Source organism: Corynebacterium meridianum (genome assembly GCF_016342265.1).
In the GTDB taxonomy this organism is placed as follows: Bacteria; Actinomycetota; Actinomycetes; order Mycobacteriales; family Mycobacteriaceae; genus Corynebacterium; species Corynebacterium meridianum.
Window position 1 is genome coordinate 115343 of sequence record NZ_JAEIOS010000013.1, and the last position, 54663, is coordinate 170005.

At 65.8% G+C, this 54663-nt stretch carries 57 protein-coding genes and 1 tRNA gene (2 of these 58 only partly in view); 31 read left to right on the top strand and 27 right to left on the bottom strand.

Annotated elements, in window-relative coordinates:
- A protein-coding gene (locus JDV75_RS08300; RefSeq protein ID WP_198738793.1) for an FHA domain-containing protein FhaB/FipA crosses the window boundary here: on the bottom strand, window positions 1–71 show its start. It extends 379 nt beyond the left edge of the window; 71 of the gene's 450 nt are visible here — the first part of the coding sequence; its start codon is at window positions 69–71; the stop codon falls past the left edge of the window.
- Window positions 72–137: 66 nt separating this feature from the next.
- On the bottom strand, window positions 138–1055 hold the full coding sequence (locus JDV75_RS08305; RefSeq protein ID WP_198738794.1) for a DUF3662 and FHA domain-containing protein: 918 nt from the start codon (window positions 1053–1055) through the stop codon (window positions 138–140).
- A gap of 343 nt (window positions 1056–1398) precedes the next feature.
- Here JDV75_RS08305 and JDV75_RS08310 point away from each other — a divergent pair.
- From JDV75_RS08310 to JDV75_RS08330, 5 genes are all read left to right on the top strand, one after another.
- Window positions 1399–1482 (top strand) — tRNA-Leu (locus JDV75_RS08310).
- A 691-nt stretch (window positions 1483–2173) separates the two neighbouring features.
- A complete protein-coding gene (locus JDV75_RS08315) occupies window positions 2174–2713 on the top strand; it encodes a hypothetical protein (protein WP_198738795.1) in 540 nt (179 codons plus the stop codon).
- Window positions 2714–2748: 35 nt separating this feature from the next.
- The gene (locus JDV75_RS08320; protein ID WP_198738796.1) at window positions 2749–3171 is read left to right on the top strand and encodes a hypothetical protein; all 423 of its coding nucleotides are present in this window, start codon (window positions 2749–2751) and stop codon (window positions 3169–3171) included.
- A 190-nt stretch (window positions 3172–3361) separates the two neighbouring features.
- Window positions 3362–4126 carry a glycosyltransferase family 2 protein gene (locus JDV75_RS08325; protein WP_198738797.1) on the top strand — a complete coding sequence of 255 codons (765 nt, stop codon included), beginning with the start codon at window positions 3362–3364 and terminating at the stop codon, window positions 4124–4126.
- A gap of 343 nt (window positions 4127–4469) precedes the next feature.
- Window positions 4470–4970: a DinB family protein gene (locus JDV75_RS08330; RefSeq protein WP_198738798.1), complete on the top strand. Its 501-nt coding sequence runs from the start codon at window positions 4470–4472 to the stop codon at window positions 4968–4970.
- Here JDV75_RS08330 and JDV75_RS12375 read toward each other — a convergent pair.
- Together JDV75_RS12375 and JDV75_RS12380 are read right to left on the bottom strand one after the other, a co-directional pair.
- Window positions 4943–5113, bottom strand: a complete 171-nt coding sequence (locus JDV75_RS12375; protein ID WP_198738799.1) for a GyrI-like domain-containing protein — start codon at window positions 5111–5113, stop codon at window positions 4943–4945. The two genes, JDV75_RS08330 and JDV75_RS12375, sit on opposite strands and share 28 nt — an antisense overlap.
- Window positions 5114–5518: 405 nt before the next feature.
- Complete coding sequence (locus JDV75_RS12380; protein WP_198738800.1) at window positions 5519–5776, bottom strand: MerR family DNA-binding transcriptional regulator; 258 nt, start codon at window positions 5774–5776, stop codon at window positions 5519–5521.
- Between the two features lie 348 nt (window positions 5777–6124).
- Between JDV75_RS12380 and JDV75_RS08345 the strand changes: the two genes are divergently transcribed.
- From JDV75_RS08345 to JDV75_RS08360, 4 genes are all read left to right on the top strand, one after another.
- Window positions 6125–7189, top strand: coding sequence for an alpha/beta hydrolase (locus JDV75_RS08345; RefSeq protein WP_198738801.1), 1065 nt, complete (start codon window positions 6125–6127; stop codon window positions 7187–7189).
- A 298-nt stretch (window positions 7190–7487) separates the two neighbouring features.
- Complete coding sequence (locus tag JDV75_RS08350; protein WP_198738802.1) at window positions 7488–8477, top strand: SGNH/GDSL hydrolase family protein; 990 nt, start codon at window positions 7488–7490, stop codon at window positions 8475–8477.
- A gap of 6 nt (window positions 8478–8483) precedes the next feature.
- Window positions 8484–9863: an acyltransferase family protein gene (locus JDV75_RS08355; protein WP_198738803.1), complete on the top strand. Its 1380-nt coding sequence runs from the start codon at window positions 8484–8486 to the stop codon at window positions 9861–9863.
- Between the two features lie 70 nt (window positions 9864–9933).
- Window positions 9934–10911, top strand: a complete 978-nt coding sequence (locus tag JDV75_RS08360) for an SGNH/GDSL hydrolase family protein (RefSeq protein WP_198738804.1) — start codon at window positions 9934–9936, stop codon at window positions 10909–10911.
- Between the two features lie 68 nt (window positions 10912–10979).
- Here JDV75_RS08360 and JDV75_RS08365 read toward each other — a convergent pair whose 3' ends face one another.
- Window positions 10980–11147 carry a hypothetical protein gene (locus JDV75_RS08365; RefSeq protein ID WP_198738805.1) on the bottom strand — a complete coding sequence of 56 codons (168 nt, stop codon included), beginning with the start codon at window positions 11145–11147 and terminating at the stop codon, window positions 10980–10982.
- Between the two features lie 780 nt (window positions 11148–11927).
- Between JDV75_RS08365 and JDV75_RS08370 the strand changes: the two genes are divergently transcribed.
- A complete protein-coding gene (locus JDV75_RS08370) occupies window positions 11928–12860 on the top strand; it encodes an SGNH/GDSL hydrolase family protein (protein ID WP_255520536.1) in 933 nt (310 codons plus the stop codon).
- A gap of 150 nt (window positions 12861–13010) precedes the next feature.
- On the opposite strand, the gene JDV75_RS08375 is transcribed toward JDV75_RS08370, so the two are convergent.
- Together JDV75_RS08375 and JDV75_RS08380 are read right to left on the bottom strand one after the other, a co-directional pair.
- Window positions 13011–14246 carry an FAD-binding domain-containing protein gene (locus JDV75_RS08375; protein WP_198738807.1) on the bottom strand — a complete coding sequence of 412 codons (1236 nt, stop codon included), beginning with the start codon at window positions 14244–14246 and terminating at the stop codon, window positions 13011–13013.
- Complete coding sequence (locus JDV75_RS08380) at window positions 14233–15732, bottom strand: succinic semialdehyde dehydrogenase (protein WP_198738808.1); 1500 nt, start codon at window positions 15730–15732, stop codon at window positions 14233–14235. Before JDV75_RS08380 ends, JDV75_RS08375 begins: the two co-directional genes overlap by 14 nt.
- A gap of 12 nt (window positions 15733–15744) precedes the next feature.
- On the opposite strand from JDV75_RS08380, the gene JDV75_RS08385 reads away from it, so the two are divergent.
- The 4 genes from JDV75_RS08385 (at window position 15745) to JDV75_RS08400 (ending at window position 19627) form a co-directional block, all read left to right on the top strand.
- Complete coding sequence (locus tag JDV75_RS08385; protein ID WP_198738809.1) at window positions 15745–16512, top strand: SDR family oxidoreductase; 768 nt, start codon at window positions 15745–15747, stop codon at window positions 16510–16512.
- The gene (locus JDV75_RS08390) at window positions 16509–17444 is read left to right on the top strand and encodes a Sir2 family NAD-dependent protein deacetylase (protein WP_232958370.1); all 936 of its coding nucleotides are present in this window, start codon (window positions 16509–16511) and stop codon (window positions 17442–17444) included. Before JDV75_RS08385 ends, JDV75_RS08390 begins: the two co-directional genes overlap by 4 nt.
- On the top strand, window positions 17444–18367 hold the full coding sequence (locus tag JDV75_RS08395; protein WP_198738810.1) for an endonuclease/exonuclease/phosphatase family protein: 924 nt from the start codon (window positions 17444–17446) through the stop codon (window positions 18365–18367). The genes JDV75_RS08390 and JDV75_RS08395 overlap by 1 nt, the downstream gene beginning before the upstream one ends.
- Window positions 18368–19105: 738 nt before the next feature.
- Window positions 19106–19627 (top strand): general stress protein, encoded by a 522-nt coding sequence (locus JDV75_RS08400; protein WP_198738811.1) that lies wholly within the window; start codon window positions 19106–19108, stop codon window positions 19625–19627.
- Window positions 19628–19697: 70 nt separating this feature from the next.
- Here the strand turns inward: JDV75_RS08400 and JDV75_RS08405 are convergent, their stop codons facing one another.
- The 6 genes from JDV75_RS08405 to JDV75_RS08425 form a co-directional block, all read right to left on the bottom strand.
- The gene (locus JDV75_RS08405) at window positions 19698–20459 is read right to left on the bottom strand and encodes a DUF389 domain-containing protein (protein WP_336244315.1); all 762 of its coding nucleotides are present in this window, start codon (window positions 20457–20459) and stop codon (window positions 19698–19700) included.
- A complete protein-coding gene (locus tag JDV75_RS11975; RefSeq protein WP_232958371.1) occupies window positions 20447–20644 on the bottom strand; it encodes a hypothetical protein in 198 nt (65 codons plus the stop codon). Before JDV75_RS11975 ends, JDV75_RS08405 begins: the two co-directional genes overlap by 13 nt.
- Before the next feature lie 286 nt (window positions 20645–20930).
- Window positions 20931–22298, bottom strand: coding sequence for an ABC-2 family transporter permease (locus tag JDV75_RS11980; RefSeq protein ID WP_232958372.1), 1368 nt, complete (start codon window positions 22296–22298; stop codon window positions 20931–20933).
- Entirely contained in the window at window positions 22295–22978 is a 684-nt protein-coding gene (locus JDV75_RS08415; RefSeq protein ID WP_198738812.1) for an ATP-binding cassette domain-containing protein, read from the bottom strand. Before JDV75_RS08415 ends, JDV75_RS11980 begins: the two co-directional genes overlap by 4 nt.
- A 51-nt stretch (window positions 22979–23029) precedes the next feature.
- On the bottom strand, window positions 23030–23662 hold the full coding sequence (locus JDV75_RS08420; RefSeq protein WP_198738813.1) for a response regulator: 633 nt from the start codon (window positions 23660–23662) through the stop codon (window positions 23030–23032).
- A complete protein-coding gene (locus JDV75_RS08425; protein WP_198738814.1) occupies window positions 23659–24858 on the bottom strand; it encodes a sensor histidine kinase in 1200 nt (399 codons plus the stop codon). Before JDV75_RS08425 ends, JDV75_RS08420 begins: the two co-directional genes overlap by 4 nt.
- 384 nt (window positions 24859–25242) lie before the next feature.
- Here JDV75_RS08425 and amn point away from each other — a divergent pair, with 384 nt between their 5' ends.
- On the top strand, window positions 25243–26688 hold the full coding sequence (gene amn / locus JDV75_RS08430; protein ID WP_198739094.1) for an AMP nucleosidase: 1446 nt from the start codon (window positions 25243–25245) through the stop codon (window positions 26686–26688).
- A 58-nt stretch (window positions 26689–26746) separates the two neighbouring features.
- Here the strand turns inward: amn and JDV75_RS08435 are convergent, their stop codons facing one another.
- The 3 genes from JDV75_RS08435 to JDV75_RS08445 all read right to left on the bottom strand — a co-directional run bounded on the left by JDV75_RS08435 (window position 26747) and on the right by JDV75_RS08445 (window position 28813).
- A complete protein-coding gene (locus JDV75_RS08435) occupies window positions 26747–28075 on the bottom strand; it encodes a hypothetical protein (protein ID WP_198738815.1) in 1329 nt (442 codons plus the stop codon).
- Window positions 28076–28195: 120 nt separating this feature from the next.
- Window positions 28196–28528 (bottom strand): hypothetical protein, encoded by a 333-nt coding sequence (locus JDV75_RS08440; RefSeq protein ID WP_198738816.1) that lies wholly within the window; start codon window positions 28526–28528, stop codon window positions 28196–28198.
- Between the two features lie 39 nt (window positions 28529–28567).
- Window positions 28568–28813, bottom strand: coding sequence for a hypothetical protein (locus JDV75_RS08445; protein ID WP_198738817.1), 246 nt, complete (start codon window positions 28811–28813; stop codon window positions 28568–28570).
- A 74-nt stretch (window positions 28814–28887) separates the two neighbouring features.
- Between JDV75_RS08445 and JDV75_RS08450 the strand changes: the two genes are divergently transcribed.
- Window positions 28888–30639 (top strand): gamma-glutamyltransferase family protein, encoded by a 1752-nt coding sequence (locus tag JDV75_RS08450; RefSeq protein ID WP_198738818.1) that lies wholly within the window; start codon window positions 28888–28890, stop codon window positions 30637–30639.
- Between the two features lie 399 nt (window positions 30640–31038).
- Here the strand turns inward: JDV75_RS08450 and JDV75_RS08455 are convergent, their stop codons facing one another.
- Genes JDV75_RS08455 through JDV75_RS08465 form a run of 3 tightly spaced genes read right to left on the bottom strand, consistent with a single transcriptional unit; the run spans window position 31039 to window position 32919 of the window.
- Entirely contained in the window at window positions 31039–31824 is a 786-nt protein-coding gene (locus tag JDV75_RS08455) for a glycosyltransferase (RefSeq protein WP_198738819.1), read from the bottom strand.
- Window positions 31825–31864: 40 nt separating this feature from the next.
- Window positions 31865–32440, bottom strand: a complete 576-nt coding sequence (locus tag JDV75_RS08460) for a DNA-3-methyladenine glycosylase (protein WP_198738820.1) — start codon at window positions 32438–32440, stop codon at window positions 31865–31867.
- Window positions 32437–32919: a MarR family winged helix-turn-helix transcriptional regulator gene (locus JDV75_RS08465; protein WP_198738821.1), complete on the bottom strand. Its 483-nt coding sequence runs from the start codon at window positions 32917–32919 to the stop codon at window positions 32437–32439. The genes JDV75_RS08460 and JDV75_RS08465 overlap by 4 nt, the downstream gene beginning before the upstream one ends.
- Window positions 32920–33031: 112 nt before the next feature.
- On the opposite strand from JDV75_RS08465, the gene JDV75_RS08470 reads away from it, so the two are divergent.
- Genes JDV75_RS08470 through JDV75_RS08485 form a run of 4 tightly spaced genes read left to right on the top strand, consistent with a single transcriptional unit; the run spans window position 33032 to window position 35624 of the window.
- Window positions 33032–33613, top strand: a complete 582-nt coding sequence (locus JDV75_RS08470) for a nitroreductase family protein (protein WP_198738822.1) — start codon at window positions 33032–33034, stop codon at window positions 33611–33613.
- Window positions 33614–33625: 12 nt separating this feature from the next.
- A complete protein-coding gene (locus JDV75_RS08475) occupies window positions 33626–34492 on the top strand; it encodes an EamA family transporter (protein WP_198738823.1) in 867 nt (288 codons plus the stop codon).
- 23 nt (window positions 34493–34515) lie between these two features.
- On the top strand, window positions 34516–35091 hold the full coding sequence (locus JDV75_RS08480; RefSeq protein WP_198738824.1) for an HAD-IA family hydrolase: 576 nt from the start codon (window positions 34516–34518) through the stop codon (window positions 35089–35091).
- Complete coding sequence (locus JDV75_RS08485; protein WP_198738825.1) at window positions 35079–35624, top strand: gamma carbonic anhydrase family protein; 546 nt, start codon at window positions 35079–35081, stop codon at window positions 35622–35624. Before JDV75_RS08480 ends, JDV75_RS08485 begins: the two co-directional genes overlap by 13 nt.
- On the opposite strand, the gene JDV75_RS08490 is transcribed toward JDV75_RS08485, so the two are convergent.
- The 3 genes from JDV75_RS08490 to JDV75_RS08500 form a co-directional block, all read right to left on the bottom strand.
- On the bottom strand, window positions 35615–36691 hold the full coding sequence (locus tag JDV75_RS08490) for an ROK family transcriptional regulator (RefSeq protein WP_198738826.1): 1077 nt from the start codon (window positions 36689–36691) through the stop codon (window positions 35615–35617). The genes JDV75_RS08485 and JDV75_RS08490 overlap by 10 nt on opposite strands.
- A gap of 89 nt (window positions 36692–36780) precedes the next feature.
- The gene (locus tag JDV75_RS08495; protein WP_198738827.1) at window positions 36781–38232 is read right to left on the bottom strand and encodes a phytoene desaturase family protein; all 1452 of its coding nucleotides are present in this window, start codon (window positions 38230–38232) and stop codon (window positions 36781–36783) included.
- Window positions 38229–38987, bottom strand: a complete 759-nt coding sequence (locus tag JDV75_RS08500; RefSeq protein WP_198738828.1) for an NAD-dependent protein deacylase — start codon at window positions 38985–38987, stop codon at window positions 38229–38231. Before JDV75_RS08500 ends, JDV75_RS08495 begins: the two co-directional genes overlap by 4 nt.
- A gap of 72 nt (window positions 38988–39059) precedes the next feature.
- On the opposite strand from JDV75_RS08500, the gene JDV75_RS08505 reads away from it, so the two are divergent.
- Genes JDV75_RS08505 through JDV75_RS08515 form a run of 3 tightly spaced genes read left to right on the top strand, consistent with a single transcriptional unit; the run spans window position 39060 to window position 42687 of the window.
- A complete protein-coding gene (locus JDV75_RS08505) occupies window positions 39060–40133 on the top strand; it encodes a TIGR00730 family Rossman fold protein (protein ID WP_198738829.1) in 1074 nt (357 codons plus the stop codon).
- Between the two features lie 29 nt (window positions 40134–40162).
- Window positions 40163–41839 (top strand): DUF885 domain-containing protein, encoded by a 1677-nt coding sequence (locus JDV75_RS08510; RefSeq protein WP_232958374.1) that lies wholly within the window; start codon window positions 40163–40165, stop codon window positions 41837–41839.
- Window positions 41836–42687 (top strand): SDR family NAD(P)-dependent oxidoreductase, encoded by an 852-nt coding sequence (locus JDV75_RS08515; RefSeq protein WP_198738831.1) that lies wholly within the window; start codon window positions 41836–41838, stop codon window positions 42685–42687. Before JDV75_RS08510 ends, JDV75_RS08515 begins: the two co-directional genes overlap by 4 nt.
- Before the next feature lie 482 nt (window positions 42688–43169).
- On the opposite strand, the gene JDV75_RS08520 is transcribed toward JDV75_RS08515, so the two are convergent.
- Entirely contained in the window at window positions 43170–43475 is a 306-nt protein-coding gene (locus tag JDV75_RS08520; protein ID WP_198738832.1) for a hypothetical protein, read from the bottom strand.
- Window positions 43476–43841: 366 nt separating this feature from the next.
- On the opposite strand from JDV75_RS08520, the gene JDV75_RS08525 reads away from it, so the two are divergent.
- The gene (locus JDV75_RS08525; RefSeq protein ID WP_198738833.1) at window positions 43842–44018 is read left to right on the top strand and encodes a hypothetical protein; all 177 of its coding nucleotides are present in this window, start codon (window positions 43842–43844) and stop codon (window positions 44016–44018) included.
- Between the two features lie 984 nt (window positions 44019–45002).
- On the opposite strand, the gene JDV75_RS08530 is transcribed toward JDV75_RS08525, so the two are convergent.
- A complete protein-coding gene (locus tag JDV75_RS08530; protein ID WP_198738834.1) occupies window positions 45003–45758 on the bottom strand; it encodes an MFS transporter in 756 nt (251 codons plus the stop codon).
- Between the two features lie 226 nt (window positions 45759–45984).
- On the opposite strand from JDV75_RS08530, the gene JDV75_RS08535 reads away from it, so the two are divergent.
- Window positions 45985–46170: a hypothetical protein gene (locus tag JDV75_RS08535; protein ID WP_198738835.1), complete on the top strand. Its 186-nt coding sequence runs from the start codon at window positions 45985–45987 to the stop codon at window positions 46168–46170.
- A gap of 574 nt (window positions 46171–46744) precedes the next feature.
- Here JDV75_RS08535 and JDV75_RS08540 read toward each other — a convergent pair.
- Window positions 46745–47806 carry an AbrB family transcriptional regulator gene (locus JDV75_RS08540; protein ID WP_198738836.1) on the bottom strand — a complete coding sequence of 354 codons (1062 nt, stop codon included), beginning with the start codon at window positions 47804–47806 and terminating at the stop codon, window positions 46745–46747.
- Window positions 47807–47953: 147 nt separating this feature from the next.
- Here JDV75_RS08540 and JDV75_RS08545 point away from each other — a divergent pair, with 147 nt between their 5' ends.
- Both JDV75_RS08545 and JDV75_RS08550 read left to right on the top strand, forming a co-directional pair.
- Entirely contained in the window at window positions 47954–48730 is a 777-nt protein-coding gene (locus tag JDV75_RS08545; protein WP_198738837.1) for a TSUP family transporter, read from the top strand.
- Window positions 48730–49278, top strand: coding sequence for a phosphatase PAP2 family protein (locus JDV75_RS08550; protein ID WP_198738838.1), 549 nt, complete (start codon window positions 48730–48732; stop codon window positions 49276–49278). The genes JDV75_RS08545 and JDV75_RS08550 overlap by 1 nt, the downstream gene beginning before the upstream one ends.
- Here the strand turns inward: JDV75_RS08550 and JDV75_RS08555 are convergent.
- Window positions 49244–49498, bottom strand: a complete 255-nt coding sequence (locus JDV75_RS08555; protein ID WP_198738839.1) for a hypothetical protein — start codon at window positions 49496–49498, stop codon at window positions 49244–49246. The two genes, JDV75_RS08550 and JDV75_RS08555, sit on opposite strands and share 35 nt — an antisense overlap.
- Window positions 49499–49660: 162 nt before the next feature.
- Window positions 49661–52087, bottom strand: coding sequence for an ATP-dependent helicase HrpB (hrpB, locus tag JDV75_RS08560; protein ID WP_198738840.1), 2427 nt, complete (start codon window positions 52085–52087; stop codon window positions 49661–49663).
- Window positions 52088–52126: 39 nt separating this feature from the next.
- On the opposite strand from hrpB, the gene JDV75_RS08565 reads away from it, so the two are divergent.
- The 4 genes from JDV75_RS08565 to JDV75_RS08580 all read left to right on the top strand — a co-directional run.
- A complete protein-coding gene (locus JDV75_RS08565; protein ID WP_198738841.1) occupies window positions 52127–52804 on the top strand; it encodes an alpha-ketoglutarate-dependent dioxygenase AlkB family protein in 678 nt (225 codons plus the stop codon).
- A gap of 93 nt (window positions 52805–52897) precedes the next feature.
- Window positions 52898–53500 carry a DNA-3-methyladenine glycosylase I gene (locus JDV75_RS08570; protein WP_198738842.1) on the top strand — a complete coding sequence of 201 codons (603 nt, stop codon included), beginning with the start codon at window positions 52898–52900 and terminating at the stop codon, window positions 53498–53500.
- Between the two features lie 96 nt (window positions 53501–53596).
- Window positions 53597–54316 (top strand): SDR family oxidoreductase, encoded by a 720-nt coding sequence (locus JDV75_RS08575; protein WP_232958375.1) that lies wholly within the window; start codon window positions 53597–53599, stop codon window positions 54314–54316.
- A 46-nt stretch (window positions 54317–54362) separates the two neighbouring features.
- Window positions 54363–54663, top strand: partial view of a LysE family translocator gene (locus tag JDV75_RS08580; RefSeq protein WP_198738843.1) — the start only. Its footprint extends 359 nt past the window's final position; 301 of the gene's 660 nt are visible here — the first part of the coding sequence; the start codon lies at window positions 54363–54365; its stop codon lies beyond the right edge, outside the window.

Sequence of the window (54663 nt, forward strand, 5' to 3'; positions counted from 1 at the left end):
GACATGAGCACAAACAACCACAGAAGTATGAGCAGCCCCATCCGCAGGGCGAGCAGCACGACTGATTCCATATCTTCTTCTCCTGGCGGGTGTTGCGACGGGGGTGATGGACGGAGGGTGGCGGTGGTACCACCCGGTCAGCCGCCGGTGATCCGGACCTCTATGTAGGAGTGCCCCACTTTAATCACGTCTCCATCGGCGAGAAGCCAGTTCTCGATGTCCGTGTCATTGACCGTGGTTCCGTTGGTGGAGTGGAGGTCGACGAGGACCGCGTCCCGGCCGTCCCACATCACCTCGGCGTGGCGGCGGGACACGCCCATGTCCGGCAGTCGGAAATCGACGTCGGTGCCACGGCCGATGATGTTGGTGCCCTCCTGAACGAGATAGGTGCGCGATGAACCGTCCTGCAGGAGCAGTGTCACAAGGGGAGCGTGCCGAGCCGGTTGTGCCGTGGGCATCAATTCGGTCTGTTCCGCGGCGGGAGGATCCGATTGCATCGGGGGCTGCGGTACGGGGACCGGTGCTGCCGGGGGAGCCTGGGGATAACCGGAGCTGGCCGCGCCGGCAGAGGTGGGTTTGCCGTATTCGCGCCGGGGGGATTCCGTGCTCGCGGACGGTTTCTCAGGGTCGCCTGTGTTCCCGGGTTCCCCGACGTAGCACGTGGTCTCCCGTGGGGTCGGATCGATTCGGCTGCGGCTGCCCAGCTGGCCCGTGCGCAATCCCGGGTCGACCTTCACCTGTACGATCACCGGGCCCAGGGTGACGAAGCCCTGATTCCTGCACCATCGGCTCATCCGTCCGGCCGCGTCCTGCGGCAGATCGGGATGGGCGGTGCTGAGATTGTCGAAATCCTTCCGGCTGACGGAAACGAGGTAGACATTCGGGGCCTCTATCCAGTCACCGTCGCCCCGGGTGAGATTGTCCTCGGCCTGCTGGGTGATCAGATCATCAACTTCTCCGGGAACGACCTTTCCGCCGAACACGAAAGCGAATCCGTTGTCCAGACCGCGCTGGAGTGAGCTGTCCAACTTCGCTATCCGGTCCATGACAGACATCGTGTTCCACCTTTCTCCGTGTGACGGCTGTCGTTGGCCGGTGGCCACCGGCCGGGCCAGCGGGTGTCGGGCGACAGCTCCTTCCCGGTTGAATGGGGGATCACCCTACCGGATGCCACTGATATTCCCTGCTGCGTGGCGTTTCCAGGTCTGAAGAAGACCTGTTCGCGCAGTGCTTTGGCCCAGTATAGGTGGCGACCTCGAAATGACAGTAGGGCCACCGGTCGCCGGAGGGTTCACCTCACGGGTCTCATCGATTCGAAAGTGGATCATGAACTGGGAATTTGCCAAGGGCGAATGCGTGCGTGCTATATTTCATGGAGTTGAGCGGCGACCAACACTCGGGCGAGTGGCGGAATGGCAGACGCGCTGGCTTCAGGTGCCAGTGTCCCTTTGGGACGTGGGGGTTCAAGTCCCCCTTCGCCCACAATTGAGAAGGCCCCGGAGATGATCCGGGGCCTTCTCGTGTGTCCACCCCGTGGATCGCTCTTGGGCTGTTGGTTTTACCGTGTCGCGTCCCGTTGTTCAGCCTGGAGGGATCCACCGTGTGTCGCTCCGCTTGCTGTACGGGCGGGGGTGAACTGTCCGGGATCCGTGGGTCGGTTCTCGGTGACGGGTCAGCCGGTCCGGGCCCTGCGACGGCGTCGTGGTGCCGACCGGTAATCTGAATTCACCTTTAGACGGGTGGTGTCGGGGGTGAAAACGGGGGAGCGGCATCGAGGCAGTGGTTCGTCCGGGTCCCGAAAGATCCAGCGACACCACACCCCCGACGGTGACATGACGGAATTACATGTATGCGAGACAGGTGATTCGGGCATGAATCGCGTTTACCCTGGCTTTATGCCTAACAGCGTTACTTTCAGCCGACTCTTGGAGCTGGTTCGAACACTTCACTGGCCTGCAAAACCGCGTCGGGCCGCCAGTTGAACTGGCGCAGTATCCGGAAAAGGACGGTATTTTTCTTATGTGGCAGGTGAACTTCCTCCAAACAATGGCCGAAAATATTTGAAAAGGCCACCGTGCCGGCTTAGAGTAACCGTGTATCCAGTGTCCAAACAGGTCAAGCTTGGCCTCGGAGTTGGCACAGCAAGTCCCACAACCCCTGAAAGGCCCGCAACATGCGTACTTTCCGTCGTGCTGCTCTGGCGAGCGCCACCGCCATCGCTCTGACCCTCGGTGCCACCACCGTCGCCGTCGCAGATGAGACCAAGGATGAGCAGAAGCCCGGCAGCTCTGTCACCAACAGCAACGAGAACAAGGGGGACAACGACAAGAAGTCCTCCGATGTCAAGGACAAGCTTGGCTCCTCCGACAAGAAGGACGACGACGAGAAGGCCTCCGACAACAAGACCTCCTCCGATGTCAAGGACAAGCTCGGCTCCTCCGACAAGAAGGGCTCGTCCGACAACAAGGACAAGGGTGCTCAGCTGTCCTCCAAGGGCAACAGTGGCCTGAACTCCAGTGAGTTCGGCAAGATGCTCGACGGTGATAAGCCGGTCAACGGCCGTGATGTCTTCGGCTCCGAGGTTGAGACCGACATCCCCGCATGGGCTCGTGTCCTCCGCCTGATCACCGCCACGACCCTGATCGGCAGCTTCTTCGGCCTGATCGTTTTCCCAGTCTACAACTTCCTGAAGTTCAACAACTGGGTCCACTAGGATCACCCGAAGAATTCCCTGAAAGGACATAGAAAATGCGCAACATCCGCAAGGCTGCCATCGCAGCAACCACCGTTTTCGCCCTCACCCTCGGCGCCACCACCGCCGTGGCCGATGAGGTCAACAACAGCTCGACCAACGCAGCGACGGTCACCGACGACGGGGCCAACGACCCCAGCGTCGACCCGAACAACCCGGACATCAAGACCAAGAACACCGATTCGTTCCTGAACGATCTGTCCTCCAACGCCCCCGGCTCCTCCGAGTGGGGCGACCGCTACGACGCCGACAAGGTCGTCACCGGTAACGATCTCCTCGGCTCCACCAAGAACTGGGAGAACCAGCCCGAGTGGTCCAAGATCTGGTACGGCGTCACCGTCGCCGGTGTCCTGGCCTCCGTCCTGGGTCTGGTCGTATTCCCGGCCCTGAACAAGCTGCTGAACATCCACAACACCTAGGATTTTCCTGCTGCTGCGACCTGACTCGATCAGGGGCGACGAAATGCCCCGCTCCGGCGGGGTTTTTCCATGCTCAGGTCCGAGCCGTTGGTGGGTGAGCATGGCAACCAGTGCCGGGAGTGGCCCGGAGTCGCCGGACTACACTGTTCAAAACGGTGGCCCGCGACCGTCGGCCGCCGGGGAGAGGTCAATGATGTCACCGGAGCCACAGAATGCGGCAGCGACCGGTATCAGCGTCATCGTTCCCGCGGGCAGTGACGCAGAACTACTGCGGCGATGTCTCGATGCACTCGACCGGCAAACCGTTCCCGCGGCGGAGATTCTTGCCGTCACGGATCCGGAAACGCCGACCGACGTCAGCGGAGTCGTTTGTGACCACGGCGTTTCGCCGGTGCTCACCGGTCCCGATGTCCTACCGGCTTCGGCCGGGTTCGATGCCGCCTCCAACCCGGTGCTCCTGCGGGTCAATCCTCGGAGTAATCCAGCACCCGATCACCTCGAACGACTGCTTGAGGTATGGGATCTCGCGAACAGCCGGACCCGTGGTTTCTCCGTTGTCGGGGTCAGCGGTCCGACCCGTTTCGAGATCCCCGGTCGGCGCGGAGATCTCCTCAGCGGCACCTACCGGCGTGCCCACGGCTCATCGGTGGGGAGGATCCTCGGGCACCAGCCGTTCTACGGCTCCAACTACAGTATCCGCCGCGACTGGTGGTGTTCCGTCCGCCGCTCCATACGCGCGGCAGGCGCCCGGGTCGCGGAGGACGTGCACCTGAGTTTCGCGGTCCGCCCAGGGGAAACCATCTGGTACGCCCCGGAACTGTGTATCGCCGCGCAGCCCGAGCTTCGTATCCCGGACAAGGTCAGGGAGGGGATCCGCACCCTGGCGGTGAATCTGCTCAGCGAATCGACCACGACCCGTCGCACGGAGCGAATGGCAGCTGGGGAAGACCGGTGACTGCTGCCGCGTCCACGGCACGAAGATCGCCCGTACGTCATCATCGTCGGGGACGGGCACCGGTACCGGAAACCTCCACAACCGGCTTGCAGCGATACCCTCCGACCGACGCGGATCCCTGTCACACCGCAGCACCACGAGACCGGTGCAGCAGCGGAGATTACGGGATACCCGTCAGCCCTGGCTGATGACTACAGCCGGTCCCACGTTCGCAGGGAGTACCGGGTGATGGGGTCACCGGGCCGCAACGACAGCCCGTGATGTCCGCGTGCTGATCTCCCGATCTCCGGAAACGCCCCGCGCACCCCATTCAGTAGTCGTCACGGAATCTACACTGACGGTTATGGACCTTTCTGCACTGTACAGAGACCTCGCCCACCGGCCGGCCGACGCCGCGGCGGCTCTGCCCGTTCTCGCATCTGACGTACTGAACGGTCATCCAGGAGGACACCCGAATTCGCCGGCATGGTTGCTCTGGCACGCAGCCCGGCAGATGGACGCCCAACTCGCTCAGCTCGCCGGTGCGGACGAGGTGTGGGCGGACGGGTGGCGGGAACGGTTGAACCTCGGCCCCGCCGGTGACGGCATCGGATACGGCGACAGAACCGAGGACGCGGCCCGGATCGTGTCCGATGATCAGGAGGGACTCACCGAGTATCTCGTCGCCGTGTGTTCCGCCGCGGCGCGGTACGCCGAGAGCCTGCGGGACGGGCAGTGGGACGAGATCATCGACGACTCCTACGATCCACCCGTCACGAGGGCCGCCCGTCTCGTCAGCATCATCGACGATGCTGCCCAACACGTCGGCCAGGTCGCCTACGTCGCCGGCATGCCATCGCTCTGAACCAGGGGGAACACCACATCGGTGACCCAGGTCTCCGGATCCGGGTTCTGCGCCGGGGAGACCCGGTAGATATTCATCATCGGCCCGGCCTCCAGACCGTGTTCGACCAGATAGGCACCTATCTGTGTGGTGACAGTGCCCATCCGTTCGTTCGGCCCGTGGAGTGTGGCCGTGACGACATGACACCTGGGAAGTACACGGTGCGTCACCGGTTCCTCCGGTTCGCACCCCGGACACCTGCACGAAGATCTCCACGTCGGTCCGTGATTCGCGGAACTCGGCGTCGTGGTAGAGGGCTCCGGCGACACCTCCCGGCAGCACAGGCGCCGATTCCCCGACCGTCAGGCCGCGGAGTTGTTCCCACAGGTGATGCTCGTGGTTGTAGTCGGGCAGCACCTCGCGCAGGCTGATGACGTCCATGGCCGGGAACACGGTCCGGGTGACCGGAACCGGGTCGGCGTTCACCCGCAGGTCGGGGGGATCGAGGGCGCGCAACTGTGCTTCGGCGGCCTCTATGTCCCCGAGGATCGCACGGCGTCGTTCCCGGATCAGTGTGGTGGCGACGTCCGTGTTCCTCCAGGAATCGAGAATCTGCCGGATGTCGCGGACCGGGAAACCTGCATCGCGCAACCGGGTGACGAGCGGTGCCTCCGGTACCTGGTCGGAGGAGAGAACCGGTATCCGGTGGCGGGATCAGTCGCCGCCGGGATGAGGACGCGGTGGGTGCCATAGTACCGGAGCATCCGCACACTGATGCCGGTGAGCTGGGAGAATACACCTATTCTGAGTCCTCGGCTGTTGTTCATGACTCCAGTCAACAGTCTGACACCGTGGCAGGGTCAATGACGGAGGTTGAACATTCTGGCCGGAGGTTGGCTCGTTCATCGACGAAGGGCCGACCGGCACAGACAACAGGGGAGCGTTTAGCACACCGATGGCGTCGAGTGGCGTGGCGACCGGGCCTGCTTAGATTGAAAACCGCTCTCATATATTGGAGAAAAGTGGTGGCGATGATCCCTCCTGTGAGAGGGTCCTCCCCGAAACCGGGAATTGTAGAGGTAAGAAAACTTGAACCCCATCAATTTGAATAGGCGGTACCTCAATTCCCCCCGGAGGTACTGGCGATATCATGCAAATAGGATAGATTTGGATGCATGAATGAGCTTACGTCGCCTTCTCAATGGCGCATCCGGGATTATCTGCGCACCTCCCTTGTTTTCTCCATGGTGGCTGCCGTCACCGCTGTACTGGTGGTTGTGGGTGCCACACCCGCATCCGCGGCCGGCAACCGCGACTGGTTGCGTCCCGGTTGCGACTGGGATGAGTCGGGTCACTGGGTGCAGAAGTGCTGGGTTCCGTCGCCATCGAACGGCAGGGATATGCCGGTGCTGATCCAGCCTTCCTCCCGGGGAGGCGACGGGGGGCTGTATCTTCTCGACGGTCTGGAGGCCCCCAGGGACAGCAACTACTGGTCGCGGACAGATGTCATGAACCAGTTCCTCGACGACAACATCACGATCGTGATGCCCGGTGGTGGGCGGGGCCAGTTCTATGCCGACTGGGCGCAGGCGGGCCAACCCCTGTCCTCCGGTTTCCTCGAGGAGGTCGGACAGGTTCCGCCACTGCAGTGGGCGCAGTGGGAGACATTCCTCACCGGTGAACTTCCCGGCTGGCTTCAGCAGCACTTCGGGGTAAATCCGCACCGCAACTCGGTCGCGGGTATCTCGATGGGTGCGCTGCCCACCCTCACCCTCGCAGCGCGACACAATGACCAGTTCAAGCAGGCGATTGCGCTGTCCGGATTCCTCGATCCCGCCGCGGCCACTCACCTGCCTATGATCGCTGCGGTCGGAGTCGCCGGTTCCTCCTTCGGCGGTGGTCAGGTCTGGGAACTGTTCGGCACCTCTCCCGCCTTCAGCTCCAACATGAACAAACTCGATCCGGTGGCGAACGTTCAGGGGCTCCGCAACGTCGACACCATCGTCTATTCGGGCAACGGAGCCAAGAATCCGGAAGACACCTTCCCGGCACCGCTGGCGGTGCCGCTGGCGATTCTCGGTGAGTTCCTGATCAACCTATCCACGATCAGCTTCGTGGCCAAAGCTCGGGCGCAGGGCATCAGCGTTGATCACCAGCAGGGTATGGGGCTGCATACGTGGGCACCATGGGTGCGTCAGATGCAGTACAACCACGACCGGATTCTCGGCGTCATCGGATAAAACGGACGTATTCCCTTCACGGAATCGCATTACCGGTCTGCCGGAAATGCTGTTTTCCGCCCGGTAAATCCACCTACGTGGAGATGTTAGGGTAATTGCGGGAAACCCCGCGGTAGGTGCAATTCGCGGTACCGTGAAATTCAGGTGAATTACACGGAACCCGGATATCGCCGCGGACGCCACTCCTTCCGGTTCATCCATCCAATTGGAACAGTTGATTTCCGGTGGATGTGGCGGAGAATCCAATCTGGAATCCGCCGACGTCCGACAACAAAGCTCACGATCTTGGGAGTATCTTTTGCGATCATCTCGCCTCGCCTTTCGCGCTCTCGTCGCGGTCTCCAGTGCTGCGCTGGCACTCACGGTGATGCCGACCATCGCCCACGGGCTCCCCGGCTCCTCCACCAGCAGCGACATCGGCACGCTCAACAAGGCTGTCACCTCCTCATGGAGTCATGTTGACGCCCGGGCGCCGGAAGGAGGGGCGGAGATCCTCGTGTTCGGCGATTCCCACACCGGCGGGATCAACGGCCGGGTGTCCACCGATGAACGTGGATGCATGCACTCCGACCAGAGCTGGCCCAGAAAACTCCGGGACTCCCTGGGAATGGTCGACGGTCAGTTCATCGACGCCTCCTGCTGGGGAGCGATACTCGCTCGTGGACCGGGAACCACTCTCGCCGATCAGGTCCGATACGTGGAGAGCCTTGGGGGACTGGGACCCGCGACCTCGGACATCTTCATCCAGCTCGGTTACAACGAAGCCTGGTCCCGCGCCAATCTCCCGATGCTGCCCACGGCCGCCAACTGCATCATCGCACCCGGACTCGGATGCACGGATGGTGCGGTACAGCGGGGTTTCATCACCGATCCGAACGTCATCACCCCGGATGAATACGCGGCCCGGATCGAGCAGGTGGTCACGTATCTGCGCTACTACGCGCCCAACAGCAGGATTCACCTCGTCGGCTACACGGAGACGGTCCCGGAGAACCAGGACACGGTCTGCATCCGGATCGGGAGGACCAACGTCCAACGCCCGGGCACGCAGAATCTCGCCGCGATCTTCCACAACCTGCGTTCGGCTCAACGCGGTGCCGCGGACAAGCTTGGCTTGAACTTCATTGATCTCACGGCCATCACCGCAGGGCACGACAGCTGCTCGGCGGACCCGTGGCTCACCGGCATCTTCGACGGGTCAGACAATCAGGGAATCGGCCTCTGGCACCCGACACCTCACGGTAACTGGGTTGCCGCCGACGCTATCCGCCGTGCGATGGGACGGTGATCGCCCGTGACTTCCACGCGTGAGGAGGCTGAAGCCGGACACCTCGTGACGCCGACCGTGCACCGGAGACCCAATCTACCGAGTCTGACCGGTGCCAGGTGGTGGGCGGCCGCTGCGGTATTCGTCCTGCATGCCCTGGTATTTCTTCCCGTCTACCCGTTCCAGACCGGCGAGCTGTTCGCCACAATCCACCGCTACGTCCCGATGCAGCTGGGTAGCGCGGGAGTCACCTTCTTCTTCATCCTCTCGGGATTCCTGATCTACTGGTCCAACAGTGGTGTCCGGGGGCTCGGCAAGATCCTGTACTACTGTCGCAGACGCATCACCAAGATCTATCCCATGCACCTGTTGAGCATGGTCCTGTTCATCGCGGCCTCCGCTTCGGTCACCGGCGCCGGTGTGAACCTGGCGATGGATCTCTCCCGGCTGGAACTCTGGCTGCCCAACGCCCTGCTCATCCACACGTGGAACCCCGACTGGGCCGTTCTCGGCGGTATGAACGTACCCAGCTGGTCGCTCGGCGCGGAGATGCTCTTCTACCTGTCCTTCCCGGTCCTCGTCCCGTTGGTCAACAGGGTCACCGGGCGCGGCAACTGGGTGGCGTTCGGTGCGTTGTTCCTGATGTCGCTGTCCGCGATCATCGTCATTCATCTCTACGCGGGGGGTTCCAAATCGACCGAGAACTTCTTCGTCCCCAGGCTCTGGCCGGACACGAATGTCTCTCCCGTCGCTGATGTCCACGCCGATCCGGTGTGGTTCGCGCAAACCGCTATCCCGGTGGATCACACCTACTGGCTCTCCTACTATTTTCCGTTGACCCGCCTCGTCGAGTTCTACCTGGGTGTTTTCGCCGCGAAACTGGTGTGGGAGAAGCAGTTCACCAACGTGTCCATCACCTGGCCGCTCGGCCTGCTCGCCCTGTCCTACGTGGCGACGTGGTTCGTGCCGGTCGCCTTCAAGATGAGTGTCGTGATGTCCCTCCCCATGACCATCGTCGTCGCCACGCTCGCTGTCCGGGACATGAGGGGCGTGGCCAAGGGCATCGGTGGGCCCCGGATGGTCCTGCTCGGGAACATTTCTTTTGCGTTCTACATGGTGCAGTTCCCCGTGATGGTGTTCATCCAGCGGTACTTCATCGCCGGAACGGCGCACGGATTCTGGGGTTGGGTGGTCGCGGCCGCCGCGAGCTTCGTGCTCTCCTTCATCCTCGCGTGGCTCATGTTCACCTTCGTCGACGACCCACTCATGAAGGCGACCGCCGGAACGCGGAAGAACAGGAGGCCCCGGAGCACGATCCCCAACGACCGGACGAACGTTCTGCGGAGGGACCTCATGGTGCTCCTGGGCAAGGCCCCCGATCCGAGGAAAACGAGTGACAGAGTCTGACGAGATCACGTCGTCGCCCGAATCACATAAGATTTACCCCGAAAAACAACCTGAAAACTGGAGTTATCTGATGCACCTACGCCGTCTACCCGCTCTCGCCGCCACCCTGTGTATCGGGACCGTGCTCGCCTTCACCGCTGCGCCGGCTACCGCCATCGGGTCTTCCGGTGGCGACATCGGAACCTGGAACCGGGTGACCACTTCCTCACAGAATCGTCCGGACGTCAGAGCGCCCGAAGGTGGTGCGAAGGTCCTCGTGTTCGGTGACTCGCACACCGGCGGTGTGACGGCCCCGATGTACGCGGACACGCGGGGATGCCTGCATTCCACCCGGAGCTGGCCCGCCCAGCTCGGGGAGAAGATGGGTGTAGCCGCCAACGATGTCCTCGACGCCTCCTGCTACGGCGCATCCCTCGACGCCGATGGTCTGACCCTCGCCGATCAGGTCCGCTACGCCGAGGCGCTCGGAGGTCTCGGCACCCGCACCACGGACATCCTCATCCAACTCGGTAGCAACGATGACTGGTCCCGCCCCGGACTGACTATGTTCACCTCGCAGAGGAACTGCGCCTCGGATCTCATCGGTAGCTGTGGACAGCGAGGAGTCGATCGCGGACGGTTCATCAATCCGGACGCCGTGACGGCGGACGCCTACGTCGCCCGGGTGAAGCCGGTCATCGATTATCTCCGCTACTATGCGCCGGGAGCCAAGATCCAGCTGGTGAGCTACGTCCGCCTCGCACCGGAGAATGGCCGCGACATGTGCCTCAAGGTCGGCCCGGCGAACAGCGTCATCCCGGAGAGCTGGCCGCTCGCCGACGCCTACCGAAACCTTGTTGTGGCACAGCGTGAGGCAGCCCGACGGCTCAACCTCGGCTTCGTGGACGTGGATGCGGCGACCGCCGGACACAGTAGCTGTTCCGGTGACTCGTGGGTGACCGGAACGCTCGACGGATCGGACCAGTTCCGGAACTTCCTCATGTGGCATCCGACGGCAACCGCCAACTGGGTCACCGCCGACCAGGTCCAGCGTACGCTCAGGAACTGACGGCTCTCCGAGCGCGTAAGAACTGATCGATCAACTCCCCGACACCCAAGGAACGACATGAAACACTCTCACCGCATTCTCGTCTCCGGCACCATCCTGGCGCTGACCCTCGGTTTGACCGCCTGCAACGACGACTCGGGCAAGGACGAATCGGAGACCACCACATCCACCAGCTCCACGACGCAGAAGAGCACGGAGACATCAACGACGGCTCCTGCGCCCAAGAAATCCACCACGGAGAAACCTGTTCCTGCGCCGGCTGAGCAGCCTGCAGAGGCACCCGCCTCTGCGCCGGCTGAGCAACCTGCAGAAGCGCCGGCTCCCGCTCCGGCTCCTGCGCCTGCGCCTGCACCCGCGCCTGCACCTGCTCCCGCGCCTGCGCCTGCACCTGCACCTGCTCCCGCTCCGGCTCCTGCGCCTGCACCCGCGCCCGCGCCTGCTCCCGCTCCCGCTCCGGCCCCTGCGCCTGCTCCGCCGGAGCTGCCGGGTGGCGGCGATGGTCGCCCCGGGTACTGACAGTTGTAGTTCACGCCCATCGTCATCGGCCGTTTCCCGTGTAGGGGAGCGGCCGTTTCCGTGGCTCTCTTAAGTGCGGTGTCCACGCCTGAGGGTGGTGAGTATTTTCTCACCAATGTGACCGATTCGGCGGTTTCGGATCGGCCAGGCGGAGTCTTTCGGAAACCCGGCGAGTTCCTCAGGAAAACGTGCCGGTTGGGTATCAAACCGTTGACGGTGGGTGTACTTCATGCACATACGGAATACCGAAGGTCGCACGTCGGGAAAGTCGGGTTCGGACGATGAGGAGAATCTGAGCCGTGTGCTAGTTTTGAGGTGAAAATGGGGCGCCAGAGGTACTGCTCCCCGCATCCCAATGCTGCTATAGGTTCTGGCAGGTCCCTGACGGAGGGTGCGCCTTTTCCGGGTACCGCCAACCACCCGCATTTAGGGAGCTTTCGTTGTTTTTCCCACGCATCACACTCCGTCAGATAGTGCCCCTCATGGTCATTTTCATGATGATGGCCACAGTCCAACCGACTACCGCCCAGAGTGTCACCGGATCATCGAGCTTGTCCGATGCCGGTTCGCTCAATCGATCAATTACGTCTTCACGCACTATTCCCACAACGCGGGCACCTGAAGGTGGTTCGAGGATTCTGGTGTTCGGCGATTCCCATACCGTGGGTGTGACCGGCCTGATGGCTATGGATGAGCACGGCTGCATACATTCTCCACACAGTTGGCCGAACCGACTCCGGGAGTTCCTGGGACTGGAGCAGAACGATCTCATCGATGCTTCATGTTGGGGAGCTGACCTCGCTGAAGGTCCCGGGCTGCCGCTGTCGGACCAGGTTCGCCACGCGGAGTCCCTCGGTGGTATCGGCACGCGGACGAGCGACATCTTCATCCAGATCGGCTTCAACGAAGGCTGGAGCAACCCAGGCCTGCCAATGTCCAGGACCGCGACCACCTGCATGGTGTCGCCACTCCTCGGTTGCAGCGATCAGGCGGTCGGATCCGGTCTGATCGGTGACCCCGTCGCGGTCACGGGAGAGGCCTTTACCGCACGTATCAAGCAGATGATCGAGTATCTGCGTTACTACGCGCCACTGGCACGTATCCACCTTGTCGGATACCCGGAGATCGTGCCCGGCTGGAGCGCCGACATGTGTGCGCGTGTGGGTGAGGCGTACATCTTCCGACCGGGCACGGGAAACCTGGTTCAGACATTCCGCAACCTCCGCTCGGCTCAGCGATCCGCTGCGGACCAACTCGGGCTGGACTTCATCGACCTTCATGCCGTGACCGCGGGTCACAGCAGCTGCAGCCCGGACCCCTGGTTGACCGGATACATCGATGGTCGGGGGAATCAAGGTCTGGTTCCGTGGCACAACACGGAATTCGGGCACCGGGTTGTGGCGGAAGAAATGGTGCGGGCCATCGGGCGCTGACGCCGGCGACTCATTTCCCTGATTCCGGTGATGGAGGCACCGAGATTTCCGGGATGACCTGTCCGGAGCCTGCACGTTTCCGGGATCAACCATGTTGCCGCAGGCGTCGCGACGGGCATCTGGCGCAACTGTCGCCGGTCTGCCTGACCCTCAACGGACCTCCTCGTAGCGTGCCAGCGCGTCGCGGCGCTCCTCCGCGTGATCGACGATCGGCACCGGATACTCCGACGGAAGATTGCGTATCGCGTGGATGTCACCGGCCGGAACGCCCCGCAACTCCGGGACCCAGCGGGTGATGTAGCGGGCGTCGGGATCGAACTTCTTCCCCTGGGCCATCGGATTGAACACCCGGAAGTAGGGGGAGGCGTCCGTACCCGTGCCGGCGCACCACTGCCACGAGTGCTGGTTGCTGGCCACGTCGAAATCGACCAGATGCCGGCGGAAGTGTTCCGCTCCCGCCTGCCACGGCAGGTGGAGATCCTTCGTGAGAAAACTCGCCACCAGCATCCGCACCCGGTTGTGCATCCAGCCCGTCGCCGCGAGCTGACGCATCCCGGCGTCCACGATCGGGAAACCCGTCCGGCCCCGGGCCCACAGGTCGAACTCCGAACCGGACTCGTTCCACCGGAAACCGGCGAACCGCGGATTCACGTCACTGTGCGCCGTCTCCGGGCGGTGGTGGAGGAAATCGGCGTAGAACTCGCGGAACACCAGCTCGCGGGCGAACGCCTCCTTGTCATCCTCCGGCGCATCCGCGACCGCCAGTGTGGCCAGCAGACTCCGCGGGTGCAGGGCACCCACGGCCAGCCACCCCGAGATCCGTGACGTACCGTCGATCGCCGGGATGTCCCGGTTCTCCGCGTAGCCGTCCAGCCGGTCCCGCAGGAATCCGCACCAGTCCCGCCACGCCCGGGTGACCGGCAGCCCGTCCTCGCCCGGGAGGCCACCCACGGGATCATCGGCACCGTAGTCGCACCACGCCCGGTAGAACGGCGTGAAAACCTTGTAGTGCCCGCCCTGCCCCGTGCGCAGGATCCCCGGATCGACGGCGTACGCGGACCCGGCGGCCTCCATCACACCGGGGCCGAGGGCGTCCGAGACCGCCCGGTCACGGGCCAGACCCGACGGCGTGAAGTCGGCGCTCACCCACACCTTCGCCGGGTTCAGCCCCGGAATCACCTCGCGTGGATCGCCGTCGAAAACCTCCACCGTGCGGTGCGCACGGACCTCATCCAACGCGGCGTCGACGAGCGCCCGCTGGAAACCGTTCGCCGCAGGCTCCCGCACCACGACGACCCGCGCGTCGGGACCGCCCGCCGCCAGAGCCGGATGATCGTGCAGGCGGAGATCCCGGCGCAGCCAGACGATCCGGTCAGCGCAGGACACGCTTGCCCCAGCGCAAAGCCGTCGACATAACGTCCGAGAACAACTCCCGGTCGACACCGGGCGGACCCGACACCGGCATGAGGTGCTGCGTCGCGACGGTGCGGGTCTCCGTGTACTTCGTCAACCCCACCGCCCCGTGGCGTCGACCCAGCCCCGAGGCCCGCCAACCACCCATCGGGGCGGCGACCGAACCCCACGCCGCGGCGAAACCCTCGTTCACGTTCACGGTGCCCGCGTGCAGCCGCGACGCGATGCGGCGGCCCGTCGACGGAGCCGCCCACACACTGGCATTCAGCCCGTAGGTGGTCTCGTTGGCCCGTTCCACCGCCTCGTCGACGCTGGCGACCGTCTCCAGGAACACCACCGGGCCGAACACCTCCCCGTCATACAGCTCCGCGTCCGGTGGCACATCCGTCAACACCGTCGGCGCGTAGAACGTCGGCCCCAGGTCCGGCAGCGGACGGCCACCGGCCAGGACCCGGGCGCCCCTCGACACCGCATCATCGACCATCGACCGCACCCGCTCCAGGTGCCCCTCGGAGATCAGGCAACCCATGTCGACGTCCCAGCCCGGACCCGCACCGACCGTCATCGACGACACCTCCGCCAGGAATCGGGCGGTGAAGTCACCCGCGACCTCCTCGTGCACGTAGATCCGCTCCACGGAGATGCACAACTGGCCCGTGTTCGCGAAGCACGCCTGCCGCGCGCCGCGCGCCGCGCGCGCCAGATCGGCGTCCGGGGCGACGATCAGGGGATTCTTGCCCCCCAACTCCGCCGAATAGCCGATCAACCGCTCCCCGGCCTTCGCACCCAGGATCCGGCCCGTCGCCGTGGACCCCGTGAACATCAGGTAGTCACACTCGTCGGCGATCGCTCCGCCGACCTCCTCGCCAGCGCCGGGCAGCACCTGGAACAGCTCCGCCGGCAGACCCGCGGCGGACAGCAGCTCCGACGCCTTGAGCGCCGTCAACGGCGTCGCCGAATCCGGTTTCAGCACCACCGCGTTGCCCGCCAGGAGAGCGGGTACCGCGTCGGAGACGGCCATCGACAGCGGATAGTTCCACGGGGAGATCACCCCGACCACGCCGACCGGTGCCCGCTCCACGACGGTGCGCGTCAACACCGGCAACGCCCCCTTGACCCGTTCCGGCGCGAGCAGCCCGGCCGCCGCGAACGCGTAGTGCCGCGCCGTCACCGCCACATCGAGCACCTCATCGAACGCACTGGCCCGGTTCTTGCCCGTCTCCGCCTGGATCAGATCCAGCAGCTCGTCCCGGTGCGACAGCACAAGATCATGGAACCGCAGCATGATCGACTTCCGCTCCGACACCGGCGTGGCGGCCCACACCGGCTGCGCCCGTCTCGCCACGGCGAACGCGGAACGGACATCCGCTCGCGTGTGGCCCGTCACCTGCCCCACCGTCCGACCGTCCGCCGGACAGGTGATCGTGATGGCAGCTGCAGTTGTGGAGGAATCAGTCATACACTCAAACCTATGGGAAACATCTTCATCTCGGGCGGCGCCCAGGGAATCGGGGCAGCCGTCGCCGGCCGCTTCCTCCGCGAGGGCTGGACCGTCGGGGTCTACGACATCTCCGTCGACGGCCCCGACATCAGCGAGGAACAGGGCGGCACGATGATCAGCGGCCACCTCGACGTCACCGATCCGGACAGCTGGGACGCCGCACTCACCGAATTCACCGCCCACACCGGCGGACGGCTCGACGTGCTCGACAACAACGCCGGCATCATCGCCGACGGGCACCTCGCCGGGATGGATCCCGGACACATCGCCGCACAGATCAACGTCAACTGCCTCGGCGTCACCCTCGGCGCCCGCGCCGCGCACCCCTACCTCGCAGCGACACCCCGGTCGCATCTCGTCAACATGGCCTCCGCGTCCGCGATCTACGGACAACCCGACATCAGCGTCTACTCCGCCACCAAGTTCTACGTCGCCGGTCTCACCGAGGCGCTGAACCTCGAATGGCACGACGACGGAATCCGCGTCGTCGACCTGTGGCCCCTCTGGGCCAAAACCAGCCTCGCCGACGTCGACGCCGGATCCGTCCGCCGCCTCGGCGTCAACATCACACCCGAGGCCGTCGCCGACATTCTCTGGGACGCCGTGCACCCCACCAACCGTCTCACCCGCGCGAAGGTGCACTACGACGTGTCCACCACCGACCGCATCATGCACACCGCCCGCGAACTCACCCCCCACTGGATGGGGAAGATCGTCACCAGGCTGGTCGCCGGTTGACCAGCTTCACCCCGGACATCGCCCGCATCCACGACTCCGCACTCCGCTCCATCTCCCGCGTCGTCCGGGAGACAGCGCGACCCACGCCGCCGGATGACGCACTGACCACCACCGCGGAGGCACTGCGTCGTGGCGGGGCCCTCGTGCTCACCGGCGCCGGGGTGTCCACCGACTCCGGGATCCCCGACTACCGCGGACCCGTGGGGTCCCTCACCCGCGGCCGGCCGATGACCTACCAGGAGTTCCGCCACGATCCCGGGGCGCTCCACCGCTACTGGGCCCGCAGTTTCATCGGCTGGCTGCGCATGGCCGGTGCGGAGCCGAACCGCACCCACCACACCCTCGTCGAACTCGAACGCGCCGGGCTGATCACCGGGATCGTCACCCAGAACGTCGACGGTCTCCACACCGCCGCCGGGTCCCGCACCGTCATCGGACTGCACGGTGATCTCTCCGTCGTCGTCTGCCTCCGCTGCGGGAACCGAGAACCGCGCCCCGACCTCGACCGCCGTCTCGCCGCGGCGAATCCGGGATACCTCGAGTGTGCCCGGGCCGTGGGCACGGGGGACGTCCGCCCCGACGGCGACATCGACCTCACACCGGACATCGTCACCCGTTTCCGGCTCGTCGGCTGTACCCACTGCGATTCGAGACTCCTCAAACCCGATGTCGTCTACTTCGGCGAACCCGTCCCGACCGACCGGCGTGCCACCGTCAACAGGCTCCTCCACGACTCGCGTGCCCTCGTCGTCATGGGCAGTTCACTAGCCGTCATGAGCGGATACCGCATCGCGCTCGACGCCGGCCGCGCCGGAATTCCCCTCATCGTCATCAACGGTGGCCCGGGGCGCGCCGACACCCGCGCCGACATCCTGTGGCGTACGAGTGTCTCCGACGCATCCGACCTGATCCTCGACGCTCTGGAGCTGTGATGCGTATCCTGTCCCTCTGCATCCTCACAGCGGCTCTGGTCTGGGCGTTCCTGCCCGGGAACCCGACCACCACCTGGCCCGTCATCGCCCACCTCACGGCATTTCCGGTCGTGATCGGCGCGGGATTGGGCGTCATCGGTGCGGTCGGTGTGCCCCTGCGGCGTTTCCGGGCTCTGCCCGTCGCGGGCGCGGTACTCGTCATAGCCGGTGCGGGGAGTTTCCTGCCCGTCCAGCGGCCCACTGTCAGTGACGCGGGAGTCGGCGGGGAGGGGGAACTCGTCGTGCTCGAGTGGAACACCGGCGATTCCGTCACCCCGGAGAACCTCGCCGCCCTCGTCCGGGACATCCACCCCGACATCGCGGTTCTCCCCGAGTATTCCGGTGAGGTTCCTGCCGGCTACCGGTCCTTCGTCAGCGGAGGGACACCCGTCACGGTCCTCACCGCAGAGGGGCTCGGGGACTACCGGACCACAGAGGTCCCCGGGTCCTCCCGTGTCACATTCGGCACCATTCACGTTTCATCCGGGCACCCCGGGACAGGGAAACCGGATGTCATCGGTCTCCACACCGCGCCTCCACTGCCTGGTCTCATGGGCCGGTGGCGCGGTGATCTGGGAGCCGTCGCCGCTCTCGCCGCGGCGAACCCCGGCGCCCTGATCATCGGTGATCTCAACGCCGTGCTCCGGCACGGTGACCTGGCGCAGATCGACACGCACACGGATGCGGTGGCCGCCGCACCGATCTTCGGTGGAGGAACATGGCCGACCTCCCTCCCCGGATGGGCACGTTCACCCATCGACCACATCCTCATCCCCGACGGATGGAGTGTCGTCGACGGTGGCGTCCACATCATCGGATCCGGGCAATCCGATCACGCTCCCGTCGTCGCACGTGTACGGCGGAGACAGGAATCGCTCCCGTAACCGTCGGGGGATGTGCGGACCGGTGCCGGGGTGGAACCGGTGAACCTTCGGGACAATGCCCGATACCGGGGCGCATCCGGTTCCAGCGCGGACCGCGTCGGCAGGTGTCATCCCACTCATCCGTGGACCGGCTGATGGTGGCGGGGCCGTCGGTGTGGCGGTTTTGCTGAGTTTCAGTCGAACCGGGGAAGTTTGTTCCGCCCTGTCACGGGACTCCGGTCCATGATTCCGGTGCGTGCGCTCTCCGTGGTCGGGCCCGGCGGACCGACGGGATCGGGATGTTGTGGTGCCGGACACCGATCTCCCGACGGATAGGTGGGCGGTTGACGGGCATTCGCTGAGTGAAATTAACCTGGATGAGCGAAACAGTGAGAAAAAACTGATAAAAAATGAGGGGTTATCAGTATAAAAAATACAGAAGATTTGTGGAAAGTTTGCCTGATGATCCTTATCATGAAAAACGTATCCAGCGGTCGCAGATGTACTAACACTACTTCTGGCCGCGATAATGGGTGCAATTCTGTATCTTCCGACGTTGCTGTTGGACGGAATCGGATGTTTTCCGCTTTCATCGTTCCGGTTGGTGGCCGCCGACAAAACTGTGCCTGAGAGCATGGCCGGAGAACAGCGCGCATGGTCCATTCACCGAATGGGTCCGATCGGTTCGGAGGTTTCCCCTGGAGGAGCTGTTCCGGGGCAGACATTTATCGAGAACTACCGAGATTGATGGAGGACAACATGAGCCAGGAAACAACGAACATCAACCAGGGTGAGGTTGCGGTATTCGACTCGCTGGAGGCGGCGACCGAAGCGGTCAGGAAGCTCGGTGAAGCTGGATTCCCCATCGAACATGTTTCCGTGATCACCCAGAACCTGGAGAGCACGACTGAGGTTCACGGATTCATCAACGGCAAGGATGTCGCCAAGTCCGACGCCAAGTTCGGCGCCTGGTTCGGCGGTATCTTCGGCCTTCTGTCCGGGTCGGCTCTCCTTCTGGTTCCGGGTGTCGGGCCTGTCGTGGTCGCCGGTTCCCTCGCGGCGGCGCTCGCCGGTGGTGTCGAAGGTGCGGCCGCCTTCAGCGCACTGGGTGGTGTGGTTGGTGCGGTCACCGGCCATTTCGTGGCCAAGAAGCATCTGCCGAAGCTCACCGAGCACCTGACGGCGGGTCGTTTCCTGCTGGTCGCACAGAGTGCCGATGAGGCCGACCTGGAACGCGCCCGTGAGATCCTCGGCGCCGACAACCTGGTGGAGACCTCCTAGGATTCTCCTTCTGCGGCACGAGGTCGGCGGGTCCCGGGAGTGGTACGACCACCCCGGGGCCCGCCCCGTCTCAGCCCACCGCCGGTCCACCCGTGACGTGGGCACGCCGGAACCACAGGGTGATGATTCCCGCGACGAGAACCCCGGCGATGTTGATCAGGAGCTGGAGTAGCGCTTCCCCGGACCTGCTCCAGTCACCGTTGACTGCGGCCAGTGCACAGAAACCGGCCGCCGGTACCGTCGTGATGGAGATGAACACCCCGACAAGTGCGGTGGATTTCCGGGAGGTCAGGGCGAGCATTCCGGCCATTCCCGCCAGGAGTGCCACGATGAGTGAATAGGGGCCGACCTGATAGACGAAGGAGACACTCCCCAGGTCGTCCAGTGAATCCCCGGGGAGAATTCCGGCGCTCCGAGCGAGGAGCGCGGATAATCCGGTTGCGGCGATCCCCACCGGGAATCCCACGGTGATAGCTGATGTGGCCTCGGCCGCGAGTTTCCGACGTTGTCCCACCACCGCAACCGCGAGACCCGCGAGAGGCCCGAAATCCGGGCTCACCACCATCGCCCCGACGATGAGAACCGCTGAATGCGTTATCACACCTATCGCCGCCAACAGGCACGCGATGACGAGGAATATGAGGAACTCGGGATTGAGTTCACTTCCCTCGTCGGTCTCTTCAATCAGTTCGTCCCACACGAGAGGGTCCGCACCTGAGTCTGCGGTGACATCTTCACAGGCCGCGTCGACCGTCCGCGACACCACGAGATCGATGTCACGGAAACTGATCTCACCAGACTCATCGACACCGAGTTCCGTCAGATCGTCCACCAGGGGCTGGACGAGTCCCCGGGAATGACGGCCTCGATGACGTCCCCGGGTGGTGAGAGCGCGGCGTCGCGGGTCCGGATCAGATGGGTGACACCGCGAACGTCGCTGAGCAGATCAATCACGGGGGCGCTCTGCGCCCGGGTGCAGATGACCCTCAGTACCGTGACGTCACCGCTCGATTTCATGGGACCCCACCATCCGGCTCATGCCGGTGACTATACCCAGTTCCGTGGGCTGCAACGGTAGACACTGGCCCGGGGTTCCTCAGTGATCACCCGCATCGGTATTCAGCCACGGGTCCCGGTGGACGGGCACCAGACTGCACAGTCCACCGGTGGTGGTGGGGTCATCGACACAGGCACCACTGCTGTCCGGGACAGACGGGCACGGACCCCGGTGCCGCCACCACGGGGAGAGACCGTGCCGTTCCACGACGAGGTCTGTCCGCACGGGGTCAGCCTGAGGTGCCGCTCACCGGGAAGCCGCCCGACTCAATTCCCGGTGCGCCAGCCCGGTGGACACGGTGAGCAGTAGGGCGCCCAGGACCAGTGCCACGGGGAGGCGGGCACCGGTGGCCGTCAGCGGCCAGGCGGGCATCGCAGGCAGCCAGAGCGGTGTGTCGGCCAGCACTGATCCGCCGAGTGTGACGGACAGGACCGTGAGGAACACGGTCGCTGCGATCACCGCGCCTGCCCCGGTACGGACGCAGAGGGCCAGAGCCGCCGTGACCATGACGGCCCCGACCACGACCAGCAGCCCGGTCACGCGCAGGATCTCCGGGAGCGGCGTTCCGCGCAGTGCGAGGACAGCGCCGGTCCCGAGTCCCACGGCAGCCACCAGTACGTCGAGCCAGACGATGACACCGGGGATCACCCGCCGTGTCCGGCAGACGGTGATCCACCATGCGGGCTGCAGTGCGGTCCAGGTGACCACGGCCGCGATTCCGCAGCCCAGGGGCAGGATCAGGTGCACCGCGAGGTCCGCGGTCCACGATCCGGCGACGGCGATCAGCGCCAGCGCCGCGAGAGTGAGGGGGGTGAGTGCGGTGCGGAGCAGCGTGTGGCTCAGTGCCGCGCCTGTCGACGCCCGTCCCTTCCGCAGGTCTGCGGCGGGTTCGGCGGCCCAGGTTCCGGTGTGTGATGTGGCCGTTGTGGTTGATCTGTCGGGCCGGGTGCGGGGTGTCCCGATGAACACGTACGCGGTGGCGGCGAGGACTACGAACACCAGGCAGAGGACCGCGGCGAGGGTCGGGGATTCCGTGGTGAGTGGATCGCCCGGGTCGAGGGGGACGGCATTGGAGTGGACACCGAGGACCGGCAGCATGATTCGTACCGCCCACGTCGGTGGAAGGAGGAACCACAGCGGATGTTCCGCCGTCAGCGTGCCCGTCAACTGCCACACCACCGCGACCAGGAGGGCCGGTATCAGGCCGATCCACCGGCTGATCACACCGAACAGTGCGACGACCCCGGCGGCACCGATCCAGGCACACACCCAGGCCACCGGCATCAGGAGAGTGCCGAAATCGCAGGCGAGCATGGCCGCCAGGATGATCAGCAGGACGATGAGGCGTCCGCCCCGGATCAGGCGCGGTGACACCTGCCGGATCCCCGTCCCGCCCTCCCTGCAGGACTTCTCCCGTTTCTCCGGGAGGCCGGACAGCAGTGCCATGAGCGGTGCCGCCATGCCGGTGACGTAGAGCGCCTGCCAGGCGCCGCGGCCGGCATCCGAGTAGCTGGTGAGGATTCCCATCCCGGCGAGCGCGAAACCGAGGAGCGGAAAGTAGGCGACGGTCGTGTTCTTCGTGCGGACGAGTTCCGCCCGGATCACGCGGATCATCGGATCGCCGTGAGGTCGAGGAACCGGGACTCGAGTTCGCCGGCCGGCGCGAAGGCGTCGAGTGGGCCGGAGTAGGCGGCCCGCCCGTCGTGGAGCACGGTGATGTCGTCGGCGGTGCGGGCGATCTCACCGAGCTGGTGTGAGCTGATCAGCACGGTCCCACCGGCGTCGGCGTAGCCGCGCAGGAGTCCCCGCAGCGCGACGGTGCCCTCCGGGTCGAGGCCGTTCTGTGGTTCGTCGAGAAGCAGAATCTGCGGTCCACCCAGTAGGGCGACGGCCAACGCCAGGCGGGATCTCATGCCGGTGGAGAAACTGCGCACCTTCTTCCGACCCGTACCGGTCAGGCCCACGACCCCGAGAACCCGGTCGATCTCGGCGTCGTCGAGGCCGAGGAGCAGGGTGTGGACGCGGAGGTTGTCCCGCGCACCCAGGTGCGGGTACAGCGCCGGCCCGTTGACCGAGGCACCCACCGACGCCCGGTCGACCTCCACCGTGCCACCGGCCCGGTCCTCGAGTCCGAGGATGATCCGGAAGCACGTGGATTTGCCCGCACCGTTCCGGCCGACCAGGGCGTGGATCCGGCCCCGCTCGACGGTCATGCTGAATTCGTCCAGGACCCGCTGGCCCCGGTAGCTGATGGAGAGGTGGCGACACTCGATCGCCGGTTCGTGGTTGCTCATGACACCAGTGAAACGTCGGCCGGCCGACGGCACATCCGTCGCGCGGGGGAATCAGAGGTGCAGCTCGTGGTCCCTGGCCCACAGAGCGAGCCCCACCCGGTCCCGGGTCCCCGTCTTCGCCAGCAGACGGGAGATGTACGTCTTCACCGTGGCCTCCCCGATGTGCAGCTCGGTGGCGATCTCGGCGTTGGTGCGGGCCCGGGCGATTCCCGCCAGGACGTCCCGCTCGCGGTCCGTCAACGGCTCCGCGGGTGGGGTGGGTGTGTGTCCGCGGAACACCCGCAGCACATAGTCCGTGACCCCCGGGGACAGCACCGACGCCCCGGCGTCCACGCGTCGTACGGCGTCGATCAGCGCTTCCGGCCCGCAGTCCTTCAGGAGGAAACCGTGCACACCCGTGGTCAGGGCGTCGCGGACCAGCTCGTGCGCTTCGAACGTCGTCAGCATCAGCACCCGGACTCCCGGGTGCCGCGCCAGGATCTCGCGCGCCACACCGATCCCGTCGACCCGTGGCATCTGGATGTCCAGCACCGCGACATCGACCCGGTGTGCGGCGACCGCCTCCAGGGCCTCCGCGCCGTCGGCGGCGGTGGCGACGACCTCGATGTCGGGTTGGGTCGACAGGGTCATCTCCAGCGCCTGAACCACGAGCGGCTGATCGTCCGCGAGCAGTACCCGGATCACGGCGCCACCACCGGGAAGCTGGCCGCCAGGTGCACGTGTGCCGGATCGGACACATCCACATCCAGGGTCCCGCCGAGGTGCTCCACCCGCTCGCGCACACCGGTCAGGCCGGCGCCGGAATGCCGTGTCCGCCGCGGAACCGGGCCGCCGGCGCGACTGTCCACCACCACGACGCACACGACATCGGTGACCTCCACGGTGAGTGTCACGGTGCTGCCCTGGCCCTGGTGGCGCAGCACGTTCGTCAGCGCCTCCTGCACCACCCGGCGCAGCGTCAGGCGGACAACCTGCGAGTCCGAGACCTCGCCCTCCGGCAACGGCGCCTCGATCGTGAGCCCGGCGGACCTGAATTCCCCGACCATGTCCCGGATCCCGGCCATGCCCGTCACCGACGTCGGCGGAGAATCGTCGCGCAACGTCCCCACGATCCCGCGCACCTCCTCGAGGGCCTCCGAGCTGACCTTCTGGATCGTCGACAGGATCTCCGCCCGCCGGTCCGTCGCCCCACCGCCGAGCATGACACCCGCCCCGGCCTGCATGTTGATCAGCGTCAGGCTGTGCGCCAGCACATCATGGATCTCCCTCGCGACACCCGCACGCTCCCGCTCGCGCGCCGCCTCCTGCTCCGCCACCAGGTGCCGCTCCGCGGACCGTGCGCTGCGCGCCGAGACGAACACAAGTCCCAGAACCAGCCACTGCAGCGCGACCCAGCTCGCCGCCTGCACACCGGTGGCGCGCTCGAAATGATCGGGTGTCCACCACCACAGCAGCGGGGAGAAGAAGCACCAGACGGCCTGAATTGTGGTGAAAACACCCGGGACGAGCAGATCGGAGCAGTACCGGGCCGTCGAGTACACCACCATCGGCACCGCGACCAGGAACGGACTGATACCCAGGTTCGTCGGCAGTGCAGTGAACCAGTTCACCGTCCATGCCACGGTCAGGACCGTCAGCGCGATCGCCGCCGGAACGACCCGGCTGCGCCACACCGCGAACGCGGGGACGAAGAGAACCGCGAGCACAACCTCGATCAAAGCCGCCGGGCCTGGCATTGTTCCGGACAGTGCCACGAGCAGGTGAAACACCGCCAACATCGCCGCCAGCGCAGCGAACACCAGGTCAAGACGCCGGAGCCGGTTGCCGGTGATGCCCGTGAGCTCCGGTCGGTGGGTGGATGGTGCCGGTGTGGTCCCCATGGCCGAAAGTCTAGGCGCGCCGGTGCGGGCGGTGATTCGTACGGTGCGGTGCGTCGGCAGGGAATGAGCGGTGTTTGGGTCGCCGGAAATGTCGTCGGTGCGTGCGAACCCGGTGGGAGAACGGAGAAAACCCAGGTCGGTGTCCATCACTGGTGGGTGTTAACACGCACCGACGATACCCAGAGGGCCGGCTGTTCACCGCAGGGCCCGCGCGTGGCTACCACGTGAAAACGTGTCGATGATGGCGGGAAAACGCCTGTTCACTCGTTTCGTCGATGGGTGTTGACACGCACCGACGACATGAACGTGGCTCTGAACCGGAGGGGGTACCGGGCCCCGTCGACCGTGGCTAGTCTGGGCGGCATGGAGACACGGTCAACGCAGATGCCCACCGGATGGATCACACACGACTCGGTCGAAGCAGCCGTCGACGACCTGATCAGACGCTACGACGCCGCGGTGGAACTCGCATGCGGGATCCTCAACTCCGGAGAAACCACCGACGGGCCGGCCGACTACAGCCGCTACAGCGACGTGGTCTATCCCAAGCTCGTCGTCGAGGTGGAGTCCTGGCGCCCCATCGACCGCACCGAACCCTTCGGCTACGTCGACCGGGCGGGACGCTACGCCGCGACCGTCTCCCGCCCACGGCTCATGCGCCGCTACCTGACCGCCCAGCTGGACCGCCTGACCACCAACTATCCGTGCACGATCTCCACCGGTCCGTCGGAGGTGCGTATCCCGCCGGAGTACCTCTCCCTTCCCGCCGACTGCCCACCGCCGCCGCGTGTCCACGATGACGCGGGCGTCATCCCGCGACCGAGCCTCGACGACGTGCACGACGGGATCATCGACGGGTCCTGGGACGTGTTCCACGATTCCGAGATGCCGTTGTTCCACTTCTCGCCCCAGCGTTTCGACATCGCCTGTGAACGCATCGAGCACTACACCGGCATCGGTGTCGAGGGCGTGCAGAAGTACATCCTGTTCACGAACTACGCCATGCACACCACCGAGTTCGTCCGCTACGCACTGTCGGAGCTGGCGAACCCCGAATCCCGCTACACGGAGCTCCGTCTCAACGACGGTCGCGTGCTCCGGCGCGGGGAGGTCGACGGCGTGGAGCTGGAGACGCTGCTCGGGCCGTCGTCACGCCAGATGCCCCGCTACGATCTCGCCGCCGAGGACAACACGGGCGTGACGATCATCAACATCGGGGTGGGGCCGTCGAACGCCAAGACGATCACCGACTGCCTGGCGGTCCTCCGGCCCGAATGCTGGATCATGATCGGCCACTGCGCTGGCCTCGACGGCCGCATGCGCATCGGCGACCTCATCCTCGGCAACGCCTACCAGCGCCGGGATCACATCCTCGACGACAGGATCGGTCTCGACATCCCGATCCCCGCGGTGCCTGAGGTGCAGCGTGCGCTGGAGAAGTCGGTGAACGCGGTCTACGGCGACAATCACTCTCTCATGCGCACCGGTACGGTCATGTCGACCGACGACCGGAACTGGGAATGGCACACGTCCCGGGATCTGTGGCGGATCCTGCGTGGCTCCACGGCGGTGGCCGTTGACATGGAGTCAGCGACCCTCGCCGCCAACGGATACCGCTACCGGATTCCCTACGGCACGCTGCTCAGCGTCTCGGATCTTCCGCTGCACAACGTGCCGAAGCTGCCCGCCGGCGCCCAGGCGTTCTATTCCTCATCGAAGGAGGCGCATCTCATCTGCGCGATGCGGGCGATGGAGAAACTCGCCGCCAAGCCCGAGAAACTGCACACCAGGAAACTGCGGCGAACGATCGGGGAAGTGCCGATGCGGTAGATCTTTCAGCTTAGTCCGCATCGGAAATTCGCCAGTTCTGGTCAGTGCCGTTCTGTATTTATTCGAGCTTTTCAATAGAAATAGGAGAAATAGGGTGTGTTCCCGATTTTATACCAGGTATGGGCATCGTGCGGAATGTTATGTAGTGGTCTTTTTCGACGTGTCGAGGTTCTGGTGACCAGATGGCCTCATCGTTGTTCCATGGATCTACGGGTGCGGCCACAATGTTGCCGATCTTATACGCACTGATTTTGCGCTCGGGAGCGGATTCATCTCCCGTTAGTATTTTTTTGTGTATAAATATAGGTGTGGCATATTTCCGAGAGCTATCATTGAATTTGACGGCTGCACTTCTAAAACGTTTGTCGGTTCCAACGTGAGATGTTGTTACACAAGCTTTTTCAATGTAGAAGTCACAGTCTATTAGTACCTCCCCGTTCATTTCAAGGGTTTTAAACTCCGCACCGTCAATAATCACTCGGGGACCGGCAAAATGACAGCCGTTAATGTTCAGGTCCTTGAAGTGGGTGTTGCTTGCATAAATCGCTCTGTGAAATGTGCTCCCCCATACCTCAAAGCCAGCCTCGAATTTACATCCTTTGAGGTGTAGTGGGCAGAAAAATTCTGATTGTTGCAGGTAGAAATTGCAGTTTGACCAGCTATTTTTGAGTCCTGTATCACGGTTTTCGTTTTTGACGGTGTGGTTCCGGATGATTCCAATGGCAGCAGTTTGTGATATCTCTATCACTTTTCGTGCTATTTTCGTATCCTCTTTTTGGACTATTTCCTCACCCTCTTTTTGGGGCATTTCCTCCTCTGCTGGCACTCTCAAGCACGATGCCCGTATGAAACTGCAGATTGTGTCGACGACGCGTTGATTGAATAACTCTGGTCTTTTATCGGCGATGGAGGCGAGTGAATTGAGGCCTGCAATGTGATCCATCGCTGTATCCCGGGAGAGCAGCTCGACAGAATTGATGAATTTATCTTCAAGCTTGGCGATCTCTCCGCTTTCTTCTGCGCGTTCTTCTTGTTGCCTTTTTCTGTAGGCGATCGTCAGGTAGACGATACCTGCGGCCCCTGCAACGGTGGGCAGTACAGCAGAGACCAGTGTGGCAAGTATGTCTTTATCGGTGGAAGGCGATATGGAGGTACACAGACCGGACAGTAGAGGTGTCGTGAAACAGGATTTGTCACCCGAAATCCCGAGGAAGGATTTCCAGATGAATAGGGCGAAAAGCAGGACCCCGGCACCGAAGATGACATTGATGATGACGGTGACGAGGAGTGGCTTCCTGCATGTGAGAAGACTGACGACAGTCCGCCAGGCTTTAGCTAGGGTCTTCTGCGCGTTCTCGTTCAGGCCGTCTGGCGTGGAGTCGGTCATGTGCACCATCCCTGCAGTTATGGATGCCTATGCCTGATAGGCGTATAGCTAATAAGCTAACAGTAGGGGTGGATAACGGCTACCACGTGGCGCGGGGGCAGTTGTCGGATGCTGCGCCGATCAGCGCAGGTTGACCCCGGAGGAACCGAACAGGCCCTGTGTGACCTCGTACAGGGCACCACTGGCGATCAGGCCGAGCATGGAGGCCTGCGCCCAGGCGGGTGTGCGTCCGTCGGTGGGTGGGAAGAAGATGTCGCGGATGATCGCCTCGTAGTTCGACGAGGTGTACGAGCTCAGCTCCGAAGTGGCGGTGTCGAGGATCTCCCGGGAGTCCCGGTACTCGGGGCTGCCGGGCTCCGGTGTGGGCCAGGGGTTGGCGCCGGCGGGGGCGGCGAGACCGAGGGCGAGGACCCCCGTGGCTACTACGGAAGCGGTGATTCGACGAAGACGCATCGGGGGCTCCTCAAAAAGGGAAGGGTTGTGATGATGTTTCTACCGGAGAATGACTCCGGAGGAGCCGAAGATACCCCCGGTGAGAAGGAAGAAGATCGACCCGATGAGAGCGCGGATCTGTGCTTCCGGGCTACCCGGTGCCGGCGTATTGCTCGAAGGTGCGCTGATCTGGGCGGAGAGGGCCGCGATCGGATTGTCGATCGGCGCGGCGGTGGCCGGAGCTGCGACGGCGGTGCTGATCGCGCAGGCGACGACGGTGGCGGCGATGGTACGGCGGAGTTTCATGATGTTCCTTAGGTGAGCTGGAGTTATTCGTCGATAATAACAGTTTGGTAAACCGTGGAGGCTACAATCCTGCTATGACTCCACCCTCCTCGGATCCGGCCCCCGGTGGCCGCGACACCACGACCAGCCCGGAGATCTCGACCGGCTATCGCGAGGACATGGTGGAGGTTCTCACTGACTCCTATGCCGTGTCGACGGCCAATCGTTACGCCACGGATGTCGCCGCAGGCATCCTCGCGGATGGTGGATCGGCTCTCGACGCCGCTGTCGCCGCGCAATTCATGCTCGGCCTCACCGAACCGCAGTCCTCCGGGATTGGCGGCGGCTGCTACCTGCTCCATCATGATGCGACCACCGGTAGGACCACCGCGTTCGACGGGCGGGAGACCGCACCCGCCGCGGCAACGGGAACCTATCTGACCAGGATCAGCGCCGACGATCCCCGGCCTCCGGTCCCTGACGCCCTGCGTTCGGGCCGTTCCATCGGGGTACCGGGCACGGTCGCGGCCCTTGAGCTCGCGCACCGGAAGTTCGGGCGCACCAACTGGGCGGAGTTGATCGGCCCCGCGGTCAGGCGCGCCGAGGAGGGGTTCCCCGTCAGTCACCGTCTCTGGGCTTCGATCGACGACGCCAAGGCCGACCTCGCCCGTTGTCCCGAAGCGGCGCGCCACTTCCTCGATGATGCGGGCGAGGCGAAGGCGGAGGGCACCGTGCTCACCAACCCCGACTATGCCCTAACGTGTGGGCTCATCGCGGAACACGGCGCCGACGCACTACGCACCGGGGAACTCGCTGAGGCGATCGTGGAACGCGTCTGCCGCCCCTCGGAGACCGTGACACCGGGCCAGATGACGCTCGCCGACCTCGCCGGGTACCGGGCTGTCGAATGTGCGCCGCTGTGGTCCACATACCGGGGACTGCGACTCGCGGGAATGTCGCCGTCCTCGTCCGGTGGGATCACGGTCGCGGCGATCCTCGGGATGCTCGAACACCACGATCTCGGCGAACCGCCACAGGACGGGGCACCCGCAGCTGAACTCGTTCACCTCGTCAGTGAAGCCGAGCGCCTGGCCTACGCGGACCGGGACACGTTCATCGCCGACGGGTATCCCCTGCCCGAGATGCTGGACCATGACTACCTGCGGAAACGCGCCGCACTCATCGACCCGGACCGGACCATGGGCACCGCTGAACCGGGTCTCCCCACGAACGGACTCGCCGCCGGACGAGACCTGCCCGAGTACGGCACCAGTCAGGTCAGTGTCATCGACGCCGAAGGCAACGCGGTCAGCCTGACCACGAGCATCGAGATCGGGTTCGGGTCCTTCCACATGGTGCGCGGGTTCCTTCTGAACAACACGCTGACCGACTTCTCCGCCGAGCCCGCCGATGCCCACGGACGTCCCGTGGCGAACCGCGTGGAGCCCGGCAAGCGGCCGCGTTCCTCGATGGCCCCGACACTCGTGTTCGACGGTCCCGACCTGCGGGCCGTGGTCGGAGCGCCGGGTGGCGCGGTGATCATCCAGTACGTCGTCAAGATCCTCATCGCCCTCATCGACTGGGATCTGGATGCCCAGCAGGCGGTGGGTGCCCCAAACTTCGGGGCGCGGAACACGCGTGTGACCGCCATCGGCGGTGAACATCCCCTGATCGGTGAGGCGGAGGATGGCCCCGCCCGGGTGCTGATCGACGGACTGGTTTCCCGCGGACACCGGGTGCAGCTCGCCGATCAGCCGAGCGGTGCCGCCGTGCTCGTCGTGCGGCCCGATGGTCGGATCAGTGGCGGGGCGGATCCGCGGCGCGAGGGGACCGTGGGCGGGGTCTGACTCCACCCGGTCGGGAGCGGGAGCCGTTTCTCTCACTGGTGCGTGTTAGCACGTACCGGCGAGGTGCCCCGTCCAGGGGTTTTCGGTCGCGTGGATCCTCTTCGCACGCGCTGACTAGTGTCCCGGGGCACAGACTGGGTGCGGGCTGCCGGTACCGCCGGTGGTGAAGCGGTGGATCGTCAGTGCGTGTTAACACGCACTGACTGGAGGAGCCACCTGGGCGTTTCGCGGTGTGCGCCGGTGTTTGCACGCAATGACGACGTATCGACGAGCCACTTCAGAGGCTCGGGAGAAGCCCCATCCATCGAAGGCGCGGTCATGGAGTGCGCGTATCGACGTCCGGCGGGCATGGAGGGAAGGGCTCCGGTTCAACGTGTCGGCCAGGTGCGCCGCCGCCGTTCAGCGCCCGAACAGCCTCCGCCAGAAGCCCTTCCGGGGGATGCCCTGCTCGTCGAGGGTGTCTCGGACGCTCCGGCTCGCCGCCCGCCTGTCTGCGCGGCTCGGCCCGGGGCCGGTGCCGATGTCGATGCGCTGCCAGGTCAGAGGGGTGGGGAGGTTGCGGACCCGTGCGCCCGCCCCGATCATGCGGACCCACAGGTCCCGGTCGGCCTCGTGGCCGCCTCCGCGGTATCCACCGGCATCGCGCATGGCGGTGGTGCGTGCCATGGCGGTGCCGTCGATGACGGGGCCGCGACGGCCGAGGCGACGGGTGGCCTCGTTGTGTGAGCTGGGCATTGTCCGGACGGAGAGGTCCGCTGCGAGGAGGCTGACGGGGTCGGTGGCGTCGGTGGTGTGGTCGAGTTCCATGACGGCGGTGCCGAGGATGTCGACGCGCCGTTGGTGGAAGGTGTCCAGTTGGCGGCGCAGCCGGTCGGGGTGGGGGATGTCGCCGGGGTTGATGCGCGCGGTGTACTCCGTGTCGACGTGGGCGAGGCCCGCGTCGAGTGCGGCGGCTGGACCCGGTTCGTCGGCGACGGTGTAGATGATGCCCATGCTGTGGGCCTCGGGTGAGGTGAGCTGCTTCTCGAGTGTCGGGTGGAGGCGTGCGTCCGCCGCGACGATGATGCGGGTGGGGCGCAGGGACTGCTTGGCGAGGCTGGCGAGTGTGGTGCTGATCAGGTCGGCGGGCGTGGTGGTCGATACGCCCATGAGCACGGTGACGGCGTCGGGTTGCAGTTGCTCCATGCCCGGATCCTAACGTGCGTGGTGTGGGATTCGGCGCAGGTCAGCGCCGCGCGCGTCCCCGGGGACTGGTGACGGTGGGTTCGCCGGGCAGGTAGAAGCGCAGGGGCGCGTCGGCGTTGCGGGTGATGCCGATCCGGGGGCCGGTGGTCCAGTGTGGCTCATGGTCGCGGTCCTTCAGGACGAAGCCGTCGGTCCCGGAGTGAAGGACGGGGGAGTGGTTGTGGTCGACGTGGAGGGCGAGTGCCCGGCCGAGGTTGCCCGGTCCCTGTGCGAGGCGGGCGTCGGGGATCGTCGGGCCGCGCCGGGCGCGCGCGGTGTCGTGGCCGTCCACGACTTCGCCGGCGCGGAGGAGGATTCCGCCGCTGCCGCCGGGTGGGTGGCAGACGATGTTGCCGGCGCGGTGGATGCCGTAGGAGATGTAGACGTACATCCGACCGGGTGGGCCGAACATGGCGGCGTTGCGTGGTGTCTTTCCGCGGCGGGCGTGGGAGGCGTCGTCCTGTTCGCCGAGGTAGGCCTCGACCTCGGTGAGTCGGACGGTGACGCCTGCGTGGCTGAGTGTGCAGCCGAGGAGCAGGGGTGCGACCCTGTTGGCTGGCTGTGCGAAGTCGATCATCCGGTGTGGGCCGCCAGTGCCTTGCGGAGCAGGTGTCCTAGTGTCTTCCGCTCCTCGTCGGTGAGTGCGGCGAGGGTGTCGCGGCAGGTGTCGAGGTGGGTGGGCAGGACCTTGTCGACGAGTTCGCGGCCGGCGTCGGTGAGTGTGATGCGGACGCAGCGGCGGTTGTCGGGGTCGGTGCAGCGGGTGAGCAGGCCGGCGGCGGCGAGCTTGTCGACGCGGTTGGTCATCGCCGAGCCGGAGATCATGGAGTTGGCGCAGAGTTCCCCGGCGGTCAGTGCCCGGTCCGTCCGGCGGAGGGTGGCGAGGACGTCGAACTGCCATCGTTCGAGGTTGAATCGGGCCAGGTTGGCGGTGATGCGGTCGTCGGCGGCCCTGGCGAGGTACTGGAGTCGGGCGGGAAGTTCCATCGGTTCGGGGTTGATGTCGGGGTGGGTGGTGCGCCACTGGTCGATGATCCGGTCGATGTGGTCGGCCATGTTCATCCCTTTACTGTTTGACGTCAAAGTGTTTGACATGAATCTTACATGAGATTAGTCTGACGTCGAACACTTTGACATCGAACAATCGAGAACCTTCCAGGAGCCCGTCATGTCCCGCACCGTCGCCGATGCCATCGCCACCCGCCGCGCCGTCCGCAACTACCTCCCCGACGACGTCTCGGAGGAGGTTCTCGACCGCGTCGTCTACCAGGCCCTCGAGGCCCCGAGCGCCTTCAACGCCCAGGCGCGTGATCTCGTCGTCGTCCGGGACCCGGAGATCCGGCAGGCGCTCGTCGACGCCTCCGGCCAGCGCCAGTTCATCGACGCACCGGTCGTTCTCGTGGCGGTCGGTCGCGCCGAGGTTCTGCCGGAGGACGCCGTGGAGATCCTGCCCGAACAGGTACGCACCACGGCGGAGAAGTTCAACAGCCTCAAGACCCCGCAGGAATTGCGGGAGGCCGCCCTGCGGGACGCGATGCTCGTCGCCGGTTTCGCGCTCGTCGCGGCGGCCGGGGAGGGGCTGGCGACCAGTCCCACGACCGGCTGGAACGAGGAGAAGGTGAAGGAGGCCATCGGCATCGGTGGCCGGGACGACCGGGTGATCGCGCTGGTCATCGCCATGGGGCACGGTGCCGAGACCCCCGGGCATCCGGGTCGCCATGCCTCGCGTCGGGTCAACGAACGGTACTAGGGGCGGGTCGTCATGAATCTTCTGCTCACCGCGATCACCCCGTTCACCTGGGGGACAACCTACGTCGTCACGACGGAGATGCTCCCCGACGACCGGCCGATCCTCGCCGGTGTCATGCGTGCCCTGCCCGCCGGGCTGCTCCTGCTCGCCTGGTTCCGCGTGCTGCCGAAAGGGATGTGGTGGATCAGGGCGATCGTGCTCGGTGTGGTGAACATCGGCGGCTTCTTCGCCCTGCTCTTCCTCACCGCCTACCTGCTCCCCGGTGGTACCGCGGCCGTGATCACCAGCACCGCACCTCTCGTCGTGATGGGACTAAGCCCGCTGCTCCTGGGTGCGAAGGTGTACAGGGCGCAGGTCGTGGCCGGCGTCATCGCAGTGGCCGGTGTGGCGGCCCTGGTGCTGTCGCCTGAGGCTGCCTTGAATACCGAGGGTGTCGTGGCCGCGGTCGCGGCGACCCTGTTCACCGGCACCGGCCTTGTCCTGGCGAAGCGGTGGGGCCGTCCCGAGGGGGTCCCCCAGCTCGCCGTGACGGGGTGGCAGCTGACGTTCGGCGGCCTGGCCCTGTTACCGCTACTGCTGTTCGAGGGCCTGCCGGACCACCTGACCGGCACCAATATCGCGGGCTACACATACCTGACCGTCGTGGGTGCGCTCATCGCCTACGGTCTGTGGTTCCGCGGGCTGGCGATCCTCGACGCGGTCAGTGTCTCCCTGCTCAGCGTGATCAACCCGCTGACGGCAACGGCGCTCGGAGTGATCGTCAAGGGGGAGAGCTTCTCCGCGATCCAGGCCGTGGGCGCCGTGACGGTGATCGTGGCGGCCTCCGCCGCGCAGATCGTCGGGGCCCGCGCCCGGAAACGGGAGGCGGCGAACGCCTGAGGGGCCGCGGTAGATTGGCGTGCGTGCAGACCTACCTCTTCGATCTCTACGGCGTCCTGTTGACCACCCAGACCGATGTTCACCTGCGTGCCATCGAGGCCGCGGTCGGCACCGACGAGCGGCTGTGGCCGTTGTACTGGGAGTTGCGGGGCCCGCTCGACGCGGGTGAGCTCACGCCGGCGGAGTACTGGGAGCGGATCCGCGCGACCCTCGAACTGCCGCCGTTCGACGTCGACGCGGTGGTGGAGGCCGACATCGCGAGCTGGTTGGACGAGGACGTCGATGCGGTGGCGTACGTGGGGGAGCTGATCGACGCCGGGAACCGGGTCGGTCTGCTGAGTAACATCCCGACGTTCCTCGCGGAACGGGTTCGCGCGCGGCACACGTGGCTGGAGCGTTTCGACGCGGTGACGATGTCCTGCGACATCGGCGTCGCGAAGCCTGATCCGGGTGCCTACCGGGCGGCGTGTGCGGCACTCGGTGCGGAGCCGGGTGAGGTTCTGTTCTTCGACGACAATCCGGTGAATGTCGCCGCCGCCCGGGATTTCGGGATGCGGGCGGTGGAGGTCACGGGCAGACTGGTGGAATGGAACCACTGATTCTCCCGTTCAACGGCGTCGCACCGCGTATCCACGCCTCGGCGTTCATCGCGCCGAACGCCACCATCATCGGCGATGTCGTCATCGGCCCCGACTCCTCGGTGTTCTACGGCTGCGTGCTGCGCGGTGACGTCAACGCGATCCGCATCGGTGCGCGCACGAACATCCAGGATAACTGCGTCATGCACGTCGACGCGGATGCGCCGTGCACCCTGGGTGACGATGTCACCGCCGGGCACATGGCACTGCTCCACGGAACGACGGTCGAGGACGGGACGCTGGTGGGGATGAAGGCCGCGCTGCTGTCACGCTCGCGCGTCGGCGCGGGGTCCCTCATCGCGGCCGGTGCGGTCGTGCTCGAGGGGCAGGAGATCCCGGCCCGCTCCCTGGCGGCCGGTGTTCCGGCGAAGGTGCGCCGCGAGCTGTCGGCGGAGCAGTCCGGGTCCTTCATCCCGCACGCGGGTCGGTACGTCGACATCGCCCGCGGGCAGTCGGATCAGCGGCTGCGTCTCGACGAGGTGCGCTACAGCTGATTCCGGTCGATGAGTTCGGCGTGGACCGCGGCCGGGTCCGACAGCAGCCGGTCGAGGGCCACGGTGCGGGCGGCGGCGCGGGCCAGTGTGGCCGCGTCCGGGACGATACGTATTGCGACGCGCTTGTCGACGTTCGGATTCACCGTCCGGGCGAGTTCGCGGTAGCCGCCCGGGTCGACGGTGAATCCCGGGCCGGCGAGCACGACCGTCCCGGCGCCGGTGTCCCGGGTGAGGCGCGCGACGGTCTCACCGAGGTCCCGTGCACGTTCGTCGAGCAGTGACCGGAGCTCCGGGGACTGCGGTGTCTCGCCGGGCAGGAGCCCGGTGAACCCGGGGCGCCTCTCGCCGGGGAGAAACCCGGCGTCGGTGAGGCGGCGGGCGAAGGTCTCCGGTCCGAGGTCGGTGTCCATCGGGTGGGTCGTCACCCCGTTGTCGTCGGCGACCGCCGAGGTGAGGCCGCGGTCGAGGTGGATGATCAGGATCGGGTCGGTGGTGGCATCGGTGGTGAGGAGCTCCGCTGCGGCGAGTGACGCCGTGAGGTCGCCGACGGTCACCGGGGACCCGAATTCCTCGGTGAGCCGTTCGCCGAGGAACCCCGGTTCCGGCACCGTGACGGCGACGCCGATGTCGGCGACCGGCACCGCCAGCCTGGACAGCAGGCGGTGGATCCCGGCGATGAGGTGTTCCGCGGTGTCCGGTGTGTCGGTACCCAGGGGGAACGTGGCCTCACGGAGGAGGCGGCCGCGGGTGTCGAAGACGCCGAGCGTACCGCCGTCCGCTCCGATAGCGGCGCCGATGTGGACCCAGGGTGTGGGGGTCATCTCCAGAGGGATGCGGGGCCGTCCGGGTCCGGTCGCGCGGACGAGGTCCGGGCGTTCGTGGATGAGTCCCGCACCGACGAGGCTGGTGACGGCGCGCGTCACGGTGGGCTGTGAGAGTCCCGTCGCCGCCACGAGGTCGCCCCGGATCGCCAGCTGGCCGTGCATCATGTGGTGCAGGCACCGGGCCGTCGGCATGGTGGGGCGACGGAAAGCGGGGGTGCGCGCGGACACGGCCAGAGTGCTCATGGAAAATGAGTCTATAAAACACAGACTGAACTGTCTACTGTTGTTCGCCGGAAAGGCGCCTTAAGTGGTGATAATGTAGACCGAACTGTCTATATCATGCCGGCCCAGACCCCCGCCCGCCGTGCGGCAGCGAACCCGGCCATCCCGTGCACCCCACCACCCGGCGGCGTCGACGCCGAACCGAGGAACACACCACTGACACCCGTGTCGTAGGGATTGCGCAGTACCGGGCGGGCGATCAACTGGCGTGGGGAATTCACACCCCCGGCGACATCGCCGCCCACATAGTTCGGGTTGTACGCCTCCAGTTCCGCGGCACTCCGCGTCGACACCCCGACGATCCGGTCGCGTACCCCTGGAGCAAACGTCTCTATCCGGGAGATCACCCGCTCCGTCACGTCACCCCGGTATCCGGCGGGAACGTGCGCGTACGTCCACACCGGATGCAGCCACCCGCCGTCCACCCGCACCGAACGGGAGGGATCCGCCAGGTACTGCTGCCCGACCAGGACGAACGGTTCCTCCGGCATGCGCCCCACCGCGGTCATCCGCTCCGCCGCGGCGATCTCGGCGGCGCCTCCACCCAGGTGCAGCGTGCCCGCGCGCCGGGCATCCGGGTTCAACCACGGAATGCCCCCGCGAACCGCGAGGTCCACCCGGAACGCTGCCGCCCCGTGCCGGAACCGCCGGTAGCGGCGCCGGCGCCGGGCGGGCTGGGTACCCGCCAGCATCGTCGCCGCGTGCCCCGGAGTCGTGGTCAGCACCACGACGTCACCGGCCGTGGCACCCCGATAGCCGAAGTCCGCGAGATCACTCAACCGGCGGACCGTCACGCCGGTGTGGATCGTTCCGTCGAACTCCCGGACGTAGTCAGCCAGGGCGGTGGTCAACCGCCCCGAACCGCCCCGAACCACGGGCCAACCCCACGTCTGTGCCGTCAGCCCCATCAGCAGCCCCACCGCAGAAGTCAGTGGGCGGTCGAGTCGGCTGAAGGCGTGCGCCGAGAGCCCCGCGAACAGTGCCGCAGCAGGCGTGTCGCCACCGAGGAACCTCGCCGCCGTGGTCGCGGGAGGCAGGCCGCGTGCACCGAATCGCGGACCCAGCACCGTGTGCCGGGCCAACGATCCCGGCATGGGGGTCAACGTCAGATCCGCGATCTCATCCGGATACCGGACCAGCGGGGCGAAAACCCTCCGCCATCTCCGGCCCGCCCGGCCGAGCCCGGCGACCGTCGCATCGAGATCCCTGTGCAGTACCGCGGCCTCCCCGTCCGCCAACGGATGCACGAGTGGGATCTCAGGATGAACCAGTTCCACGTCGAGCTCGAGGGTCCGGAAGAAGGGTGACGCCGCGAACAGCGGATGCACCGCAGCGCAGTCGTCGTGGATCATGCCCGGAACAAGCCGCGCGGAACTCCGGCATCCACCACCGATCCCGGAGGCACCCTCCAGCACCGTCACCCCGAATCCCGCGCGCGCCAGCTCGATCGCGGCCGCCAGTCCGTTCGGTCCGGATCCGACCACGAACGCCCGTGCACTCATGACAGGCCCCCGGTGCGGACGGCGTCGACGAGCACCGGCAGGCCCCGTGCCGCGGTCGTGGACCAACTCACGTCGGCGATCCGGGTCAGCTCCGTCGGTGCCGGGGTGATCTCCAGGACCGGGACCCCGGCCTTCACCGCGAGCAGCGGAAGCGACGCCGCCGGCTGCACCACACCCGACGTGCCCACGATCACGACCAGATCCGCACCCGCCATCGCCTCGGCGGCGCGCGCCCACTCCGCTGCGGGCAACGCCTCGCCGAACCACACGACCCCCGGACGCACCGCTGCACCACACCGCGGGCAGGCGGGCGGGGTCATCCGCGGCTCCCGAACCGCCGGAAAACCAACGACCTCGAACGGGGCCGCGCACTCCGTGCAGCGGAACTCGAAGAGACTGCCGTGAAGATGCACCACATCGTCACTGCCCGCCCTCTCGTGCAGGTCATCGATGTTCTGGGTCACCACCGTCACCGAACGCAGCCGACCCCACTCCGCGATCGCCCGGTGCCCGGCGTTCGGCTCCGCCGTCCGCGCCAGATGTGCCCGCCACAGATACCACGACCACATCGGTTGCGGATCCCGGTGCCAGGCGTCGATACTCGCCATCGCCTCCGGATCGACCCGCTCCCACAGTCCGGACTCGTCGTTGCGGTAGGTGTCCAGGCCCGACTCCGCACTCATCCCCGCCCCCGTGAACACCACGACGCGCGGCGCACCACGAACCAGCGTCAGTGCATTTTCCGGACAACTCACAGCCCCAGGGTACGGCCGCTATCGAAGCGTGCACAAGGATGCGCCTGCTCCACTGCCGCTAGTCTGTGACCCATGACTGCACACGCCCCCGACAGCTCCGTGATTCTGCGGCCCATGACCGCGGACGACCACCCCCTCCGTGAGTGGGCGACCATCCACAACGTCGGGACGGAGGCGGACACCACCGATGAACGACTTTCCCCCTACCTGCAGTTCATCCCCCAACGCGGCGACATCGGCGTGGTCGCCGAGATGCCCGACCGCGTCACCGGGGAACGGCGCACCGCGGGTGTCGTCTGGGCCACTTTCATCCGCTCTCACGGCTACGTCGCGCCCCAGGTCCCCGAGCTCTCCGTCAGCGTCGACGACGATTTCCAGGGGGCCGGGATCGGCACCACCCTGATCCGTGCCGTCGTCGAACACGGCCGCAACGTCGGTTGGCCCGGCATCTCCCTCCACGTCGAGCACGACAATCCCGCGCGGCGCCTCTACGCCCGTCTCGGCTTCGAGTCCCTCGACTGCGACGACTGCCCAGGGACGATGGTCATGCACCTCACCCCGCCGATCAACCGGGCCGCCGTCTACTGCGGCTCCGCCCCCGGTGTCCGCACCGACTACGCCCACGCCGCGTGCACCATCGGCCACGCCCTCGCGGAACGGGACATCGACCTCGTCTACGGTGGCGGCGATGTCGGACTCATGGGCGTTGTCGCGAATGCCGTCATCGACGCCGGCGGACGGGCCATCGGAGTCATGCCCCGTTCCCTGGTCGAACTCGAGATCGCCCACGACGGCCTGTCCTCCCTCGAGGTCGTCGAGACCATGGCCGAACGCAAGTCCCGCATGGAGGAACTCGCCGACGCCTTCATCGTGCTGCCCGGCGGCGCAGGCACCCTCGAGGAACTGTTTCAGGTGTTCACCCGCCAGCAGCTCGTCGCCGGTACCGGCCCGATCGTCCTGTTCAACGTGGACGGGTACTGGACCCCGCTCGTCGACGCCCTGGAACGGATGTGCGCGGAAGGCTTCATCCAGCGCCGGTACATCGACGCCCTCATCGTCACCGACGATCCCGAGGAGATCTTCGACAGACTCGCCGAATGGCGCGCCCCGGGCACCAAATGGGAGAACCGCGAACTCTGCGGCTGACCTGCCCACCGCCGCTACACTGGGTGGGCATGAGCTCCGACACCTTCCGCAACCCGTCCCGACTCGATCTCGCCTGCGAGACCTTCGTGCACGATCTCGCGGCGCTGTCCCCGCTGTCCGCGACAGAGTGGGGCTTCACCGAATACAACGGCGACATGGAGGACTTCTCCCCGGAGCACCACGACGCCGTCGCGGAACGCACCCGGCGCATGCTCGACGAGGTCGACTCCCTCGAGAAGGCCGCCGCCGGTGACGGGGACGTCGACTTCGACGACGTCGACCGCGTCACCGCCGCCGTCCTGCGGGACCGGCTCGGGCTGCAGCTCGAACTCCACGAGGCCGGGGAGGACATCCGGCAGCTCGACAACATCGCGTCCCCCGTCCAGTGGATCCGGGACACCTTCAGCATCATGCCCACCGACACCACCGAGGCGCGGGCCGACATCATCTCCCGTCTCGGGCATGTCCCGCGTGCACTCGACGGACACCGTGCCTCCCTCATGCTCGCCGCCGAGCGCGGGCATGTCGCCGCCCGCCGGCAGGTCGAACAGGTCATCGCCCAGTGCGAGGATCTCGCCGGCGACGAGTCCTCCCTCAACGGGATCGGGATCGACGCCGACCAGGCCGAGCTCGTCCGGGCCCGCGAAGCCTTCGGGGTCATGGCCACCTGGCTGCGCGAGACCCTCCTGCCGCAGGCCCCCACCGCGGACGGCGTCGGGCGGGAACGCTACGAACGCTTCTCCCGCGAGTTCGTCGGCGCCACCGTCGATCTCGACGAAGCCTACGAATGGGGACTGACCCGACTCGCCGAGATCGTCGCCGAGCAGGAGGCCATCGCCGTCGAGTGCTTCGGCGAGGGCACCACCGTCGAGGAGGCGATGAACCGCTTCAACGCCGACGAACGTTACCGGCTCGACGGAGTCGACGCCCTGAAGGAATGGATGCAGGTCACCGCCGACCGGGCCATCGCCGATCTCGACGGAACCGCCTTCACCATCCCCGAACCGGTGCGCACCATCGAGTGCTGCATCGACCCCGCCGGAACGGGCGGCATCTTCTACACCCCGCCCAGCAGCGACTTCACCCGCCCGGGCCGCATGTGGTGGTCCGTGCCCAAGGGCGAGACCGTGTTCCACACCTGGCAGGAACTCACCACCGTGTTCCACGAGGGCGTTCCCGGCCACCACCTCCAGATCGGCCAGACCCTCTGCGAATCCGACAAGCTCAACCTCTGGCGCCGCGTCGCGTGCTGGAACTCCGGGCAGGGCGAGGGCTGGGCGCTCTACGCCGAACAGCTCATGGCCGACCTCGGCCACCACACCGACCCCGCGACCCGCATGGGGCTTCTCGACGGTCAGCGCCTGCGTGCCGCCCGCGTCGTCCTCGACATCGGAGTCCACCTCGGGAAGACCACGCCGGACGGCGGGACCTGGGACGCCGACTACGCGGCGTCGTTCCTGCGCGCCAACTCCGCCATGGCCGGCGCCAACCTCGACTTCGAGCTCAACCGCTACCTCGGCTGGCCCGGCCAGGCACCGTCCTACGCCCTCGGCCAGCGCCTCTGGCAGGAACTGCGCGACGAGGCCCTCGACCGTGGCATGACCCTCCCGCAGTTCCACGCCGAGGTCCTCGCCCTCGGCTCGATCCCCATGGGCATCCTGCGCGACTGTGTCCTCGACGGTCTCGACGGGGGCGAGAACCGATGAGCCGACCTCCACTCGTCGAGGTACCCCGCACCATCGTCGTCACCGGTGCCAGCGACGGCATCGGGGCGGCCGCCGCCCGGAAACTCGCCGACCTCGGACACCGCGTCATCGTCGTCGGCCGGGACCCGGCCAAGACCCGCTTCGTCGCCACCGCGATCGGCGCGCCCCACTTCACCGCCGATTTCTCATCCCTGGACGAGGTCCGTGAACTCGCCGCCTCTCTCGCCGAAATCGCCCCGCGCATCGACGTCCTGGCGAACAACGCGGGCGGAGTCTTCGCCCCGGAGCGGACCGTCACCGACGACGGAAACGAACTCACCCTCCAGGTGAACCATCTCGCGCCGTTCCTGCTCACCGAACTGCTCGCCGACAACCTCGCCGCCGGACTCGGGTACGTCGTCGGGACGGCCTCGATCGCCGCGAAGTACTACGGAAAACTCGACGTGAACGACCTCGACAACGCCGACGGGCCCTGGGACCCGATGAAGACCTACGGTGACTCGAAGATGATGAACATCATCCACGCCCGTGAACTGTCCCGCCGGCACGCCGACCGGGGCATCTACGGTGTCTCCTTCCACCCCGGCGTCATCGCCTCGAACTTCGGCTCCGGTACCGGCGGCAGACTCGAGTTCTTCTACACCAACCCGGTGATCCGCATGGCGTTGAGCAGCTCCGACAAGGGGGCCTACCGGCTCGTCCGGCTGGCCACCGGAACCGTCGGCGTCGACTTCGTCCCCGGCGGGTACTACCTCGGGAAGAAGAAGGGGCCGGACTATCCCGGCAGCCGCGATCCGGAGATCGCCCGGCGACTCTGGGAGGAATCCGCCCGCCGCGTCGGGCTGTGACCGGGGGTGGGCCTGGACCTCAAGTGAGCATGCCCGCCTCCCGGTTCCGGGAGGTCGGTATCACCACCGTTGAAGACCGTTCACGGCGAGGAATGTGCTCCGGTATCGGGTGTGTGGGCACACTGAAGCATGATCAGGCAGGGGTGATCGAAGTGGTGACGATCCCGGAGTAGTGGCGGACACGCACCCTGGATTGTTTTCACCATTGTTTGGTGTGCTGAGGCTCGGTGCCTGACGAGTGATGAGTCGTTACCGTTGCGCACAGCCACAGCGATGAGATCACGTTCCGCTCATCATCCGGATCATCATTGACGGCGCTGCCTCACATCTTCGGGTTCGGCCATTTGAAACCACTGCGCCGGTCCCTGACTGCTTTCCCTGAAGCCCGATAAAACACCGACGTGCCGGGTGATGGTGCGCTGTTCTGCGCGAAGCCTATCCAGCGGATGTCAGGTCGGGGAAAGCGTCTGTCCAGAGCTTGGTCAGCCGGCGGGGGAACGGAAGGTGGGGAAGTCCGGGATGAGCAGGTCACGGTTGATGAACTCGCACTGTCGCTCGTAGGTTCCCTCCGCGAGCAGATCGCGGTACGCGCACCATCTCCACACTTCATCTGACACGTCAGTAGTGCGTGCCTTTTCGTTGAGCCAGCGGACCGAGTGGGGGAGTGTGAAGATGCCCTCCGATGGGTCGCGCAGCTCATCGAGGCTGTCGGGGGCGACGTAGGGCTTGTGGTCGCCGATGAAGACCCTGCCGTCCGGTCGGACGGTGACCGGGGCGAATCGGGGCATGGTGCGGGGGCTCCTTGAACGTCAGACTTCGGTAGGCGGCTGATTCTACCGTCAAACGTGCAGGTTGTGCCGCGTCGGTGATTGATCGTGGGGGCGGTGTTCCAGGTTCGTTCAACACTGGCGCCAGCGCCGGTGTTGCTGTCGTGACTGTGTGCCTGGAAGAGGGTAGCAGACTGTAGGGGCCTATCTCCATGTAACCCCTTTTGGGGATTCCTGCCGGCGCAAATTGTTTTCTTGGCATATATTTCTATTAAAGGATGATCTTCCTAGTCGGACAGCCTGATTAGGTCATGCACATCTTCCGCTTGTGCATAGTGGCTTCAGGTCCTGGGGCCTTGAGTGAAGCAGAATTCAGTTAGGAGAATCGTGAGCCGTTTTTCTGAAAATCAGAAAGTATATCTGTTTCTTACATTCATGCTTGTTGTCGCCGTAATTGAGGCGGCATTGTGGTTGACCGGATACCGGCTTGTGGCCGGGACGGTCGGCGCATTAATGGGCACGTATCTTTTGTGGAATGTCGGTAAAGTAAAGAACAAGTCTTAGAAGCTGGAGCTCCGGTTCTTGATGCTTCGGGGTGGGGTAATTTATGCCGTCCGGAAGTGACAGTCGATCGCCGTCGGTGTACGGGGAATGTTATCGGGGACTTGTGTTCAGCCGCTCGGTCTCTGTTTCTGTGGAGCTGGGGACGTTTGTTGCTCTGGATGATGCGCAAGTGTCCTACTGTGGCTAGCCGCGTGCGCGGTGGCGCCCTGGCTCTAAAACCACTGCAACCACCACTGGCGCACGCGCCACCCTTGCGATTGCAATCCACACGGGACCACCGGGCGCCTTGGCTACGTTCGGTTCAACGATTCGAGCACTAGTCCGAGCTGTAGTGCCCCAGATCCACATCCTCATTCCTTGTGTGGGCTGGGATCGGGTTTCGGTGCCGTAGATGGCTGAGCCGCGCCCGGCGGTGAACACCATAATCAGCGGATCGTCAGAGTGCCCTGTGTGCAGGAACCCCTCCGCCGTAGGCGGTGTAAGGTTTCCTTCCGCTTTTGCGGAGATTCTCTATATCCAGACCCCTAGGTGTCTGGATATCTGGCCGCGTGGACATGGGTTTTCGCGGTGTTCCACAACGTGCATCTACCGATGGGTACTTTGTGCACCAGTGGTCATTCCTCTGTATCGCGGGCACAGCCCGCATTTCTACAGGCGGCACCGTCAGCACCACCGCGTCGACAGGCTGCGGGCATGATCGACGGAGTGTGCACGCTGGCTGGCACACCGTCCCCCACCGAAGGGCCGGAAGACACCTGCGAAAGTGGTTGTTGCGTACCGAGGCTGCCCGGAGCGCGGCGGGCGTTCGCGAAAAGCGACAAGGAAATTGACCGCACGGAAGACGCTGCTCCCGATCTCATTCGTGATGTGCGCGTCCGCAGGAAACGTTCCGGTCACGTCTACGGGATGAGAGACTGCATCTGGCATGGCACTGTCTGTCGCTCACAAGCGCCGTTGCGAAAGGAAAACCCTGGAAAAGGTCCATCATTGGCGTTTAGTGGAATGGGCTTTTCTCGAATAAAAATGACTGGCTACCAGTGCAATCAAGCAAATGAAGGCAACTGAAAGTGACGCATATTGGGGGTTTCCGACCTTCGATATTGTCGGGGTCAGGGCCGCGGTGAGTGAATAGCCAATACCTCCTGCAGCGTAGAGATAAGAAAATGCGGTAGCTTGCTGGCTTTTGGGAACTCTGTCTGCGATGATTTGCTGTCTGAATATCATGGCGGGTGCCTGAAAAGCGCCGAGTATCACAGCTATAGTTATGAGAGATGGGAAAGAATAGGCAAAACCGGTCGCTCCAATGAGGACAATGACGAGGAGGGTGAAGAAAACTGATTTGCTTTCCTTTCCGCTCCAACCTGCTCTGATTCCGAGAAGCGCTGAAATCAGAACGCTAGAACTGGCCAAGGCGGCGAGTACCCATCCAGTGCGTACATCAGTGCCAGTCCACTCGGTCAGCAGTATGGGCACCAATGTATCGAAAGAGGCTGTAACGGCCATTATTACCGCAGAGGCAATTATCGGATTCAGGACGATGCGTAAGTCTGGTTTGGACTTGGATCCACTCGACTGATGATAATTGGCTGTAATGGCTTTAGGGGTCGTGATCATTGAAGTACCCAGGAATAAGCCAAGTAAAAGAAAAGCGGCCGTGCTTCCAAAAGTGTGGACCATGGCGACGCCGAGAACTGGACCCACGACCCAGCTACTCTGATTGATAACGTTGTCGAGGCTCATTGCTCGGTCTGGACTGCTAGAAGATTGGCTTATTGATGAGCGAAGAATTCCCGGTATTGGAGCTGAGATTAGCCCAGTTATGAAAACCAAAAGTGGTACAGAATAATTGTAAGGTGTCCCGTGAACGGCAAGGACGCCGGAACCGAAGAGTAGAAGCGCGCAAATGGCACAACCCTGACGCAGGCGTTTCTTCACCTTCTGGTGAGAAAGCAAGGGGGTAAGCCAGATGGCACCTACGGACTCTCCAATTGCATATGCTCCAGAAGTAATTCCTCCGAGGATAAATGAACCACCGGAGGCTGATATTCCAACGATGCTCACCATCGGGATTGATGTCACCGTCAAGCGGGTCAAAATTGTCGATATCAGCCATGCTGTGAAGGATCTATCTGGTTTTTGGGGAAGCATTTAGCTGTCTTTCAGTACTTGCGAGTAGGGGACGATGTAAAAGAACTTGATTTCCGTACGTAGTGGTGTGCTCAAGGATGGCCGTGGTCGCTGATTCGTCGGTCAATCAAGCCTCAACGGCAAGTTCCGTATTCTTCCGGCTCGGTTATAATATACCCAAACGCTGCTTCTGTTCATCATCAAAACGCGAGCCAATCACCGAACCAATTATGTCGGTATTCCTGCATCTAGCTGTAGAGAAACCCATACCTGTGAGTCAGCTTATTGTCCACCTCTGGAACCGGTAGTAGTTCGCCTACAGGTGGGCTGTTTCTCGAAAACCAATTGTTCCGGACGGTCCGTGTATCGCTTACGGTCTGTCACCCTTTTTGGCTCGTTGCGAGTCTTATTCCTGCGCGGGGAGAGGGGTAGCTGACCCGTCGTTCGGATGCTAGGGAGCACTGCGGACGCCACGCTTGGCCTGATCGACGAGGTGCGGGTGCTGATCTGCGGCGCGGAAGTGGGCCTCGAGAGAGTCCCGTGGGTAAACAGCCCCGCTAGGCGGCAGTCATACGGTGCTGCCCTATCGTCCCGTCTGTTCAACCCCGGTGGCGGACGCGTGCGATCCGGTGCAGTACCTGCGGCATCCAGCCCGCGAGGATCAGTACGCCGATCAGTCGGATGATCTGGACCGCGGCGACGACGGGCCCGGAGTCGGCCTCGTCGGCGATGATGAGGACGGTCTCGAGTCCGCCGGGGCTGGTCGCGAGGTACGCATCGAGGTAGGGGACGCCGAGCCACCAGGTCAGCAGCAGAGCGGTGGCGGCGCAGCAGGCCATGAGGGCGGCGATGAACAGCAGTGTGGCGGGCAGGGTCCGGGCGAAGGATTTCAGCGCCGGGACGGACAGTGCCCCGCCGGCCATCCAGCCGATCGCCATGAACGCGACCGCGGTGACGGCTCCGGGGAGGGCGAGGGTGAGCCTGTCGTCGAGAAGCGCGTGGGCGAGGACGGTGAGCAGCATCGGCCCGAGTATCGACGGCGCGGGTATGTGCAGCCGGGTTCCCACGGGCTGCCCCACGGCCATGATGATGAGGAGGACGAGCAGGCCGATCCAGGAGAAGTCCGTGGTCGTGTCGGCCGTGGGGTGGGTGTTGAAGCCGATGACCATCGCCGCGAGCGGCAGGGAGAGCATCACGGCCAGCAGTCGGAGGTACTGGGTGAGGGTGACGTAGCGGTAGTCGGCGCCCATGTCCCGGGCGAGGAACGGCATGACGGAGGCACCGCCGGCGAGCATCGAGAGCACACCCGTCGAGCGGCTGATCTCCCGGTGCGCGTGGTGCAGGAGCAGACCGCCTGCGACACCGATCCCGATGGTCGCCGCGGACACGACGAGCCCGGGAATGAGGAAATTCACCAGTTGGGTCGCGGGCGTGGCAGTGAGCGGTGCTGCGGCGAGGATGGCGATCACCGCGCGGGCCGCCCGGGACGCGGGACCGGAGAGATTGATGCTGCGACCGGTGACGACGGCTGCGGTGGCGGCGACGAGGATCGCGGCGATCACCCAGCCCGCGGGCAGCCCGATGCGGGTGAACGCCCACCCGAGGATCAGGGTCGACGGTACGACGGCAAGCCACCGGCGGTCGATGCGCGGGGCGTGCACGGGCTCTCCTCTCCACCGGTCATCGGGTTTCCACCGTCCATTGTGCCAATCGGGGAACGGGCACGGACGGATCGGTGCATAATTGACATCCGACCCCCGCCGGTGACCGCGGTCACCGCCCGGATCCCTTCAGGAAAGCTGGTACCCATGGATCTCGCCCTGCCCGCGTGGCTCATCCTGATCGCGGGCGCGGGTGTCGCCGGCTGGATCGACGCGGTGATCGGTGGTGGCGGGTTGATCCTGATCCCGCTGATTCTCGCCGTGGCCCCCGGGCTGGCCCCGGTGACGGCGCTGGCGTCAAACAAGTTGGCGGCGGTGTCGGGGACGGCGTCCGCGGCGTTCTCCCTGTGCCGGAAGGTCGGTGCGGACCGGTCCCTGGTGATCCGCTTCGTGCCGGTGGCCGCCGTGTGCTCCGCGGGCGGTGCGCTCGCGGCGAGTGCGATCGACAAGTCCCTCATGCGGCCGATCGTGATCGTGCTGATGGTCGCGGCGGGTGTGTTCGTGGCGCTCCGCCCGAGCTTCGGGACGGGTGTCGCACGCGAGGCGCCGAAAGGCGTACGGCGTCTGATCGCGGTAGGCGCAGTGGCGCTGATCGCCGGCTACGACGGCATTTTCGGTCCGGGCACCGGAATGTTCCTCATCATGGTGTTCACGGGTGTGCTGAGCCAGAACTTCCTCACGTCCGCCGCCCTGGCGAAGGTCGTCAACACGGCGACGAACGTCGGGGCGCTCGTCGTGTTCGCCGTGGGCGGTCACATCTGGTGGACCCTCGGCCTGGTGCTCGCGGTGGCGAACATCGCGGGTGCGCAGATCGGTGCCCGCACGGTGGTGCGCGGCGGTACGGGGTTCATCCGTGCCGCGCTGCTGTGCATGGTGATCGTGATGTCGAGCTATCTGACGTACACCCAGATCCTCGGTGGCTGATGGTTCCCGACGTCGCGTTCGGGGAGTGGCTCGTCGCCCACCGCACACCGTGGATGGTGGCGGTCAGCGAGGTTCTCGCGGAGGTGTTCCGGCCCTGGCATGTCCTGGTTTTCGCGACGGTCCTCGGGGTGCTGTTCCTCCGCCGGTTCGGGCGGGCCACCGCCGTGCGGTTCTGGTGCGCGGTCGTTCTCGCCCAGGTGGTGACCCATCTGCTCAAGCCCGTCGTGGGGAGGACCCGGCCGCCGGTGGAGTGGCGGCTGGCGGTGGAGCCCACGGCAGCGTTCCCGTCGGGACACGTGACGGGGGCGGCGGTCCTCACCGGATCCCTCGTGGTGGTCTTCTGGCCGGTGCTGCGCCGTGCGGGGCGGTGGGCGGCTGTGTCCACCGCGGTCACCGTGACCGTGGCCGTGGCGGCGAGTCGCCTGATTCTGGGGGTTCACTGGTTGAGCGACACCACCGCCGGTGTCGCCGTGGCGGTGGTGTCGCTCGGTGTGGTCGGGGGAGTGGGGGCGATCAGGCTGCGGCGGGGTTGCCCATCGGGAAGTTGACGACGACATAGGCGCCGAGTGCGATGAGCACGATGATGTTCACCCACAACACGATGAGGAACCGTGTGCGGAGTTCTGGGACGCGCCGCATCTTCCGGTAGGCCACGATCGCCGCGACGAGCGGGATCGGGAAGAAGATGAAGTAGCGGAGGGCGAGGAGAACCGCGGCGACAACGGTGATGGCCCACAGTATGTAGAGCTGGGTGGTCGGCTTCTGCATGGGAGGTACCTCCGATCGTGCGGGCTGGTGGGTGCTCCTGCGGGATCGCGGTCTCTCACCAGCTCAGCGGTGATGTCGCACCTTCAGGTCTATCAGCCGGAGCCGGTTATTACCAGTGTTCACCCCCGGATGGGCTTCCGGTGTTCTGTACCGTTCCCGCCGTCACATCCGGCGCTTCGTCCGCGCCGTCGCGGTCGCGCTCCACGGATCCTCCGGCCACGGGTGCTTCGGGTACCGGCCGCGCATGTCCGCGCGCACCCCGCTGTAGGGCCCGGACCAGAAGCTCGCCAGATCATCGGTCACCGCCAGCGGTCGTCCCGCCGGGGACAGCAGATGGAACAGCACCGGGACCCCGGTGATCCGGGGGGATTCCGCCAGGCCGAAACACTCCTGCAGCTTGCAGGCCACGACTGGTTTCTCCCCCGAGTAGTCGACGGCGTGGCTGTGTCCGCTCGGAACGGTGAGCCGCCGGGGAACCAGCTCATCCAGCTGCGCCGCCTCGGGCCAGGGGAGCAGCCGGCGCAGCGCGGCGTGCATGTCGATCTTCCCCGGAGGGGTGCCCCGGGCGATGTGCTCCAGGTCGGGGGCCAGCCAGGCGTCCAGATTCGCCAGCAGGTCCTCCTCCGCCACCGACGGCCACGGATCGCCGACGTGGGTGTGCAGCCAGGCGAGCCGGTCGCGCAGGTCGGTCGCGGCCGCCGAGAAGGTGAACACCCCCAGGCCCTCGGTCCGCAGTCCTTCCGCGATCGCCTCCGAGGCGTGTCTCCTGTCGACGGAGGTCGGTGTGGAACTCAGCTCTATGGCTCCGGCCCGCCGCACCTTCCGGGCCCGGATCCGCCCGCCCTCGAGGGTCGCGGTCACGGTCTCCGAGACGCCGACCACGGCCAGGGCGGTCTCCTCGTCCAGCCGGGCTGCCGCCCGGATCACCGCACCGGTCCGGCCCTCCCGCGCCGTGGTGCGGGTGACCTCGGCGACGGCCAGCCACTCCGCGTCATCCAGACCCGTACCGCCGGGGAGGGTCGCCCGGGTACCGCTGGCGAGCAGCCAGTCGCCACCCGTTCTCCGGGCCACCTGCTCCGGGTGCGCCAGGGCGGTGACCAGGCCCTCGGGATGTGTGGTCGGATAGCCCGTCCCGGGTTCCGCGCCGCGGGCCAGCCGCATCAGGCGCGTGGTCTCCCGGCCGAGCCGGCCCCGTTCCGCGCGGGCCTGCGCCGTGATGTCACCCCGGGGCTGATCCGCCAGCAGCGCGACCGTACGTGCCGCCCGCTCACCGAGCAGCGGAACGGTGAGCAGCAGGGCCCGGGCCAGCCGGGGACCCGCGGGAATGCCCGCCAGCCTCCGCCCGAACGGGGTCGCCGAGCCGTCGTCGTCAACCGCACCCAGGCGCCGCAGCACGTCCTCTGCTCCCGTGATCGCGGCGGTGGGCGGAGCGTCGACGAGCGGTAGTCCCCCACCACGGGGCGTACCCCAGCTGGCCAGCTGGAGCGCGGCCTGCGTGAGGTCCGACGTCGCGATCTCCGGGGTGATGTGCGGCTGCATCGAGGAGTACACGCGGGGCTCGTAGCAGCGCAGCACCGTTCCCGGGCCCTCACGGCCGGCGCGCCCGGCCCGCTGGTCCGCCGATGATGCGGCGCATGTCGTGGTCACCAGGCCCGTCATGCCGCGTGACGCATCCCGCCGCGGTGCCCGGGCGAGCCCCGAATCGACGACGATGCGCACCCCGGGCACCGTGAGCGAGGACTCCGCGATCGACGTCGCCACGACGATCCGTGGCCGATCCGAGGGCGTCAACGCAGCATCCTGCGCCGCCGAACTCAACTGTCCGTGCAGCGGCAGCACGGGCACGCGGGGTGCGAGATCACTGACCGTGGCGACGACCCGGTCGACCTCCCGCGCGCCGGGCACGAACACCAGCGCCGAATGCCCGAGCTCCGCGACGGCGTCCACCGACACCCGGGCCACATGGTCGAGGAAAGTCCACTCCACACCCCGCGCACCGAGGCGTGTGCCGCCGGGAACGTACCGGACGTCGAGCGGGTGTGTCACCGCCTCCGTGGACACCACCGGGCCCCCGATCAGCCCGGCGAACGTGTCGGCGTCGATGGTCGCCGACATCGCGGTCAGCACCAGATCATCGCGCAGCTGGTGCAGCTCGGTGAGCATTCCCACCAGCAGATCGGTGTCCAGCTGCCGCTCGTGCACCTCATCGAGGGCCACCGCGTCCACACCGCGCAGCTCCGGATCCGCCAGCAGGCGGCGCAGCAGAACGCCCGGGGTGACGAACTGGACCCGGGAGCCGGCGTGATGCTCACCGCGCACCGTGAACCCGACCCGGTCACCAACCTCCGAGCCGTCCAGCTGGGCGAGTCGCCTCGCCGCGGCGCGCACGGCCACCCGCCTGGGTGCGGTCACCACCACCTTTCCGCCGGTGATGTTGGCCAGGGCCGGCGGTACGAGCGTGGTCTTGCCCGTACCGGGCGGGGCCTGTACGACGCAGGCGCCGGTCCCGGCCAGGGCGTCGCCGAGCGTGCCGACGGCCGTCGCCGCCGCGAGCCCGGCGCCGATGCGGGTCAGATCGAAGGGGGACACGGGGGAAGTGTATCCACCGGGCGCTGCTACGGTGAGGTCATGGCACAACTGTTCGAACCCGGTGCGTTGCCCCGCGAGCCCGCCCGCATCATCCCCGGGGTCGTCCACCTGCCGGCCTGGCTCGCCCCCGAGACGCAGTCCCGGCTGGTCATAGGCGCCCGCGCCCACGCCCGCGGGCCGGCCGCGATGCGTCGGCCCGTCCTGCGCAGCGGACAGATGAGTGTCTGGATGACCACCCTCGGGCTCTGGTTCCACACCGACCCGTACCGCTACAGCTCCCGCACCCCGGACGGAACACCTGTGCCACCGGTCCCGGGCTTCCTCTCCGACCTCGCCCGCGGTGCGCTCGCCGACGCGGCCCGGCACGCTCCGGAGCTGGGCCCCTGGGTGGAGAACTACCGTGCCGACACCGCGCTCATCAACTACTACCCACCCGGTTCGAGGATGGGGATGCACCGGGACGACACCGAGCTGAGTGACGCACCCGTCGTGAGTTTCTCCATCGGGGATTCCGCGATCTTCCGCATCGCCACCGTCGCGGGACAGACGCGCCCCTGGCGGGACGTCCCCCTCGAGTCCGGCGACGTCCTCGTCTTCGGCGGGCCCGCGCGTCTGGCGTTCCACGGGGTGCCCCGCCTCATTGCGGACACCACCCCGGACGGCTGCGGACTCACCGAGGGGCGCATCAATATCACCGTCCGCCAGGTCACCGCCTGATACCGCTGTGGGGTGCCGGGGAATCCGCCCGTCTTTCCGCAGGGTGGCCACCGGGTGACCGGTACGAGCGAAACCCTGACCTAGGGTGAAGCCATGAATGACACCGACGATCCCGCCGCCCGGGGTCTGGTCCGCGGGGCGGACGGCAGACTCCGGCCGCACTGGGCCTGCTCCTCGGAACTCCTGCGCGACTACTACGACCACGAGTGGGGCCGGCCCGTCACCGATGAACGGGGACTGTTCGAACGCATCTGCCTCGAGGGGTTCCAGGCGGGGCTGTCGTGGGAGACCATCCTGCGTAAGCGTCCCGCATTCCGGGAGGCCTTCGCGGGATTCGACCCCGAGGTGCTCGCAGACTGGGGCGACGCGGACGCCGACAGGCTGCTTGCCGGCTCCGGGATCATCCGGAACCGTGCGAAGATCCGCGCCGTATTCGCCAACGCCCGCGCCACGCTCGCCCTCCGGGAGAGCGGTGGGCTGCCCCGGCTGGTGCTGTCCTTCACCCCGGCGGCGTGGACCCCGCCTGACTCGGCCGCCGAACAGCCCACCACCAGCCCGGAGTCGATCACTCTCGCAAAGGCGTTGAAGAAGGTGGGATTCTCCTTCGTCGGACCCACCACCTGCTTCGCCCTCATGGAGGCCGTCGGAATGGTGGACAACCGGATCCGGGGCGCATCCGGCCTGATCGACCCGTAGCCGAACCCACCGAAATGGTGGAACCGGGCCACCCCCGTTCCGGTGGAGTGGACGGCCCCGGTCTCACCGGTGCAGGGATGCTGGCAGAATGAAACCATGAACGCAATGAAGAACTCAGGTCGGGTCGCGGTCGTCACCGGGGCGTCCGCAGGCATCGGGCAAGCGTGCGTCGAGGCGCTGGTCGGGGACGGGTGGACCGTCATCGCCGGTGCCCGGCGAATGGAGAAGCTCGAGGCCCTCGCCGAGCGCACCGGGTGCATCGCCCGCCACCTGGATGTCACCGATGACGCGAGTGTCCGGGAATTCACCGCCGACATCGATCGCTGTGACCTGCTGGTCAACAACGCCGGTGGAGCACTGGGACTCGACCCCGTCTCCGAGACCGAGATCCAGGACTGGACCTGGATGTACGAGGTCAACGTGCTCGGTACCCTGCGCGTCACCAAGGCCCTCCTCGAGCGGCTCACCCGGTCGCACGGCCAGGTCATCAACATCGGTTCCGTCGCCGCCCGGGTCCCCTACGCCGGCGGCAGCGGATACAACGCCGCGAAGCACGGCGTCGCCGCACTCACGCGGGTGCTGCGCATAGAGACCGCCGACACCCCGCTGCGCGTCAGCGAGATCGACCCCGGCCGCGTCGAGACGGACTTCTCCCTCAACCGCTTCAAGGGCGACGCCGAGCGCGCCGCCACCGTCTACGACGGGAAGATCAACCTCACCGCGGCGGACATCGCGGAGGCCGTCCGCTGGGTCGCATCCATGCCGGCGCACGTCAACGTCGACACCATGCTCATCATGCCCACCGATCAGGTGTAGCCACGGGCACTGAAGGTGGCGTCCACCGGACGGTACTCTCAGGCGCATGACTTTCGCCGCCCTCACCACCCTGCTCGTCGTCTGGATCGCGGCGATCGCCAGCCCGGGCCCGGACACCCTCCAGATCATCCGGCTGGGCGCCCGGAGCAGGGCCGACGGCGTGTGGTGCGCACTCGGTATCTGCGCCGGCAACACCCTGTGGATCGTCGCCAGCCTCATTGGTCTGTCCGCGCTGATGACCACCCACCCGGGTCTCTTGCACATCCTGCAGATCATCGGCGGCAGCTACCTCGCGTGGATCGCGTTCAGGTCGATCAGGGCCGGGATCCACGGTAGACGCGAACGCT

Excerpts from the sequence above, each read along its gene's own strand:
- JDV75_RS08485 (WP_198738825.1), top strand. The coding sequence starts at position 35,079 with ATGGAACCACTGATTCTCCCGTTCAACGGCGTCGCACCGCGTATCCAC.
- JDV75_RS08455 (WP_198738819.1), bottom strand. The coding sequence starts at position 31,824 with ATGGAGCAACTGCAACCCGACGCCGTCACCGTGCTCATGGGCGTATCG.
- JDV75_RS08440 (WP_198738816.1), bottom strand. The coding sequence starts at position 28,528 with ATGCGTCTTCGTCGAATCACCGCTTCCGTAGTAGCCACGGGGGTCCTC.
- JDV75_RS12375 (WP_198738799.1), bottom strand. The coding sequence starts at position 5,113 with ATGGGCACTGTCACCACACAGATAGGTGCCTATCTGGTCGAACACGGT.
- JDV75_RS08305 (WP_198738794.1), bottom strand. The coding sequence starts at position 1,055 with ATGTCTGTCATGGACCGGATAGCGAAGTTGGACAGCTCACTCCAGCGC.
- JDV75_RS08385 (WP_198738809.1), top strand. The coding sequence starts at position 15,745 with ATGGGAAACATCTTCATCTCGGGCGGCGCCCAGGGAATCGGGGCAGCC.
- JDV75_RS08315 (WP_198738795.1), top strand. The coding sequence starts at position 2,174 with ATGCGTACTTTCCGTCGTGCTGCTCTGGCGAGCGCCACCGCCATCGCT.
- JDV75_RS08325 (WP_198738797.1), top strand. The coding sequence starts at position 3,362 with ATGATGTCACCGGAGCCACAGAATGCGGCAGCGACCGGTATCAGCGTC.
- JDV75_RS08360 (WP_198738804.1), top strand. The coding sequence starts at position 9,934 with ATGCACCTACGCCGTCTACCCGCTCTCGCCGCCACCCTGTGTATCGGG.
- JDV75_RS08550 (WP_198738838.1), top strand. The coding sequence starts at position 48,730 with ATGGTTCCCGACGTCGCGTTCGGGGAGTGGCTCGTCGCCCACCGCACA.
- JDV75_RS11980 (WP_232958372.1), bottom strand. The coding sequence starts at position 22,298 with ATGATCCGCGTGATCCGGGCGGAACTCGTCCGCACGAAGAACACGACC.
- JDV75_RS08475 (WP_198738823.1), top strand. The coding sequence starts at position 33,626 with ATGAATCTTCTGCTCACCGCGATCACCCCGTTCACCTGGGGGACAACC.
- JDV75_RS08400 (WP_198738811.1), top strand. The coding sequence starts at position 19,106 with ATGAGCCAGGAAACAACGAACATCAACCAGGGTGAGGTTGCGGTATTC.
- JDV75_RS08565 (WP_198738841.1), top strand. The coding sequence starts at position 52,127 with ATGGCACAACTGTTCGAACCCGGTGCGTTGCCCCGCGAGCCCGCCCGC.
- JDV75_RS08395 (WP_198738810.1), top strand. The coding sequence starts at position 17,444 with ATGCGTATCCTGTCCCTCTGCATCCTCACAGCGGCTCTGGTCTGGGCG.
- JDV75_RS12380 (WP_198738800.1), bottom strand. The coding sequence starts at position 5,776 with ATGAACAACAGCCGAGGACTCAGAATAGGTGTATTCTCCCAGCTCACC.
- amn (WP_198739094.1), top strand. The coding sequence starts at position 25,243 with ATGCCCACCGGATGGATCACACACGACTCGGTCGAAGCAGCCGTCGAC.
- JDV75_RS08535 (WP_198738835.1), top strand. The coding sequence starts at position 45,985 with ATGGCACCTACGGACTCTCCAATTGCATATGCTCCAGAAGTAATTCCT.
- JDV75_RS08570 (WP_198738842.1), top strand. The coding sequence starts at position 52,898 with ATGAATGACACCGACGATCCCGCCGCCCGGGGTCTGGTCCGCGGGGCG.
- JDV75_RS08345 (WP_198738801.1), top strand. The coding sequence starts at position 6,125 with ATGAATGAGCTTACGTCGCCTTCTCAATGGCGCATCCGGGATTATCTG.
- JDV75_RS08370 (WP_255520536.1), top strand. The coding sequence starts at position 11,928 with ATGGCCACAGTCCAACCGACTACCGCCCAGAGTGTCACCGGATCATCG.
- JDV75_RS08515 (WP_198738831.1), top strand. The coding sequence starts at position 41,836 with ATGAGCCGACCTCCACTCGTCGAGGTACCCCGCACCATCGTCGTCACC.
- JDV75_RS08435 (WP_198738815.1), bottom strand. The coding sequence starts at position 28,075 with ATGACCGACTCCACGCCAGACGGCCTGAACGAGAACGCGCAGAAGACC.
- JDV75_RS08450 (WP_198738818.1), top strand. The coding sequence starts at position 28,888 with ATGACTCCACCCTCCTCGGATCCGGCCCCCGGTGGCCGCGACACCACG.
- JDV75_RS08330 (WP_198738798.1), top strand. The coding sequence starts at position 4,470 with ATGGACCTTTCTGCACTGTACAGAGACCTCGCCCACCGGCCGGCCGAC.
- JDV75_RS08545 (WP_198738837.1), top strand. The coding sequence starts at position 47,954 with ATGGATCTCGCCCTGCCCGCGTGGCTCATCCTGATCGCGGGCGCGGGT.
- JDV75_RS08490 (WP_198738826.1), bottom strand. The coding sequence starts at position 36,691 with ATGAGCACTCTGGCCGTGTCCGCGCGCACCCCCGCTTTCCGTCGCCCC.
- JDV75_RS08505 (WP_198738829.1), top strand. The coding sequence starts at position 39,060 with ATGACTGCACACGCCCCCGACAGCTCCGTGATTCTGCGGCCCATGACC.
- JDV75_RS08520 (WP_198738832.1), bottom strand. The coding sequence starts at position 43,475 with ATGCCCCGATTCGCCCCGGTCACCGTCCGACCGGACGGCAGGGTCTTC.
- JDV75_RS08495 (WP_198738827.1), bottom strand. The coding sequence starts at position 38,232 with ATGAGTGCACGGGCGTTCGTGGTCGGATCCGGACCGAACGGACTGGCG.
- JDV75_RS08530 (WP_198738834.1), bottom strand. The coding sequence starts at position 45,758 with ATGAGCCTCGACAACGTTATCAATCAGAGTAGCTGGGTCGTGGGTCCA.
- JDV75_RS08465 (WP_198738821.1), bottom strand. The coding sequence starts at position 32,919 with ATGGCCGACCACATCGACCGGATCATCGACCAGTGGCGCACCACCCAC.
- JDV75_RS08460 (WP_198738820.1), bottom strand. The coding sequence starts at position 32,440 with ATGATCGACTTCGCACAGCCAGCCAACAGGGTCGCACCCCTGCTCCTC.
- JDV75_RS08445 (WP_198738817.1), bottom strand. The coding sequence starts at position 28,813 with ATGAAACTCCGCCGTACCATCGCCGCCACCGTCGTCGCCTGCGCGATC.
- JDV75_RS08470 (WP_198738822.1), top strand. The coding sequence starts at position 33,032 with ATGTCCCGCACCGTCGCCGATGCCATCGCCACCCGCCGCGCCGTCCGC.
- JDV75_RS08555 (WP_198738839.1), bottom strand. The coding sequence starts at position 49,498 with ATGCAGAAGCCGACCACCCAGCTCTACATACTGTGGGCCATCACCGTT.
- JDV75_RS08320 (WP_198738796.1), top strand. The coding sequence starts at position 2,749 with ATGCGCAACATCCGCAAGGCTGCCATCGCAGCAACCACCGTTTTCGCC.
- JDV75_RS11975 (WP_232958371.1), bottom strand. The coding sequence starts at position 20,644 with ATGAAATCGAGCGGTGACGTCACGGTACTGAGGGTCATCTGCACCCGG.
- JDV75_RS08425 (WP_198738814.1), bottom strand. The coding sequence starts at position 24,858 with ATGGGGACCACACCGGCACCATCCACCCACCGACCGGAGCTCACGGGC.
- JDV75_RS08575 (WP_232958375.1), top strand. The coding sequence starts at position 53,597 with ATGAACGCAATGAAGAACTCAGGTCGGGTCGCGGTCGTCACCGGGGCG.
- JDV75_RS08380 (WP_198738808.1), bottom strand. The coding sequence starts at position 15,732 with ATGACTGATTCCTCCACAACTGCAGCTGCCATCACGATCACCTGTCCG.
- JDV75_RS08510 (WP_232958374.1), top strand. The coding sequence starts at position 40,163 with ATGAGCTCCGACACCTTCCGCAACCCGTCCCGACTCGATCTCGCCTGC.
- JDV75_RS08415 (WP_198738812.1), bottom strand. The coding sequence starts at position 22,978 with ATGAGCAACCACGAACCGGCGATCGAGTGTCGCCACCTCTCCATCAGC.